The organism is Streptomyces sp. NPDC047982, assembly GCF_043204165.1.
Lineage (GTDB): Bacteria > Actinomycetota > Actinomycetes > Streptomycetales > Streptomycetaceae > Streptomyces.
The window spans coordinates 345,647-389,143 of sequence record NZ_JBIDBS010000003.1 but is presented as its reverse complement, the minus strand read 5'-3'; the positions used below and the strand labels follow the sequence as shown (position 1 = coordinate 389,143).

Annotated in this window: 34 protein-coding genes (1 of these 34 running past the window's edge); 21 read left to right on the top strand and 13 right to left on the bottom strand. The window is 71.3% G+C overall.

What is annotated here, in order from left to right; translation table 11 throughout:
• Positions 1 to 110: 110 nt before the first annotated feature.
• A complete protein-coding gene (locus ACGF2V_RS05300) occupies positions 111 to 1,079 on the bottom strand; it encodes a ferritin family protein (protein ID WP_362705453.1) in 969 nt (322 codons plus the stop codon).
• Positions 1,080 to 1,760: 681 nt separating this feature from the next.
• Between ACGF2V_RS05300 and ACGF2V_RS05295 the strand changes: the two genes are divergently transcribed.
• On the top strand, positions 1,761 to 4,262 hold the full coding sequence (locus tag ACGF2V_RS05295) for a GTPase-associated protein 1-related protein (protein ID WP_362705695.1): 2,502 nt from the start codon (positions 1,761 to 1,763) through the stop codon (positions 4,260 to 4,262).
• A 1,601-nt stretch (positions 4,263 to 5,863) separates the two neighbouring features.
• Here ACGF2V_RS05295 and ACGF2V_RS05290 read toward each other — a convergent pair.
• Positions 5,864 to 6,472, bottom strand: a complete 609-nt coding sequence (locus ACGF2V_RS05290) for a hypothetical protein (RefSeq protein WP_362629008.1) — start codon at positions 6,470 to 6,472, stop codon at positions 5,864 to 5,866.
• A gap of 729 nt (positions 6,473 to 7,201) precedes the next feature.
• Between ACGF2V_RS05290 and ACGF2V_RS05285 the strand changes: the two genes are divergently transcribed.
• Complete coding sequence (locus tag ACGF2V_RS05285; RefSeq protein ID WP_362705456.1) at positions 7,202 to 7,363, top strand: hypothetical protein; 162 nt, start codon at positions 7,202 to 7,204, stop codon at positions 7,361 to 7,363.
• Positions 7,364 to 7,489: 126 nt separating this feature from the next.
• Here ACGF2V_RS05285 and msrB read toward each other — a convergent pair whose 3' ends face one another.
• The 4 genes from msrB to ACGF2V_RS05265 all read right to left on the bottom strand — a co-directional run bounded on the left by msrB (position 7,490) and on the right by ACGF2V_RS05265 (position 10,767).
• Complete coding sequence (msrB, locus tag ACGF2V_RS05280; protein WP_362705458.1) at positions 7,490 to 7,894, bottom strand: peptide-methionine (R)-S-oxide reductase MsrB; 405 nt, start codon at positions 7,892 to 7,894, stop codon at positions 7,490 to 7,492.
• 9 nt (positions 7,895 to 7,903) lie between these two features.
• On the bottom strand, positions 7,904 to 9,304 hold the full coding sequence (gene murC, locus ACGF2V_RS05275) for a UDP-N-acetylmuramate--L-alanine ligase (RefSeq protein WP_362628999.1): 1,401 nt from the start codon (positions 9,302 to 9,304) through the stop codon (positions 7,904 to 7,906).
• A gap of 75 nt (positions 9,305 to 9,379) precedes the next feature.
• The gene (locus ACGF2V_RS05270) at positions 9,380 to 9,832 is read right to left on the bottom strand and encodes an indole-3-glycerol phosphate synthase (protein ID WP_362629014.1); all 453 of its coding nucleotides are present in this window, start codon (positions 9,830 to 9,832) and stop codon (positions 9,380 to 9,382) included.
• Between the two features lie 149 nt (positions 9,833 to 9,981).
• On the bottom strand, positions 9,982 to 10,767 hold the full coding sequence (locus ACGF2V_RS05265) for a pyrimidine reductase family protein (RefSeq protein WP_362705461.1): 786 nt from the start codon (positions 10,765 to 10,767) through the stop codon (positions 9,982 to 9,984).
• A 37-nt stretch (positions 10,768 to 10,804) separates the two neighbouring features.
• Here ACGF2V_RS05265 and zapE point away from each other — a divergent pair, with 37 nt between their 5' ends.
• The 3 genes from zapE to ACGF2V_RS05250 all read left to right on the top strand — a co-directional run bounded on the left by zapE (position 10,805) and on the right by ACGF2V_RS05250 (position 14,257).
• Entirely contained in the window at positions 10,805 to 11,947 is a 1,143-nt protein-coding gene (gene zapE / locus ACGF2V_RS05260) for a cell division protein ZapE (protein WP_362628993.1), read from the top strand.
• A gap of 113 nt (positions 11,948 to 12,060) precedes the next feature.
• Positions 12,061 to 12,486 carry an OsmC family protein gene (locus tag ACGF2V_RS05255; protein ID WP_362628990.1) on the top strand — a complete coding sequence of 142 codons (426 nt, stop codon included), beginning with the start codon at positions 12,061 to 12,063 and terminating at the stop codon, positions 12,484 to 12,486.
• Positions 12,487 to 12,637: 151 nt separating this feature from the next.
• Positions 12,638 to 14,257 carry an alkaline phosphatase PhoX gene (locus tag ACGF2V_RS05250; protein ID WP_362705464.1) on the top strand — a complete coding sequence of 540 codons (1,620 nt, stop codon included), beginning with the start codon at positions 12,638 to 12,640 and terminating at the stop codon, positions 14,255 to 14,257.
• A 192-nt stretch (positions 14,258 to 14,449) separates the two neighbouring features.
• Here ACGF2V_RS05250 and ACGF2V_RS05245 read toward each other — a convergent pair whose 3' ends face one another.
• On the bottom strand, positions 14,450 to 15,127 hold the full coding sequence (locus tag ACGF2V_RS05245) for an AIM24 family protein (protein ID WP_362705466.1): 678 nt from the start codon (positions 15,125 to 15,127) through the stop codon (positions 14,450 to 14,452).
• 73 nt (positions 15,128 to 15,200) lie between these two features.
• Here ACGF2V_RS05245 and ACGF2V_RS05240 point away from each other — a divergent pair, with 73 nt between their 5' ends.
• Together ACGF2V_RS05240 and ACGF2V_RS05235 are read left to right on the top strand one after the other, a co-directional pair.
• Complete coding sequence (locus tag ACGF2V_RS05240) at positions 15,201 to 15,986, top strand: peptidyl-tRNA hydrolase (protein WP_362705469.1); 786 nt, start codon at positions 15,201 to 15,203, stop codon at positions 15,984 to 15,986.
• A gap of 331 nt (positions 15,987 to 16,317) precedes the next feature.
• On the top strand, positions 16,318 to 17,802 hold the full coding sequence (locus ACGF2V_RS05235; RefSeq protein WP_362628979.1) for a DUF692 domain-containing protein: 1,485 nt from the start codon (positions 16,318 to 16,320) through the stop codon (positions 17,800 to 17,802).
• 303 nt (positions 17,803 to 18,105) lie between these two features.
• Here ACGF2V_RS05235 and hemQ read toward each other — a convergent pair whose 3' ends face one another.
• Both hemQ and hemG read right to left on the bottom strand, forming a co-directional pair.
• Positions 18,106 to 18,819, bottom strand: a complete 714-nt coding sequence (gene hemQ, locus ACGF2V_RS05230) for a hydrogen peroxide-dependent heme synthase (RefSeq protein WP_362628976.1) — start codon at positions 18,817 to 18,819, stop codon at positions 18,106 to 18,108.
• Positions 18,820 to 18,823: 4 nt separating this feature from the next.
• Positions 18,824 to 20,311: a protoporphyrinogen oxidase gene (gene hemG, locus ACGF2V_RS05225; RefSeq protein ID WP_362705472.1), complete on the bottom strand. Its 1,488-nt coding sequence runs from the start codon at positions 20,309 to 20,311 to the stop codon at positions 18,824 to 18,826.
• Between the two features lie 126 nt (positions 20,312 to 20,437).
• On the opposite strand from hemG, the gene ACGF2V_RS05220 reads away from it, so the two are divergent.
• Both ACGF2V_RS05220 and ACGF2V_RS05215 read left to right on the top strand, forming a co-directional pair.
• Positions 20,438 to 21,412 carry a DUF4349 domain-containing protein gene (locus ACGF2V_RS05220; RefSeq protein WP_362705475.1) on the top strand — a complete coding sequence of 325 codons (975 nt, stop codon included), beginning with the start codon at positions 20,438 to 20,440 and terminating at the stop codon, positions 21,410 to 21,412.
• A 37-nt stretch (positions 21,413 to 21,449) separates the two neighbouring features.
• Positions 21,450 to 22,838, top strand: coding sequence for an FAD-dependent oxidoreductase (locus ACGF2V_RS05215; protein WP_362705478.1), 1,389 nt, complete (start codon positions 21,450 to 21,452; stop codon positions 22,836 to 22,838).
• A gap of 188 nt (positions 22,839 to 23,026) precedes the next feature.
• Here ACGF2V_RS05215 and hemE read toward each other — a convergent pair whose 3' ends face one another.
• Complete coding sequence (hemE, locus tag ACGF2V_RS05210; protein WP_389045898.1) at positions 23,027 to 24,100, bottom strand: uroporphyrinogen decarboxylase; 1,074 nt, start codon at positions 24,098 to 24,100, stop codon at positions 23,027 to 23,029.
• Positions 24,101 to 24,190: 90 nt separating this feature from the next.
• On the opposite strand from hemE, the gene ACGF2V_RS05205 reads away from it, so the two are divergent.
• The 10 genes from ACGF2V_RS05205 (at position 24,191) to ACGF2V_RS05160 (ending at position 38,184) form a co-directional block, all read left to right on the top strand.
• Complete coding sequence (locus tag ACGF2V_RS05205; RefSeq protein WP_362628964.1) at positions 24,191 to 24,850, top strand: DUF3000 domain-containing protein; 660 nt, start codon at positions 24,191 to 24,193, stop codon at positions 24,848 to 24,850.
• Between the two features lie 259 nt (positions 24,851 to 25,109).
• Entirely contained in the window at positions 25,110 to 25,772 is a 663-nt protein-coding gene (locus tag ACGF2V_RS05200; protein ID WP_073785139.1) for a response regulator transcription factor, read from the top strand.
• 118 nt (positions 25,773 to 25,890) lie between these two features.
• The gene (locus tag ACGF2V_RS05195) at positions 25,891 to 27,165 is read left to right on the top strand and encodes a ribonuclease D (protein WP_362705481.1); all 1,275 of its coding nucleotides are present in this window, start codon (positions 25,891 to 25,893) and stop codon (positions 27,163 to 27,165) included.
• 492 nt (positions 27,166 to 27,657) lie between these two features.
• Positions 27,658 to 28,923, top strand: a complete 1,266-nt coding sequence (locus tag ACGF2V_RS05190; RefSeq protein WP_362630643.1) for an acetyl-CoA C-acyltransferase — start codon at positions 27,658 to 27,660, stop codon at positions 28,921 to 28,923.
• A complete protein-coding gene (locus ACGF2V_RS05185; RefSeq protein ID WP_362630641.1) occupies positions 28,920 to 31,058 on the top strand; it encodes a 3-hydroxyacyl-CoA dehydrogenase NAD-binding domain-containing protein in 2,139 nt (712 codons plus the stop codon). The genes ACGF2V_RS05190 and ACGF2V_RS05185 overlap by 4 nt, the downstream gene beginning before the upstream one ends.
• A gap of 314 nt (positions 31,059 to 31,372) precedes the next feature.
• Positions 31,373 to 33,196 carry a stealth family protein gene (locus tag ACGF2V_RS05180; protein ID WP_362630638.1) on the top strand — a complete coding sequence of 608 codons (1,824 nt, stop codon included), beginning with the start codon at positions 31,373 to 31,375 and terminating at the stop codon, positions 33,194 to 33,196.
• Positions 33,193 to 34,320: a DegT/DnrJ/EryC1/StrS family aminotransferase gene (locus ACGF2V_RS05175; RefSeq protein ID WP_362705483.1), complete on the top strand. Its 1,128-nt coding sequence runs from the start codon at positions 33,193 to 33,195 to the stop codon at positions 34,318 to 34,320. Before ACGF2V_RS05180 ends, ACGF2V_RS05175 begins: the two co-directional genes overlap by 4 nt.
• Positions 34,317 to 34,478 (top strand): hypothetical protein, encoded by a 162-nt coding sequence (locus tag ACGF2V_RS05170; protein WP_362630632.1) that lies wholly within the window; start codon positions 34,317 to 34,319, stop codon positions 34,476 to 34,478. Before ACGF2V_RS05175 ends, ACGF2V_RS05170 begins: the two co-directional genes overlap by 4 nt.
• 89 nt (positions 34,479 to 34,567) lie before the next feature.
• The gene (locus ACGF2V_RS05165) at positions 34,568 to 36,205 is read left to right on the top strand and encodes a stealth family protein (RefSeq protein WP_362630630.1); all 1,638 of its coding nucleotides are present in this window, start codon (positions 34,568 to 34,570) and stop codon (positions 36,203 to 36,205) included.
• Positions 36,202 to 38,184 carry a glycosyltransferase gene (locus ACGF2V_RS05160; RefSeq protein WP_362705485.1) on the top strand — a complete coding sequence of 661 codons (1,983 nt, stop codon included), beginning with the start codon at positions 36,202 to 36,204 and terminating at the stop codon, positions 38,182 to 38,184. The genes ACGF2V_RS05165 and ACGF2V_RS05160 overlap by 4 nt, the downstream gene beginning before the upstream one ends.
• A 45-nt stretch (positions 38,185 to 38,229) precedes the next feature.
• Here ACGF2V_RS05160 and ACGF2V_RS05155 read toward each other — a convergent pair whose 3' ends face one another.
• Positions 38,230 to 39,321, bottom strand: coding sequence for a hypothetical protein (locus ACGF2V_RS05155; RefSeq protein ID WP_362621596.1), 1,092 nt, complete (start codon positions 39,319 to 39,321; stop codon positions 38,230 to 38,232).
• Between the two features lie 380 nt (positions 39,322 to 39,701).
• Between ACGF2V_RS05155 and ACGF2V_RS05150 the strand changes: the two genes are divergently transcribed.
• Entirely contained in the window at positions 39,702 to 40,790 is a 1,089-nt protein-coding gene (locus tag ACGF2V_RS05150; RefSeq protein ID WP_362705487.1) for an LCP family protein, read from the top strand.
• A 103-nt stretch (positions 40,791 to 40,893) separates the two neighbouring features.
• Positions 40,894 to 41,280, top strand: a complete 387-nt coding sequence (locus ACGF2V_RS05145) for an NTP pyrophosphohydrolase (protein ID WP_362621593.1) — start codon at positions 40,894 to 40,896, stop codon at positions 41,278 to 41,280.
• A gap of 237 nt (positions 41,281 to 41,517) precedes the next feature.
• On the opposite strand, the gene ACGF2V_RS05140 is transcribed toward ACGF2V_RS05145, so the two are convergent.
• Positions 41,518 to 43,011 (bottom strand): amino acid permease, encoded by a 1,494-nt coding sequence (locus tag ACGF2V_RS05140; protein WP_362621592.1) that lies wholly within the window; start codon positions 43,009 to 43,011, stop codon positions 41,518 to 41,520.
• 258 nt (positions 43,012 to 43,269) lie between these two features.
• Positions 43,270 to 43,497, bottom strand: the 3' end of a protein-coding gene (gene dxs / locus ACGF2V_RS05135) for a 1-deoxy-D-xylulose-5-phosphate synthase (RefSeq protein ID WP_362705697.1). 1,710 nt of this gene lie beyond the right edge of the window; 228 of the gene's 1,938 nt are visible here — the last part of the coding sequence; its start codon lies off the right edge, out of view — the gene reads right to left on this strand; it ends in the stop codon at positions 43,270 to 43,272.

The following is a 43,497-nucleotide window of genomic DNA, read 5'->3' as shown; positions in this document are numbered from 1 at the left end:
CGCCCCTCCCCCCCCCCCCCCCCCACCCCCCCCCCCCCCCCGCCCCCCAGCCCCCCCCCCCCCCCCCCCCCCCCCCCCCCCCCCCCCCCCCCCCCGCGCGTCCAGGGCGGTCACCGCACCTGGTTCAGTGCCTTCTCGAAGGCGGCGGCGTGCTTGGCCTCATCCGCGGCGGTGTCACGGAAGTACCGGGCAGCCGCGGTGTCACCGGCGGCGGTGGCTCGCTCAGCGAACTCCGGGTAGAGGGTGGTGGCTTCATTGCGCTCCACGTCGAGGGCTTTGTTCAGGTTCTCTTTCGTGGTGCGCACGAGTCCGGCCAGTGCGGCCTCGCCGGCGAAGTGCTCGTGCAACTCCACCGCCGCGGTGCCCTCGAACAGACGCGCCAGCGCGGGGTTGCCGCTCTGTTGCGCGCGGGTGGCGAAGAGCATGTACTTGGCGTGGGCGAGCGCCTCACCGTGCAAGGCCGTGTCGAGGTTGGCCTTCGTGCGGGCGGCCTTCACCTTCGCCAACCCGGCAGGAACGGACACCATGTCCACCTTCGGCGGTGCCGGGATCGCCCCGCGGCCGCTCGTCAGGAACGTCAGCGCCGCGCGGTAGGCGTCGCGGTGACGGCCCTCGTCCCCGGCGATCTCGGTGAACAGTTCGGCGGCGTCCAGGTCTCCGTCCTTGCGGGCCTGATCGGCGAAGCCGCGGTACATGACCTGGTGCTCGTAGGTCTCGCCGTCGATGGCCTGACGCAGGTTGGCCGTGTTCGTGCCCACCAGACCGGTGAGAGCGGCCGCCTCGCGCAGATGCTCGTCCATCTCGGTCCGTGCCGTGGTACGGAAGAGCTGGCCGATGGCCGGAAGGCCCTGGGGGTCGGCCTCAGCGGCGAAGAAGCCATACGAGGCCCCAGTAAACGCCGCGTCCTTCATCGCGGTGGCGAGATCGTCGAGAGTTTGTGCGCCGGCGGCCCGGGCTGCGGCATGCGTGGCCCTGTGCTGATCGGCCGGCGCGGCGAGGGAGACGGACGTGGCAGCCTGCGAGGCCGCCGTCAGCGTGCACAGGCAGACCAGGAGCCTGCGTATCGAGCGACGGAACATGATGTCCTCCTCCGGGAACGCTCTTGGATGCGAAGCGCCCCTGTCGATACAACCCGCACTCGCGCCCCCCGGCTCCTGCACGTGGCCCTTCCGGGTGAACACGCAGAGTGATCAAAGGCGTTTCGGCCATGTGCTCGCGGTTCCAGGCGCATGGCGGTCAGGGCCACTGGACGGACCGCCCACCAGAACTACCGGCCGGAACGCCCGATCGGGCGGCGCTCCAAGCTCTCCCTCAGGTCCGCAACGGGACCGCGCACGGACACGGGCACAAGGCCGGGCACGCCCACGGGACCAGGCACGAGCATGGGCCTCAGTGAGGACCGGGCCGAGCATGCGGTGCATCGCGCGCGACGGCACCACACCGGATGCATCACCCGCCATGCGGACGACCCGGGACACGGGCGACCCGAGCCCTCTTCGGATCCCGATGCGCCAACGCCCGGTCCGGCAGCTCCAGTTCGGCGCGGACCGTCTTACCCGGCGGCGCGGCGCGCTCCCGTGCGCCCATCCAGCGGAGTGCGTAAGGGAGTTGCGTCCTTGATAGCGTCGCTCCCGCGATTGCGGACCGCTCCCCGCCGGGGTCGTCCCCGTGACCCGTACGGCCCGCCCTCGGCAGCGCCGACGGAGCGGGTGTGCTGTCGGGCACGGGGAGGTCGCGGCATGGACGAAGAGGGCCGACGCATGAGCCTCGCGCAGTTGCACTACACCTCCGCCCCTGCCGCCTCCACGGGTGACGCCGGAGGCGGCGGGGGCGGGGGCGGCGCACGGTTCACGGCGGTCAGCGCCGGAATGCCCACGCAGGTGCTGGCGGATGCCGAGCAGCTCCTCGACTACGAACCGCCGGCAGGTGCACCGCACCACCCGACGGCCGACGAACTGCGCTCGTTTCCAGAGGCGTTCGGCTTCAGCGCGCTGTCCGACGGTGGTCATCTGCTGAGCCGCACGGTCGCGGTCGCCGGGCCGGGGGCCGTCGGTTTCCACGCGCACGCGGTGCATCTCCCCGCCGGAACGCGGCTGCCGGGCAACGCGCTGCCGATCGCGGCATGGCGGTCGCCGAACTGGGCCGCCACCCCGCCGGACGGGAGCGCGCCCGGTCGAATATCCGCCCTTCCGGCCTCCGCCGCCTTCGGGCCGGAGGCACTGAACGACTTCGCGGTCTCCCGAAGCCCCTGGCTGGCGGCGGTCTTCGCCGATCTGCGCCGGGTGTGCGAGGAACCGTCGTCGACACGGGTGGTTCTGGTGGAACGGCAGAGCGCCGACGTGGCACGATGGCTCGCCCTCGCCGGGGCCGTGCTCCCCTCAAAGTACGCGCACCGTCTCACGTTCACGACCTACACGCGCCGCCCCGCCCACTCCCCGCACCAGGTCGTCGGCGTACTGCCACAGGATGCTCCGAGCCGGGGCGGGCAGACTCCGGAGACGACCGATGGTCCCGCGCTACGGGTTCACTCGTGCGCCGAGACGCGTCCGGAGGATGTCGTCGACGACGTCTGGGCCGAGACATGTGCCCGGATCTGGCGGAACCGGTCGCCCGAGCTGTTCCGGGAGGCGGCTGAGTTGCCCGGCGCGCCGTTCTCCGCCGGACCGCTCGCCGTGACGGCGCTCTGCGCGGGCGTACCCCTCGGTCCCGAGGGACGTGCGGCGGCGGCCGACTGGGCCGCCGGACGGCCGTACGCGCTCGACGAGGACCGAACCCGCCTGCTGGCCAACGCGCTGACCGCTCCCGGCAACGACCGCACGAATCACGAACTGTCTTGCCTCTCAAAGCTGTTGATGGCTTTGGACGGCCGCGCACCGTCGTCCGTCACGGCGTCCCTCGGCGCTCTGCTGGTGACCGAGTCGGTACGTCGCGGCGTTGTCGCCCCGGAACCGCCCACACGCACCGCCTTCGCCGGACCGGACGGTGAACGCGTCGCCGCCGCGCTCGAAACGGCCCTGGGCGGCGATCTGCGTACGGAACTGGCCGACGGCACCCCGTACACCGACGGCACCCCGTCCATGGAGGGCGCACCCGGCCACAGTGTGGGCCGCATCGTGCAGTTGCTGCGGGTCGCACGTTTGCTGGACGTGGACTGCGCGGACCTGCTTCCCGGGGTCGTGCACCGCATGGCACGGTCGCTGCTGGACGTGGGGGCGGGCGACCACGCGCGGGGGCTGCTCGGCCTCCTGGACGAGCAGTTCGACGTCCGTACCGCGCTGCTCGGTGAGTTGGACCGGCTCGCCCCGCACGACCCCACCGCGGCGGAACGGCTGCTGGCCGATGTCGCCCTGCCGTTCACCGGGGCGCAGGCCCTGCCGCATCTACGGATGTGTGCCGCCGCGCCGGACGCCAGGGCGAGCGCCGGTGACGACCGGGGGCGGGCGCTGCACGCGGTGCTCCGCGCCGGGGCCGTGTCGCCGTTCGCCGAACCGCTGGTGCTGCGGACCGGGGTGGGGCTGGTGTGGGGCGCCGACACGCCCACCGCCTCCGAGGCACGGCAGTTGCTGGCCGCGACCACCTCCGACGCGCACCGCACGGCCGGTACCTGGCAGGTTCTCGTGGCCGCCGCGCTCGATGCCGCCGCGGACGACGAGGAGGCTCCCGAACTCGCCCATGACCTGCTGCGCGGCTTCCCGCAGGACATCGACGCGCGGGCACGCGGATCCCTGCTGCTCCTGGATTTCGCACGGGACCTGCGGTCGGGTACGGCGGAGTCCGGCTGGGCGAAACGGGTCCGCGAGCTGCGTGCCGGGGGCGAACCGGTCGAACCCGGCATCCTCGACCAGGCGTTGAACGCCCTGGCCGAACGGCTGCTCGCCCCGGACCGGCCCGAGGCCGAGCTGTACGCGTTCGTCCACAGCGACGACACCGACCTCATCACCGCCTACGGCCGAGCCGCCCGCGGGGGCCCGGTCCTCGCCCGGCTCCGCACCGATCCGGCGTACGTGGCCGATTGCTTCGCCGTGTGGACCTCCCACCCGCACGCGGGCCCCGCCTGGGCCGAGTCCCGGGCGGTCCTCCTGGAGGAGGTACTGCGGCCGGCGGTCCGGGCCCTGTCGATCGGTGACCTGACGGTGGTGGAAGAAGCCGCCGCACGCCTGGGCAACAGCCGCACCGCAGAGGCGTTCCGCGCCTGGAACCGCCCGACCGGCTTCGGCCGACGCCTCGGCAGCCGCTTGGCGGCCCGGGTACGGAGGTCGTAACGGCGGCCTTCGCAGCGGCGCTCCAGCCGCAACCGGACCGGCCGCCGCGACCGGTCGGCCGCTCGGATGCCCCGACCCAGGGCCAGGCGGGTGCGGATGAGCCGCAAACCGGACCCAGCCGCGGAACCGGCGAACCGGCTGGCGGCAAGGGAACGGTCGAGAAAGAGTAGCCGGCCGTTTCGGCCCGATGATGCCAGCAGCGTGAAGGCCCACCATGAGGGCGAGGCGGCCCTGGATCCGCTTTGAGCTCAGGATTGAAGAAACGTCCAAGGTTCTTCCAAGGTGGCTGAGCGAAGTTGGTGGCAGGGCTCGGGAACCCGGGCCGGACCGCTTGGGAATCCAGCGAATCTTCACCATGAGAAGGAGGAACACAATGCGCCTGCCCTTGAAGGCCGGAACGACCGCAGTCGGAGTTGCGGCCGCTTTATCGCTTGTCTCTCCGGCGTCGGCGTCGGCGGCAGATTCGAGCACAACAGCCGCTTTTCCCGACGTTACGGCGGCCGTGGAATACGACCAAGCAGTGCTCGGGGGGCCCACCTACAGCACGGGGCCTTGCGCAGAATCCAGTGCCGGCTCAGCGTGCTTCCAGATGTACGGGGACCGGATCTACCTGGTTGCGAGTACTCGTGGGGCATACGCCCGCTGGAGCAACTATCTCTGGAACGGCAGCTCTTGGCAGCTGTACCGGCAGGGAGAATGTTCCATCTCCGTCGTAGGAACGTGGGGCCACTGCAACAAGGATTTCTACGAGGACAGCACCTCTCCCAACGCATATGGAAGCCAGGGCAGTGGCGTTCGGGTGGCTATCTGCAACTCCAGCGGTAGTTGCTCGGCAGAGACCTGGACCCGCAACAACGGCTGACCCCGCGCTTTCATGAGGTTCGACTACTGAAACCCTCCGGAGCGGTCGCAGGGCCTCGGCGTAGTCGGCGGGCATCCGTTTCGTGACCACTTGCGGTGAAGGGAGCGCGAGCGGACGGTTCCTGTCTCATGTCCATGGCGCCTCGGTGGCCTGCGTCTCCGCGCACCGTCGGGCGGAGCCAGCCGACGGTGCCGGGGGTGATCCCCTGCGTGGCTGAAGAGACAGGTGCAGACGCGGACGACGCTCGTGCATGGGATGAGCGGCTGGGCTGGGCGTTCGTGCTGATAGCAGATGATCCGGCTGCGAGGAGTGCGGCACGCGCTGGCCGTCGTCCTCGACCTGACCGCGTGCGCGGTGGCGGGCCGACAGCGCACCCCGCGCTATGGCGACCTGGCGCAACCTCGCGGTCGGCGCCCTGCGACCGAACGGCGCGAAGAACATCGCCTCCGGCCGTCGCCGCACATGCGCGTGACGCCCGCCGACCCCTCACGCTCCTCGGCCTCGCCTGAGCACGAAATGGACGTCACTCGACTGCGCCGAAGTCCTGAGGGCTGTCGCAGAATAACTTCAGGCTTTGATCTTGGTCAGGCGGGCTGTCTCGCGAGGTCATCGAGTGGAACGGCGCCTCGGCGTTCCTGAGTTGTATTCCGACGGCTCCCTGGGCCGCTCAGGGGTCGACCGGATCCGGCGCATGCGTTCTCGGCGTTCTCTCAGGCCGAGACCGAGAGGTGACGCCGCCTCAGATGGTCGGGGTGTCGTCAACAATCGGCCTGTGAATCTCAACGACCGGCTTCCACCCCGCGGAGAACTCGATGAAGTCCGCACGGGTGGGGTAGGTGTCGATCGCGCGACGGTCACGCTTGGGGCTGTCGCTCCCCTTGCGCCCCCGGGGAATCTGCTCCTCGAAGATGTCGACCTTCACGTCGGGAACCTCCTTGAGGCCCTGGCGCCAGATCTGCACGACGTCGGCACCGAACGCCTGCCGGGCCGCAGCGTAAAGGGCCGTGAGGGCCCCCTTGTCCCCACCAGGGACGAAAAGTGCCAGGTCCAGCACGACACCGGCGGACTGGAGGACTTCGATGGTCACCGAGCCGTTCTCGTCGGCCAAGTAGATTCCGGCTTCATTCTCGTCGTCGGGAAGGCAGGAGACCTCTTCCTGGAATACGGTTCTCGCCGTGATCGAGCCGCCCTCGAAATCCTCACCGGACTTGGTCAGAAAAGCAGGGACATAGCAGTCGGGAAGCTTGAGTTCTGCCGTGTCGGCGGAAACGAAGAGCTTGTCCTTCACGCCGAGCTTCGTCACCTCTTCCAGCGAGAGGCGGCGAGCAGTGATCTTCTCCGTGTTCACGATTTCCCTTTCAGGTTGCACTGTCCCTCCGAACAAGGACGCTACCACGAAACCCCGAGGTCAACTGCCCAGTAATCGTTGGGTAAATGGTCTCCGATGACCTGCACGGGAGGATACCGAAGCGAGTGCCACTCGGTCGGGAACGGGCATCCGCCAGGCAGTGTCCCTCGTCATGGTGTTGGGAATCAACTGGCGGTTGCATTGCGGTGCGTTGGGTGGCACGGAGGAACCAAAAGAGAGTTTGCGGTGGATATCACCCATATCGCCTTCGAGGGGTGGCGGCGAGGTAAGGCGGTCCATTCGTCGTGCATCTCGAAGAGCGCAGCGGAAACAGACCGGATGGTCCGACAACGCGACAACGGAGACCCCCCACGGCAACATCTGGATGGAGCGCGAACCGGAAGTCGCGTACTACCGCGCCCTCTTCGGTCAGGACTTCGGCGCAGTCGGCTGACGCCCGTTGTTGACGTCTCGTCATGTTGGGTCGGTTTCATGTTGGGTCGGTACACAGTAGGCACGGACGTCCGCGATCATGGAGTTCTCTACGCTCTGTGACCTTGGACTGCCCGTGCCTGCCGACGCATCATCTCTGATCTCCCCTGCCTTTGAACAGCTCAGACCGCATCCGGAAGTGTCCGGGAGCTCAAGTCCCTTCCCTGGCCGCAGATCCCACTGCAGGACAGGACCCGCGCGACCGGTCACGGCCGCCAGGAGATCCGCCGGCTGAAGGTGTGCACGGTCAACAACCTGCTCTTCCCCGGCACCCGCCAGGCCGTCCAGATCGTCCGCCGCCGCGTCCACCGCAAAACCGGGAAGATCAGCCTCAAGACCGTCTACGCGGTCACCAGCCTCACCGCGAGCAGGCCGGCCCGGATCAGCTCGCCCGACTGATCCGAGGCGAGCCGCGCGCCCGGGCCGTTCGATACGCACTGCGGCGCGCCGCGTCGGACACGGCGCGCCGCAACTCGCCTCCGACATCGGCCCCGGACCGCGCCATCAGGCGTCAGGCGTCAGGCGTCAGGCGTCAGGCGTCAGGCGCAACGAGATCGAGTTGATGCAGTAGCGCTGGTCCGTCGGGGTCGGGTAGCCCTCTCCCTCGAAGACGTGGCCGAGGTGCGATCCACAGCGGGCGCAGCGGACCTCGGTGCGGACCATGCCGTGGCTGCGGTCCTCGACCAGTTCGACCGCGTCCGTGTCCTTGGGGTCGTAGAACGAGGGCCAGCCGCAATGCGACTCGAACTTGGTGTCGGAGCGGAACAGCTCCGCGCCGCAGGCGCGGCAGGAGTAGACGCCAGCGGTCTTGGTGTCGGTGTATTCACCGACGAAGGCGGGTTCGGTGCCTGCCTGGCGCAGGACCGCGTACTCGGCCGGGGTCAGCTCCTCCCGCCACTGCTCGTCCGGCTTCTCGATGTCGTACGACACGTCGCTCCCTCAGCTCGACAGGTGGTCCAGGATCCGCGGGCCGAGGTCCGTGACGTCGCCCGCCCCCATCGTGAGAACGAGGTCGCCGGGCCTCGCCATTCCCGCGACGGCGCCCGGGACCGCGGCCTTGTCGTGGACGGCGGTGACGTCGGCGCCCGCCTCCCGGGCCGCGTCGATGATCAGGTCGCTGGTGATGCCGGGGATCGGGTCCTCGCGGGCCGGGTAGATGTCCAGGACCACGGAGGCGTCGGCCAGGGCGAGGGCCTGGCCCATTTCCGTGCCCAGTTCCTGGGTGCGGGAGAACAGGTGGGGCTGGAAGACGACCAGCAGGCGGGCGTCGGACGCGGCGCCGCGCATCGCTTCGAGGTCCGCGGTCATCTCGGTGGGATGGTGCGCGTACGAGTCGATCACCTGCACGCCCGCGGCCTCGCCCTTGAGCTGGAGGCGGCGCTTGACCCCGGTGTACTTGCCGAGCGCGGAGGCGAGGTTGTGGGCCGGGACACCGAGGGCGACACCGGCGGCGAGGGCCGCGACCGCGTTGAGCGCGTAGTGGCGGCCGGGCACGGAGACGGTGAAGGTGAGGTACTTCCCGTTCAGGAGGACCGTGACCTCGCTGGTCAGGCCGCGCGGGGTGATCCTGTGGACGCGTACGTCGGCGGACTCGGCCTCGCCGTAGGTGACGACGTTCAGCCCGGAGCGGTCGGCGGCGCGTACGCGTCCGGTCAGCTCGACGGCGCCGGGCTGGTCGGCGGAGATCACCAGCGTGCCGCCGGGGACGATCTTGTCCGTGAACGCCTCGAAGGACTCGTAGATCTCGTCCATCGAGGCGTAGTTCGCGTGGTGGTCCAGTTCGACGTTGAGGACGATCGCGACCTCGGGGTCGTACTTCTGGAAGCTGCGGTCGCTCTCGTCCGCCTCGGCGACGAAGATCCCGCCCTCGCCGTGCGCGGCGTTGGTGCCGGGACCGGCGAGGTCGCCGCCGATGGCGTACGAGGGGTCGAGGTTCAGCTCGGACAGGGCGACGGCCAGCATGGACGTGGTGGTCGTCTTGCCGTGCGTACCGGCCACCGCGATGGCGCGCAGGCCGCCCATGAGGGAGGCCAGCGCGTCGGCGCGGTGCACGACCGGGACGGACAGTTCGGCGGCGCGCACCAGCTCCGGGTTGTCGGGGCGGATGGCGCTGGAGACGACCACGCACGAGGCGTCGTCCGCCAGGTTCCCGGCGGCGTGCCCGATGTGGACGGTCGCCCCCAGCGCCCGGAGTGCCTCGGCCGTGCCCGACTCCTTGGCGTCACTGCCCGCGACCTTCGCGCCACGCTGGGCGAGAATCTTCGCGATGCCCGACATCCCGGCGCCGCCGATGCCGATGAAGTGCGGCCGTTCCATGGCGGCGGGGATACCGGGTGTCATGTGCGAGTCCTCCGGGTACTGGGTGCGTTCTCGGTCGCGGACCGGTGCCACTCCACTGCGGACCGCGGGCCAAGCCTATTCGCTGTGTGCGAAGAGCTTGAGCACCGGTACGCCGACCTTGTGGCGGGCGCGCGAGGCCCAGTCTCGGTGGAAGAACTCCTCGACGTAGTGGGGCGCGGTCAGCACGATGACCTCGTCCGCCTCCGCCTCCTCGACCACGGTCTTCAGCTTGTCCAGCGGGTGGTCCTCGATCACCTGCCCGACCGCTTCGGAGCCGGCCTGCCGCAGCGCTTCCAGCGACACCTCGAGTGCCAGTTCGGCCGACTGCCGGGCGTCCTTGCCCTCCGGCTCCTCGATCTCCCGGGCGGCTTCCTTCAGCTCGCCCATCGCCAGGTCGTCGATGGCCCGCAACAGGACGTCGGCCTGGTCACCACGCGGCTGTATGAGCACGACGAAGGAGGTCGACTCATCACCGTGCAAGGTGGTGACGAACTCGACGTCCGCGGAAGTGAGGGCCTTCTCGATCATCAAAACGCTGGTGAACACCACAGGTGCCCTTCTGCTTCAGTGACCGTCGCCGGTCTCTGCTGAAACCATCCTTCCCCGTGCTCCCACGGGGTCTGCGAGAGTAATTGTTCCCACCGGTAGTTAAGCGGAACGAAGAGTTCCGCCGTGTGTCAGCCCCGGGGGTCCGTGTGTCGGGCCCGACGGTACCGAGTGAACAGGAAACCGGACTCCTCCAGGACCGACGCCAAGGCGAATCGTTCCGGCACGGCCATCGACGGACCGCCGGCGATCCGCTGGGCGTCCCCGGCGGTCAGCATCGGCGCGAGGGTCAGGCAGAGCTCGTCCAGCACCCCCGCCGCCACGAACTGGCCCAGCAGCCTGGGCCCGCCCTCGGTCAGCAGCCGCCGAAAGCCGCGGTCCGACAGCTCCCGTACCGCCCTGGCGGGGTCCACCCGGGCCCCCTCCCCCGCGATCACCACCTCGGCGCCCGCATCGCGCGCCGCCGCCATCCGGACGGGAGGGGCCCCAGCGCCGGTGAGCACCAGGGTCGGGACGAGCGGCGAGACGAACAGCGGCAACGAGAAGTCCAGGTCCAGACCGCCGCTCACCACCGCGATCGCCGGGGCGGGCCCCTGCCCCGCCGCGGCCCGCCGGGCGGCGAACGCCTCGCGGGCCCTGGCGGGCCGGTACCCCTCCTGCCGCACCGTCTGAGCACCCACCACGACCACGTCGGCCAGGGCGCGCAGGGTGCCGAAGATCCGCATGTCGCTCTCGCAGGAGATCGGCTGCGAACGCCCCTCGTGCTGGGCGGCGCCGTCGAGCGTCGAGACCATGTTGGCGCGCAGCCAGGGACCGTCCGTGTCGGGGTACGCGTAGGCGTCGGCCAGGTCGTCCAGGCTCCACTCCCCCTCGTCGTCGGTGGCTGTCAGGTCGGTCACAGGGAACAGGCGTCGCATGTCCGGCAGTCTTCCACGGCCCGTAGAGTGGGGGGTTGTGTCGTCCTCCACCGCCGTGCCGGGGCAGAGCCCCATAGCCGAAACGGCCCCGCTGTCCCTGTGCGCCCGCGAGCCGCACGTCCCCGCCGACCGGCTGGTCGCCGAGATGGTGCCGCCACCGCGCTTCGACGCCGTACGTTTCGATACGTACGTACCGGATCCGAAGCAGCCGAGCCAGCGCGAGGCGGTCGAGGTGCTGAACGGCTTCGCGGCCGGGCTCGGCGGGGCGCACGCAAGCGGTTCCGGCAAGAAGACCCGGGCGCGCAGCGCCTCCTCGGCGGGGTGGTGGCGGGCGACGGGCGGGCGGTTCGGCCGGAAGGCGGCAGCGGCACCGGCCGCGCCCCTCGGGGTCTACCTCGACGGCGGTTACGGCGTCGGCAAGACCCACCTGCTGGCCTCCCTCTGGCACGCCACGCCCGGCGCACCCGCGCTGAAGGCGTTCGGCACCTTCGTCGAGCTGACGAACCTGGTCGGCGCGCTGGGCTTCCAGCAGACCGTGAAGACGCTGAGCGGGCACCGGCTGCTGTGCATCGACGAGTTCGAACTGGACGACCCGGGCGACACGGTGCTGGTGTCGTCGCTGCTCAGCAGGCTGGTGGAGGAGGGTGTCGCGCTCGCGGCGACCTCCAACACGCTGCCCGGCAAGCTCGGTGAGGGCCGGTTCGCCGCCGCCGACTTCCTCCGGGAGATCCAGGGCCTGTCCGCGCACTTCCGCCCGCTGCGGATCGACGGCGAGGACTACCGGCACCGCGGGCTGCCCGAGGCCCCGCCGCCGTTCACCGAGGAGCAGGTCACCCGGGCCGCGTACGCCACCGAGGGCGCCGCCCTCGATGACTTCCCCTCGCTGCTCGCGCATCTCGCCCGGGTCCACCCGAGCCGCTACGGCGCGCTGACGGACGGTGTGCGGGCCGTCTGTCTCACCGAGGTGCAGGCGGTGCCCGACCAGGCGACCGCGCTGCGGCTGGTCGTCCTCGCCGACCGGCTGTACGACCGCGAGGTGCCGGTGCTCGCCTCCGGCGTGCCGTTCGACAAGCTGTTCAGCGACGAGATGCTGAACGGCGGGTACCGGAAGAAGTACTTCCGGGCGATCTCCCGGCTCACGGCGCTGGCGCGCGACGCGAAGGGTCTCGCGGCGCAGTAGGTTCGGGGCGTGTTCCCCCTGTTCCGGGGGAACCGCACGGGTTCCGGGACGTACCGCACGGTGCCCCGGAAACATCCCGTACCCACCGCGCACACCGTTCGAAGGGATCCATCATGGCTACCACGCGTCAGGCGCACACGGTCTGGGAAGGCGATCTGCTCCGGGGCAAGGGCGTCGTCACGTTCGACTCCTCCGGCATCGGCGACTACGACGTCTCGTGGCCGTCCCGCGCGGAGCAGGCGAACGGGAAGACCAGCCCCGAGGAGCTCATCGCGGCGGCGCACTCCAGCTGCTTCTCGATGGCGCTGTCCAACGGGCTGGCGAAGGCCGGCACCCCGCCGACCCGGCTGGACACCCGTGCCGAGGTCACCTTCCAGCCCGGTACCGGCATCACCGGCATCCACCTCACCGTCCGGGGCGAGGTTCCGGGGCTCGACGAGGCGGGCTTCGTCAAGGCCGCGGAGGACGCCAAGGCGAACTGCCCGGTCAGCCAGGCGCTCACGGGCACGACGATCACCCTCGCCGCTTCCCTCGCCTGATCCGGCGCACGGGGCGCGGGGCCCGGTCCCTCGGCCGCCCCGGGGCACGTGACGCACATGAGACATGGTGACCCGCGTGGTTCCCGCGCGCCGACGCGCGTGGTACACACATGCGGGTCACTTCTCCTGTCCGCCAGCAGGGAGTCACCTCATGTCATCCGCAGCGTCACGCGACACGTCGTCGCCACCTGACACGTCGTCGATATCTGACACGTCGCCGTCACCTGACAGGTCCTCGTCATCACAGGTCGCGTCGACGTCACGGGGCACGTCACTGTCACGGGGCACGGCACCGTCGCAGGAGACGTCACCATCACGGGGCACGGCAGCCGCGGCATCGCGAGAGACGTCGACCGCGGCGTCACGGCACCTGGCCACCCGACGGCAGGTCCTGGCCAACAGCGGCGCGGTCGCCGCCTCGATCGCCTTCACCGGGGCTTTCTCCGAGCTCTTCGCCGGGACCGCCGCGGCCCGCGACCTCGGCCGCCACAAGAGCCACAGCGGCCACGCACGACACTCCGGCCACAGCGGCTACGGCCCGCTGGTCACCGACCCCGATGGTCTGCTCGACCTCCCGAAGGGCTTCCGGTACCGGGTGCTGTCCCGGGAGGGCGACCCGCTCCGCTCCGGCGAGGGCCCGGTCCCCGGCCATCACGACGGCATGGCCGCTTTCGCGGGCCGGCACGGGCACGTCCGTCTCGTACGCAACCACGAGAACCGCGCCAACGCGGCGCTCCGGGTCCCGGCCGTCGAGGGGCTCACCTACGACCCGATGGGCAAGGGGGGCTGCACCGCCCTGGAGCTGGACGGTCGCAACAACGTGCTGGGCGAACGCGTCGCCATCGCCGGTACCGCGGTGAACTGCGCGGGCGGACGCACTCCTTGGAACACCTGGCTGACCTGCGAGGAGACCGAGGACAAGGCCGGCACCAACGGCTACACCAAGGACCACGGCTTCATCTTCGAGGTGGACGGCGCCGATCCGCGCCGCACCGGTGCGGTGCCGCTCACCGCCATGGGCCGCTTCCAGCACGAGGCGATCGCGATCGACCCGACGAACGGGGTCGTGTACGAGACCGAGGACGCGTTCGAGAGGCCGTTCGGGCTCTTCTACCGCTTCCTGCCGCGCAAGCCGCTCGGCGGGACGGGATCGCTGCGGGCCGGCGGTCGACTGGAGGCCATGCGGGTGCCGGGCGTCCCCGACCTGTCCGCAGTCCGGGAAACCGGCGCGAGCTTCGACGGCGTGGAGTGGGTGCCCGTACCGGACCCGCTGGCGGCCGGAACCCCCATCCGTTTCCAGGACTTCGGACCGAGGGGCATCACCCACGCGCAGAAGCTGGAGGGTTGCTACTGGGGCGGCTCCTCGGTCTACTTCGTCTCCAGTTACGCGCGCGGCGCGGAGGGTTCGGCGGCCGACCACCACGGCCAGGTGTGGCGGTACGAGCCGAGGAGACGCCGCCTCACGCTGGTCGTCGTGTTCGGGCCCGGTACGGACGTCCAACTGCCCGGCGAGTCGCCCGACAACATCTGCCTGGCCCCGGACGGCGGGCTGATGGTGTGCGAGGACGGCGACGGCGCGCAGCACGTGTTCGGCCTGACGCGGGGCGGCGACGTGTACGCGATGGCGCGGGGACGGCAGAACATCGGGACGGCACAGAAGCCGGAGTGGGGGGAGTTCGCCGGGGTGACGTTCGCCCCGGACGGCAGGACGATGTACGTCAACTGCTACGCGCCGGGGACGACGTTCGCGGTGACGGGTCCTTGGCGCTGACGCCCTGATGCGGCGATGCGCCTGGTACGCAGGCGCGGGGGCGGTACGCAGGCGCGGGGGCGGTACGCAGGCGCGGGGGCGGTACGCAGGCGCGGGGGCGGGCGGCCACCGTCCGCCCCCGTACGCCGTCCGGGGCGGGGGCGCAGCACCCATGGCCCCCGGAGTCCGTAGCGGCGTCCCACCCCTCCGGTCTCAGTTGGCCGACGCCTTCTCCTGCTTGAGCTCGCTGGGCCGTACGATCACGAAGCCCTCGCCGTCCAGCTTCAGTTGGACGGCCTCGCCGGATCCGCCGCGCACCATCGAGCCGAAGCTCTGCGAGCGGTGCAGCGAGGTGGTGAGGTGGGCGCTCCAGCCGACCACCGCGTCCGTGTCGACGAACACCGGCTGCTGGGCCGTGACGGGTATCACGATGGGGTGGCCCTCGCACATGAGGCCGAGCTTGCCGTACCCGGTGAAGACGCTGTTGAAGAGGCCGCCGCCGACCATCCCCGCGCCCTTCAGGGTCTTGATCTCGTAGGAGAGCGTGGGATCGAAGCAGAGCACGTTGCGACCGTTGGCGGTGAGGGCGTCGCCCTGCTCGATGTCCACGATGAAACAGTTGGCGGCCTCGTGCGCGAACCACGCCTCGCCCTGGCCGCGGACGGCCATCAGCGGCAGTCCTTCGCCGGTGACGGCGCGCTTGAGCATGCCGCCGATGCCCTGGCCCTTGCGCTCGAACTGCAGATCGCCACGGAAGGCGATCATCGAACCCTGACGGGCATGCATCTCACCGTTGAGGGCGTATTTGATGGACTTGGCGTTCTGCAGGGTCATCCCCGGGACCGTGGCCTGCTGCGCCAGGTATTCGCTGGAAAAGAGATCGCTCTTCATGCGGTGCATCCTCACCCGAAGCGATCCTTTCCGACAACAAGAGCGTCCCGGGGCTGCTGGCACACTGATACGAGTGAGCGACGACAACATTCCCGCACCCCCGGCCACGGACTCGTCCGTGCCGGCGTCCGGCTCCGCGACGGCGGACAGCCCGTTCGAGTCCGCACGGACGGGCCGCGACGAGGCACCGCAGTACGTCCTGCCGCTGGTCGTGCGCATCGAGAGGGCCACGCCCCCGACCCGTACCGACGCCCTGCGGACCGCCGCGCGCGCGGTGCTCATGATGCTCTCCGACGAGCGCTCGGTGGGCGAGGGCGAGTGGGCCCGGGCCATCCGGGACTGGGAGGACGTCCGCATCCGCAAGGTGGTGCGGCGGGCCCGCGGCGCGGAGTGGCGCAGGGCCTGCGAACTGCCCGGAGTCACAGTCACGGGCGAGAGCGCCGAGGTACGTGTCTTCCCTCCGGTACCGCTGGACGGCTGGCCCAAGGAACTGGCCAGGCTCCAGGTCTCGGGAACGGACCTGGACGACCCGGAGCCCCCGGCCGGGCCCGACCTCGCGGGGCCGGTGCTGTGGCTGAACCCGGAGCTGGACATGACGGCGGGCAAGGCGATGGCACAGGTCGGGCACGGCGCGCAGCTCGCCTGGTGGGAGCTGTCGGAGACGGAGCGCAAGGCGTGGCGCGAGGCGGGCTTCCCGCTCTCCGTCGCCACCGCGGACGCCGACCGCTGGCGGGAACTCACGGCGAGCGAACTCCCGTTGGTGCATGACGCCGGATTCACCGAGATCGCCCCCGGGAAGACCGTCGCGGTCGAGGGGCACCATCGGGTCGGATCCCTGCCGCCCCTGCGACAGCCGTAGCCGCGCCGACGTCGCGGTGACCGGCCGACCGGCCGCCCGACAAAGGCGGTCATGAAGCGCGTCGAGCATGTCGTGGGCACGGCCCTGTGCCGCTGAACCGTGACCGTCGAGGGCCGCACGCCTCTGTGTTCCGTCCCTGGTGCCCGGCACCGGGAACCGGGCGCCTCGGAGCGTCGGCCGCCTCACCGGGCACCGTGGAGTGTCGGCGGCCCCACCGGGCGCCTCGGAGCGCCGGGAACCTCAGATCAAGCTCTGAACGTCCCCTCCTTCGGATTCGCCACCGCCCGCCGGGGCCATCACCCCTGCACGGAGGAGAAGAAGGAGGGGCGACATGAGGCTGGGGACCGGTATCGGCTGGCGGCCGGAGATCGCGGACGCCGTCGAGGCGCTGCCGGGGATCGACTGGGTGGAGACGGTGGCGGAGAACATCTGCACCGGTCATCTGCCCGATTCGCTGCTGCGGCTGAGGGAACGCGGGGTCACCGTCGTCCCGCACGGCGTCTCGCTGGGCCTCGGCGGGGCCGAGCGCCCCGACGCCGGCCGCCTCGCGGGACTCGCGGCCCGTGCCGAACTGCTCGGCGCGCCGCTGGTCACCGAACACATCGCGTTCGTAAGGGCCGGGGGGCCGCGCACCGCTTCGCCGGGGCTGGAGGCGGGCCACCTGCTGCCGGTGCCCCGTACCCGGGACGCGCTGGACGTGCTGTGCGCGAACGTGCGGATCGCGCAGGACTCGTTGCCGGTGCCGCTGGCGCTGGAGAACATCGCGGCGCTGCTCTCCTGGCCGGACGAGGAACTGACGGAGGGGCAGTTCCTGGCGGAGTTGGTCGAGCGCACCGGGGTCCGGCTGCTGATCGATGTCGCCAACCTGCACACCAACCGCGTCAACCGCGGGGAGGATCCCGTCGCAGCGCTCGACGAGTTGCCGGTGGAGGCCATCGCGTACGTGCATGTGGCGGGCGGTGTCGAGAAGGACGGCGTCTGGCACGACACCCATGCCCACCCGGTCACCCGGCCCGTGCTCGACGTCCTCGCCGAACTCCGCTCCCGGGTCGACCCGCCCGGGGTCCTCCTGGAACGTGACGACGACTTCCCGCCGGCGCAGGAGCTGGCGGCCGAACTGGCCGCGCTCCGCGCCACGCTGGACCGGGCCGCCGTCCCCGGCGCCGACGCGCCCGCGCACGCCGGGGACATCGCATCGGGCCGGGTCGCGGGCCCCGGCGCACGCGCCGGGAAGGGCATGTCCTGCGCTCCGGCTCGCCCGTCGTCTCCCGTTTCCCCGCCCGCTCCCGTGTCCGAGTCGGTCCCTGTGTCCCGGTCCGCTCCCGCTCGCCCGTCGTCTCCCGTTTCCCCGCCCGCTCCCATGTCCGAGTCGGTTCCTCTGTCCCCGTCCGCTCCCGCGGCCCCGGACTCGGTGCGCGACCGGGTCGCGGTGGCCCAGACGGATCTGCTCTCCGCCCTCGTCGCGGGCGCTCCCGCGCCGCCGGGCTTCGACGAGCGCCGACTCCGCGTCCAACGCCATGCCCTGGCCGCCAAACGGGCCCGGGTGGTCGCCAAGGTGGCCCCGGAACTGCCGGAGATCATGGGCGACGGCTACCGGAAGGCGTTCCTCGCGTATGCCGGCAGCCGCCCCATGTCCGGGGGCTACCGGCGGGACGCGCTCGACTTCGTCGAGGAGCTGCTGGACGCCGGCAGGCCCGCCGACGACGCGGCGCGGCGCCGACTTGCGCACTGGTGGGAGGACCGGGCCGGCGCCCGGCCGCCGCGCCGCACCACCCTGCTCCTGCGGGCCGCCCGCGAGGCCCTCCTCGGCCGGTGATCCAGAGCACGGTCGGCGCATGGCGGACGAGAACCCCCGGGTGGATACGGCGCTGGGCCCGGCCTCTTCCGAGGCCGGGCCCAGCGTGCCCCCGTACGTGCCGCACGCCCGCGCCGGGCGGCGCAGGGCGGGACGGACCGACGGGCGGGACGATTCACTCGTCCCTCGGGTCCCGGGGCGCCGCGGGCCGAAGCCGCCGGCGGACCCGGAGCCGAACCCGGTGTCGCTGGAACGACGGGCAGCGCGTGTCGCGCCGGCGCCCGCCGTCTGATCTTCCGGGCTGGGGTGGTCGGAGCCCGTTCGCTACGCGAGCCCGGCCACCAGGTCTGCGACCGGCTTCCTGCGTCCCGTGAAGAACGGAACCTCCTCGCGGACGTGCATCCGCGCCTCGGAGCCCCGCAGGTGACGCATGAGGTCGACGATGCGGTGCAGTTCGTCCGCCTCGAACGCGAGGACCCACTCGTAGTCGCCGAGCGAGAAGGAGGGGACGGTGTTGGCCCGGACGTCCGGGTAGCCGCGGGCCATCTTGCCGTGGTCCGCGAGCATCCGGCGGCGGTCCTCGTCCGGCAGCAGGTACCAGTCGTAGGAGCGCACGAAGGGGTAGACGCTGACGTAGTCGCGCGGCCTCTCGTCGGCCAGGAACGCCGGGATGTGCGCCTTGTTGAACTCGGCGGGGCGGTGCAGCGCCATGTTCGACCAGACCGGCTCCATCGCCCGGCCCAGCCTGGTGCGCCGGAAGAGGTTGTACGCCTCCTGGAGCGCGTCCGAGGTCTCGGCGTGCCACCAGATCATGATGTCGGCGTCGGCCCGCAGACCGGACAGGTCGTAGGTGCCGCGGACGGTGACGTCCTTGGCCGCGAGCTGGTCGAACAGCTCCTGGACCTCGTCGGCGTAGCCGGAGCGGTCGACGGGGAGCACATCACGAAGCTTGAAGACGGACCACAGCGTGTAGCGGATGACCTCGTTGAGGTCCTTGGCCTTCTTACCGGCGTTGGGAATCTTCTCAGGCGCACTCATACGGCTATTGTCCCGCCTCGCTCCCTGTGCCCTGAACCGGGGTCGGCGTGGCGATGATCTCTTCTCCGGACCGGCCCGCGAGACCGGCGGCGATCTCGTCGGCGGCGCGGTGGGCGCTCGCCACGCACGCCGGGATGCCGACCCCGTCGTAGACCGCTCCGCAGACCCGCAGCGCGGACAGTTTGGCGACCTCCTCCCGGATCCGGGCGACCCGGGCCAGGTGGCCCACGGGGTACTGGGGCAGTCCGCCGATCCACCGGGTGACCGCGGTTTCCACGGGCTCGGCGGTCAGCCCGGTCGCCGTCGCGAGATCGCGCAGCGACACGTCGACCAGTTCGCCATCCTCACGGTGCAGGTGGTCCTCCTCGCCGTACCGGCCGACGGAGGTGCGCAGGAAGAACAGGTCGGGGGCGGCGTCGGCGACCCACGCCCACTTGCGGGTGGAGAAGGTGGACGCCTTGATGGTGCGGCCGTCCACCGGCGGTACGAGGAAACCGGAGCGCCCGTCGAGGGCCGCGGCGCCGGCCACGTCGGAACGACGGAACGCCATGGTGACGAGCGCCATCGACGCGTACTCGACCCCGGCGAGCTCGGCGGAGGCGGCCGGGGACTCGGCGGCGAGCAGGGTGGAGGCGGACCAGGCGGGGGTGGCCAGCACGACGCCGTCGGCGGCGATCACACGGGCCTCGGTGCGCACCTCCCAGCCGGTGCCGGTACGGGTCAGCCCGAGGACGGGGGTTGCGGTCAGGATCTCCCCCCCGGCCGCGCGCACCGCTTCGGCGACCGCCACCGGGAGCGTGCCGATGCCGCCCTCGATGCCCTGGAAGACCGGGCCGGTCCTCGGTCGTGCCGCGGCTCGTTCCTGGATGCGCCGGACACCGTCGAGGAGCGAACCGCCCGCCCGCGCCACCTCGAAGAGCTGCGGGACGGCCGCACGCATGGAGATCCGGTACGCGTCGCCCGCGTACACGCCGCCGAGCAGCGGTTCCACGAGCCGGTCGACGACCTCGCGGCCCAGCCGGTCCGCCACGTACGCGCCGACCGCGACGTCGTCGCCGACGGCGGTCGGGGTGAGGTCGCGTTCCTCGGCGACACGGGCGAGACCCTCGGGGGAGATCACGTCGCCGAGCGCCGCCGGATCGCCGGGCACGCCCATCACATGGCCCTTGGGCATGGGCCGCAGGGCGTCGCGCGTCCACACCGATGCGGCGGTGGTGGCGGGCGGCTGAAGCCGGTCGCCGAGCCCGACGGCACGTGCCAGCTCCACCGCCTCCGGGCGCGTGGCGAGCATCGACTCTGCGCCCAGATCTACCTGTGTCCCGGCGATCTCACCGGTCATGAGCTTGCCGCCGAGCCGGTCGGTGGCCTCCAGCAGGGTGACCCGCAGCCCTGCCCCGAGAAGCCGGTGGGCGGCGGCGAGACCGGCGATACCGCCGCCTATGACGACGACATGACCCGTACCTGTGTGTGCGCGATGCGGTGAACGCTCCATGCCCCCACTCTCTCAGACCCCGTTCGAGGCCCGAGCGTGACCGCTTCGAAACCGGGATCGGGAAACCCGTCGAGGGCGCCGCGCGTCGAACCGGCAACGTCAACGACCCGTCCCGGGGGAGCAGTTATGCAGACAGACAGACATCCGCGCCATGCCCGGCGCCGTTCACGCACCGCCCTGGCCGGTGGGCTCCTGGCCGGCCTCCTCGCGCTGAGCGGCTGCGGCGCGGGCGGCGACGCGAGCGACACGCGTTCCGCCGACAGCGGGAAGGCCGCCGCACCGCGCGAGCGGGCCGCCTCGGACGCCTCGGCCGGGCAGGTGGCGCAGGGCGCGGGCGGTTCGCCGGCGGACGGGAAGAAGCCCGACGGCCTGCCCGCCGGTGTCCACGTCATCCGCACCGCCACGCTCTCCGTCGAGGTGGGGAACGTGCCGAAGGCCGCCGCGGCCGCCCGCGCGGCGGCGATGGAGGCCGGCGGCATGGTGGCCGACGAGAAGACCGTACGGGTCGACGCGACGCGCGAGACGTCGCACCTCGTGCTGCGCGTTCCGCAGGATGCGTACGAAACGGTCCTGAAGGACCTCGCGGGCACCGGGAAGCTGCTGCGCCGCACGTCGTCCGCGAAGGACGTCACCGACGAGGTGGTCGACGTGGAGAGCCGGATCGCCTCCCAGCGGGCAAGTGTGGCGCGGGTGCGCAAGCTGATGGACCGGGCCGACAGGCTCTCCGACGTGGTCACGCTGGAGGGCGAGCTGAGCAGCCGTCAGGCCGCCCTGGAGTCGCTGCTGGCCCAGCAGGCGTCGTTGAAGGACCGCACCTCGCTGGCGACGATCACCCTCTATCTCTCCGCGCCGGAGTCGGCACCGGAGACGAACGGCGACGACGGCCCGCCCGGCTTCCTGGACGCGCTCGACGGCGGCTGGGACGCGTTCGTCACGGCGCTGCGGTGGGGTGCCGTGGTGGTGGGTGCCACGGCTCCGTTCCTGGTCACCATCGTCGTGCTCGTGCTGGCGGGGCGGCTGCTGCTTCGCCGGCTGCCCGGGCGCCGGGCGGCGCGGACGCCTGTGCCGCCGCATTCCTCACCGCGGCCCCCGGCGTCGTAGCGTGGGTCCCTTCGGATCGACGTCGAAGGGACCGGGAATGGCGACGGAGCGGCTGGTGGTCATCGGCGGCGACGCGGCGGGCATGTCCGCCGCGTCCCAGGCCCGCAGGCTCAAGGGCCCCGACGAACTGGACATCGTCGCCTTCGAGCGGGGCCACTTCTCCTCGTACTCCGCCTGCGGCATCCCGTACTGGGTCGGCGGCGACGTGACGGAACGCGCCGACCTCATCGCCCGTACCCCGCAGGAGCACCGGGCCCGCGACATCGACCTGCGCATGCGCACCGAGATCACGGAGATCGACGTGGCCGGGCAGCGGGTGCGGGCCCTGGACCTGGAGACCGGCGAGACGTACTGGACGGGCTTCGACAAGCTCGTGATCGCGACGGGGGCCCGTCCGGTGCGTCCGGCGCTGCCCGGCATCGACGCGCCCGGCGTGCACGGGGTGCAGACGCTGGACGACGGGCAGGCGCTGCTGGAGTCGCTGGACCGGGTGCCGGAGGGGCGCCGCCGTGCGGTCGTCGTCGGGGCGGGCTACATCGGCGTCGAGATGGCCGAGGCGATGCTGAGGCACGGCTTCGAGGTGACCGTGCTCAACCGGGGCGAGCAGCCGATGGCGACGCTCGACCCCGACATGGGCCGGCTGGTGCACGAGGCGATGGACGGCCTGGGCATCACCACGGTCGACCGGGCCGAGGTGACCGCCGTCCACACCGGGCCGGACGGCCGGGTCGCCGCGGTCGCCGCGGGCGGCAGGACCTATCCGGCGGACGTGGTGGTGCTCGGCATCGGGGTGGCGCCCGAGACGACCCTGGCCCATGCGGTCGGCCTCCCGGTGGGCCCGCACGGCGGTCTGCTCACCGACCTGTCGATGCGGGTCGTCGGGCACGAGAACATCTGGGCGGGCGGCGACTGCGTCGAGGTGCTCGACCTGGTGGCGGGCCGCACCCGGCACATCGCGCTGGGCACCCACGCCAACAAGCACGGCCAGGTCATCGGGTCCAACGTGGCGGGCGGCTACGGGACGTTCCCCGGGGTGGTGGGCACGGCGGTGAGCAAGGTGTGCGATCTGGAGATCGCCCGCACCGGCCTGCGCGAGAAGGACGCCCGCGCGGTGGGACTGCGCTACGTCACGGCGACGATCGAGTCGACGGGCCGGGCGGGCTACTACCCGGGGGCGCGGCCGATGACGGTGAAGATGCTCGCGGAGTACCGCACCGGGCGGCTGCTCGGCGTGCAGATCGTGGGCCGGGAGGGGGCCGCCAAGCGGGTCGACATCGCGGCCGTGGCGCTCACGGCCGGGATGACGGTGGACCAGATGACCGCCCTGGACCTCGGCTACGCCCCGCCGTTCTCACCGGTCTGGGACCCCATCCTGGTGGCCGCCCGCAAGACCGTGACGGCACTGCGGCGGGCGGGCACCGCCTGAGCCGGGATGCCCGCCCCCGCGCGCGGACGCCTGCCCGGGTTCGGAACCCGGGTTCGTGCCATTTCGGCCCGCGCGCGGACGCCTGGACCCTGATCCCTCATGACGGGGCCCGGCGTGCCGAGCCCGCCCCCGCGCGCGGGGGCCCGGACCGTCCACCACGGCCCCGGGCGCCCGCCCAAACGTTTCCCTCAGCGCGCGGTCCGCTCGTGCACGTACTCCACGAGCCGGGTCAGGGCGTCCGGGTCCATCGTCGGCATCACGCCGTGGCCCAGGTTGAAGACATGCCCCTCCAGGCCGGCCGCGGCGTCCAGCACCTCCTGGGTCTTCTCCTGCACCGTGGCGGTCGGCGCGAACAGCACCGCGGGGTCGAGGTTGCCCTGGAGGGCCTTGCCGGGGCCGACCCGGCGCGCGGCCTCGTCGAGCGGCACGCGCCAGTCGACGCCCACGACGTCCGCGCCCGCCTCGCCCATCAGGCCGAGGAGTTCTCCGGTGCCGACGCCGAAGTGGATGCGCGGGACCTCATAGGGGGCGACGGTCTCGAAGACCTTCGCGGAGGCGGGCAGCACCGAGCGCCGGTAGTCGGCGGGGGACAGCGCGCCCACCCATGAGTCGAAGAGCTGCACGGCCGAGGCGCCGGCCTCGATCTGCACCTTGAGGAAGGCGCCCGTGATGTCGGCCAGCCGGTCGAGGAGGTCCGCCCACAGCTCCGGCTCGCCGTACATCATGGCCTTGGTGTGCTCGTGGTTGCGGGACGGGCCGCCTTCCACGAGGTAGCTGGCGAGCGTGAATGGGGCGCCCGCGAAGCCGATGAGCGGGGTGGCGCCCAGTTCGGCGGTGAGCAGGCCGATCGCCTCGGTGACGTAGGACACGTCCTCGGGCGTCAGGTCGCGCAGCCGGGCCAGGTCGGCGCGGGTGCGGAAGGGCTCGGCGACGACGGGGCCGACGCCCGGCTTGATGTCGAGGTCGATCCCGATGGCCTTGAGCGGGACGACGATGTCGCTGAAGTAGATCGCCGCGTCCACCTTGTGACGGCGCACGGGCTGCATGGTGATCTCCGCGACGAGCTCCGGCATCATGCAGGAATCCAGCATCGGGATGCCCTCGCGCGCCTTGAGGTACTCGGGCAGCGACCGCCCCGCCTGGCGCATGAACCAGACCGGGGTGTGCGGCACCGGCTCGCGGCGGCACGCCTTGAGAAACGCCGACTCATGGGTGGCGGAGGTCTTCGTCTGCTGGCCCATGGGGCGATCGTTGGCACTCACACCCAGAATCTTCGCACGAAGCCGTAAGCGGCCGGTCCCGCCCGGGTGTCCTCCCTGCACGCGGCTCCCGTTCCGCCTACTCTTCCCCGCATGGCTCCGGCTCAGGAACAGTTCTCCGATCGACCCGACGGCGCTGACGACAAGGACGGCGCGGAGGGCGGTTCCCTGCCGCCCGCGTTCCGGTCGGCGCTGGAGGCGTTGCGCTCGGCGCGGCTGCGACCCGAACTGGAAGTCGAGCCGACCCACCCGCCCAAGCGGCTCGCCCCGTACGCGTACGCGCTGGAGGCCGCGGTCGTGCAGGGCGAGGAGGATCTCGCCGACGGCCGTCTCGTACTGCTCCACGACCCGGACGGTCACGAGGGCTGGCACGGCACCTTCCGCCTGGTGACGCTGGTGCGGGCGGAGCTGGAGCCGGAGATGGCGTCCGATCCGCTGCTGCCGGAGGTGTGCTGGTCGTGGCTGACCGGCGCGCTGGAGGCGCGCGGGCTGTCGTACGGGGCGGCGGGCGGCACGGTGACCCTGGCGGGGTCGCACTACTTCGGCGCGCTGGGGGCTCGGCGGCCGGCGACGCAGATCGAGATCCGGGCGTCGTGGACGCCGCACGAGGGCCGGGGCGGGGCGCCGGACACGGCGGCCCATCTGATGGCGTGGGGCGATCTGCTGTGCCAGATCGCCGGCCTGCCTCCGTCGGGTCCGGCCGACGCGGCGGTGGTCACGCTCCCGCAGCGGCGCGGCCCCCAGGCCCCCTGACACCCGATCAGAGCTTCACCCCATCCTTGACACTGCGCCACAGCGCGATGACACCGTGTCACGTTCCGTGCGGAATTACTGGCATTTTTTTCGTACAATCGATCGTGCATCCGATTTGCCCGAATTGTTACTCAGCAAATCGCGATCTTCCTCTAAAGGCGGACGGTTCCGCTGCCGAAGAGGTCAATGACCCTTCAAGCACGGTGCGCCCCGGCTTCATCCCCGAGCCGGCCCGTCCCGCCACTTCCCAGGAGGCCTGGTGTCCGTTCTTCTAGAGCAGCCCGCAAGCCTGGTCGCCTACCGCCCTAACAAGCCGACGGCCATGGTCGTCGTGGCCGACCCGCGCGTCCGTTCCACCGTGACCCGCCATCTGTGGGCCCTCGGAGTACGTGACGTCATCGAGGCGTCGTCCATCGCGGAGGCCCGTCCCCGCGTCGGCAACCCGCGCGACATCTGCGTAGCCGACGTCCATCTGCCCGACGGTTCCGGGCTGACCCTGTTGTCCGAGACCCGGGCCGCCGGCTGGCCGAACGGCCTCGCCCTCTCCGCCGCCGACGACATCGGCGCGGTACGCAACGCCCTCGCGGGCGGCGTGAAGGGCTATGTCGTCACCGGCACCCGGACCAACATCGGCCACCCCACCCGTCCCGGCGCGGCCCCCATCGGCGCCAACGCCGCCCGTATGCACCGCCGTCCCCCCGGCACCCCGAGCCACCCGGGTGGCTACCGCGAGCTGTCCGGCCGCGAGGTCGAGGTCCTCCGGCTGGTCGCCGAGGGCCAGTCCAACAAGGCCATCGGCGTCTCCATGGGGCTGTCCGCCCTGACGGTCAAGAGCCATCTCGCCCGGATCGCCCGCAAGCTCGGCACCGGCGACCGTGCCGGAATGGTCGCCGTCGCCCTGCGGACGGGCATCATCCACTGACCCCTTCGCGCCCCGGCGGCTCCCCCGGCCGCAGGGACCGGCTGGTTTGCATGCATCGGCGCCCGTCGACGGAACGTTCCGTCGACGGGCGCCGTGCATCCACGGATACCCTTGACACGTGACCGACGCCCAAGAGACCGCAGCAGACACATCACTGCGAACCACCGGGGGCGCTCCCCCGGACGACGTCGCCCCGGCGCCGATCCCCTTGCTCGAACCTCGCGAGGGCATCCCCCCGGTGGTGGCCTCCGACGACGCTCTCGCCCGGGTGATCGCGGCGTTCGCCGCAGGCTCCGGCCCGGTGGCCGTCGACGCCGAGCGCGCCTCCGGTTACCGCTACGGCCAGCGCGCCTACCTCGTCCAGATCCGCCGGGAAGGCGCGGGCAGCGCGCTGATCGACCCCGTGGGCTGCCCCGATCTGTCGGGGCTCGGGGAGGCACTGCACGGCAGCGAGTGGATCCTGCACGCCGCCACCCAGGACCTGCCCTGCCTGCGGGAGATAGGGATGACTCCCACGGGGCTGTTCGACACCGAGCTGGCCGGACGGCTGGCCGGCTTCCCCCGGGTCGGCCTCGGCGCCATGGTCGAGAACGTGCTCGGCTACTCCCTGGAGAAGGGGCATTCCGCCGTCGACTGGTCCACCCGACCGCTTCCCGAACCCTGGCTGCGCTACGCGGCGCTCGACGTCGAGCTGCTGATCGACCTGCGCGACTGTCTGGAGGAGGAGCTCGACCGGCAGGGCAAGCTGGAGTGGGCCCGGGAGGAGTTCGACGCGATCGCCTCCGCGCCGCCCACTCCGCCACGCAAGGACCCCTGGCGTCGCACCTCCGGCATGCACAAGCTCCGCCGCCGCCGTCAGCTGGCGGTGGTACGGGAGCTGTGGACCGCCCGCGACCAGGTGGCCCGGCGCCGGGACATCTCGCCCGGCAAGGTGCTGAGCGACGCCGCGATCATCGAGGCCGCGCTCGCACTCCCGGCGAACACGCACGCGCTGACCGCCCTGCCCGGGTTCGGCCACCGCATGGGCCGTCGACAGCTGGAGCAGTGGCAGGCGGCCGTCGACCGGGCCAGGGCCCTGCCGGACTCCGAGCTGCCCCACCCCGGCCAGGCCGTCGCCGGTCCGCCGCCGCCCCGGGCATGGGCGGACAAGGACCCGGTCGCGGCGGCACGGCTGGCCGCCGCCCGCACGGCGGTGTCGGAGCTCGCCGAGCGGCTGCACATGCCGCAGGAGAACGTGATCACGCCGGACACCGTGCGCCGGGTCTGCTGGGAGCCGCCCGGGAACGCGACGCCGGACGCGGTCGAGGCAGCGCTCATCGGGTACGGGGCCCGGCGCTGGCAGATCGAACTGGTGACCCCGCTCCTGGTGCGCGCGTTCTCCTCGACGGCATGAGATTTTGCCCATCGAGGGTCGTATTCACGCCAGGTTGAACGGGCGCACGCCCCGCCCGCACCACCGGGCACCGCACCGCCGAACGCCGGACGGGCCATGTCCCAGCTAGGGCGTGTTTCGACAGTGGCGTCGTCCGCCCGAAGGGCGGGCCCGCGGCGTCCGGTGCGGTGCATCGCAAGGCGGAGGGTCGTCCTCGTACCGAGCGTACGTGGACGATCCCGACAACGTGGCGAGGCGCCGTGCCAGGCGTCGCGGGCCGGACGGGACTTTCGAAACACGCCCTACGCCCCGTCCGGCTTTCGGCGTTCCCGGACCGGCCGGGGTGTGCGCCGCCCACCGCGGTCGTGCACCCCCGTTCCCCCGTCGTGTGACCTTCGCCGCTCCGGACGCAAGGGGTGGGCAGTCTGGTTACCCGCAAGTAGCATGAGGGTACGGCGTGCCCTCGGGCGCGCTCCGCAGCAGTGCCATCCCGCACCCTGGAGGAGAGCCACCGTGCCTCGTACCATCCGGGACGTCGTCTTCGTCGACGGCGTCCGCACCCCGTTCGGCAAAGCGGGCCCGAAGGGCATCTACCACGAGACCCGCGCCGACGATCTCGTCGTGAAGGCCATCCGGGAGCTGCTGCGCCGCAACCCGGCCCTGGACCCCGCGAAGATCGACGAGGTCGCCATCGCCGCGACCACCCAGATCGGCGACCAGGGTCTGACGCTGGGCCGTACCGCAGGGATCCTGGCCGGTCTGCCGCAGTCGGTTCCCGGCTACTCCATCGACCGCATGTGCGCGGGTGCCATGACCGCCGTCACCACGACGGCCGGTTCCATCGCGTTCGGCGCGTACGACGTCGTCGTGGCCGGTGGTGTCGAGCACATGGGCCGTCACCCGATGGGCGAGGGCGTGGACCCGAACCCGCGCTTCGTGTCGGAGAAGCTGGTCGACGAGTCCGCGCTGTTCATGGGCATGACCGCGGAGAACCTGCACGACCGGTACCCGTCGATCACCAAGGCGCGGGCCGACGAGTACGCGGTCCGCTCGCAGGAGAAGGCCGCCAAGGCGTACGCCGACGGCAGGATCCAGCAGGACCTGGTGCCGATCTCCGTGCGCCGCACCAACCCGGAGGCGATGGGGTCTCCCCTGCTCGAGCGAAGCCGAGAGCTTGGGGAAGAGACGGGCTGGGGCCTGGTCACCGCCGACGAACCGATGCGCCCGGGCACCACGCTGGAGAACCTGGCGGGCCTCAAGACCCCGTTCCGCGTCCACGGCCGGGTCACCGCCGGCAACGCGGCCGGTCTGAACGACGGCGCGACCGCCTCGATCATCGCCTCCGAGGACTTCGCCCGCGAGAACGGCCTGCCGGTCAGGATGCGCCTGGTCTCCTACGCCTTCGCGGGCGTCGAGCCCGAGGTGATGGGTTACGGGCCGATCCCGGCCACCGACAAGGCCCTCGCCAAGGCGGGCCTGTCGATCGGGGACATCGGCCTGTTCGAGATCAACGAGGCGTTCGCCGTGCAGGTGCTCGCCTTCCTGGAGCACTACGGCATCGCCGACGACGACGCGCGCGTCAACCAGTACGGCGGCGCCATCGCCTACGGCCACCCGCTGGCCTCCTCCGGCGTCCGTCTGATGACGCAGCTGGCCCGCCAGTTCGAGGCGCAGCCGGAGGTCCGCTACGGCCTCACCACCATGTGCGTCGGCTTCGGCATGGGCGCCACGGTCATCTGGGAAAACCCTCACCACAAGGACGCCGGAGGCAGCAAGTGAGCACCACCGCCGAGCTTTTGAAGGGTGCGGCCGAGCTGTTCCCCGACGAGGTCGTGACGCAGGCGCACGTACGCCACCTCGACCTCCCGGCCGGTGCGGGCCGGTTCGCCCTCATCACGCTGGACAACGGCCTGGACCACACCAAGCCGACCACCTTCGGGCCGCAGTCGCTGGCGAACCTGAACGCCGCCGTCGACCAGGTCGAGAAGGAGGCCGCCGAGGGTGCGATCGTCGGTGTCGGCATCACCGGCAAGCCGTTCATCTTCGCGGTCGGCGCCGACCTCAAGGGCGTCGAGCTCCTCAAGAACCACGCCGACGCGCTGGCCATCGGCAAGGGCGGCCACGACGTCTTCCGCCGCCTCTCCGCTCTCGCGGTCCCCACGTTCGCGTACTACAACGGCGCGGCGATGGGCGGCGGGGTCGAGGTCGGGCTGCACTGCACGTACCGCACCGTCTCCAGGGCGCTGCCCGCGTTCTCGCTGCCCGAGGTCTTCCTCGGGCTGGTTCCGGGCTGGGGCGGCTGCGCGCTGCTGCCGAACCTGATCGGTGCCGACCGCGCGGTGTCGGTGATCATCGAGAACTCGCTGAACCAGAACCGTCAGCTCAAGGGCGAGCAGGTCTTCGAGCTCGGGATCGCCGACGCGCTCTTCGAGGGCGCAGACTTCCTTGAGCGTTCGCTCGTGTGGACCGCGGACGTGCTGAACGGCACGGTCACGGTGGAGCGCCCGGAGATCGACCGCGGGGACGCCTGGGACCAGGCCGTCGCCCGCGGCCGGGCCATCGCCGACTCCAAGGTGCACGGCGCCGCCCCTGCCGCGTACCGCGCGCTGGACATCATCGCGGCGGCGAAGGACGGCGACCTGGACGCCGGCTTCGACGCCGAGGACCAGGCCCTCGCGGACCTGATCATGGGCGGCGAGCTGCGTGCCGGGCTCTACTCCTTCAACCTGGTGCAGAAGCGCGCCAAGCGCCCGGCCGGTGCCCCGGACAAGAACCTGGCCCGTCCGGTCACCAAGGTCGGTGTCGTCGGCGCCGGTCTGATGGCCTCGCAGCTGGCGCTGCTGTTCCTGCGTCGTCTGGAGGTGCCGGTCGTGCTGACCGACATCGACCAGGAGCGGGTGGACAAGGGCGTGGGCTACGTCCACGCCGAGATCGACAAGCTGCTCGGCAAGGGCCGTATCAACCAGGACAAGGCCAACCGCCTGAAGGCCCTGGTCTCCGGTGTGCTGGACAAGGCGGAGGGCTTCTGCGACGCCGACTTCGTCATCGAGGCCGTCTTCGAGGAGATCGGTGTCAAGCAGCAGGTGTTCGCGGAGGTCGAGGCCGTCGCCCCGGCGCACGCGATCCTCGCCACGAACACCTCGTCCCTCTCGGTCACGGAGATGGCGTCGAAGCTGAAGCACCCGGAGCGGGTCGTCGGCTTCCACTTCTTCAACCCGGTCGCGGTCCTCCCGCTCCTGGAGATCGTCCGGGGCGAGAAGACCGACGACGCCTCGCTCGCCACCGCGTTCGCCGTGGCGAAGAAGCTGAAGAAGACCGCGGTGCTGGTGAAGGACGCCCCGGCGTTCGTCGTCAACCGCATCCTCACCCGCTTCATGGGCGAGATCCAGAACGTCATCGACGAGGGCACCCCGGTCGAGACCGCGGAGAGGGCGGTGGAGCCGCTCGGCCTGCCGATGTCCCCGCTGGTGCTGTTGGAGCTGGTCGGCCCGGCGATCGGCCTGCACGTCTCCGAGACCCTGAACCGCGCCTTCCCGGACCGGTTCACGGTCTCCGAGAACCTCGCGGCGGTCGTGAAGGCGGGCAAGCGCGGCTTCTATGTGTACTCCGCCGAGAACCCGGCGAAGCCGGAGCTGGACCCGGAGGTCGCCGCGCTCCTCGAGCAGGGCGACGTCGTCCTGACCGAGCAGCAGGTCCGCGAGCGGGTCCTGGACGCGGTGGCGCAGGAGATCGGTCTGATGCTGGACGAGGGCGTCGTCGCCGAGGCCCAGGACATCGACCTCTGCCTGATCACGGGCGCCGGCTGGCCGTTCCACCTGGGCGGCATCACGCCGTACCTGGACCGTGAGGGCGTCTCGGAGCGGGTGAACGGCAAGCGGTTCCTGGCGCCGGGCGTGGCGAGCGTTCCCGCGTAACCCGCTGGAACACCCTGGTCCGAGCTTCACGAGAAACACACAAACGGAATCACGGCGGGCCGTACACATCTCGTGTACGGCCCGTTTTCGTGCGCCCAAAAGTCCGAATCGTAACCGATTCGGGATTTTTACTTTCAAGATCAACCTTATTTCCTTGTTAATCTTCACCTCTGCGACACACCTGCTTCACTTGGCCGCACCGTACGGTGGCTCGTCCACCCCACACTCCGCACGACCGAGCAGCCGGCGCGTCGCCGTCACAGCACAGATTGCTCGCCATGCGGCCGAGCGGGGGAACACGAGGTGGTCGAGCGATGGGCAATCCCGAGGCCTCCACACTCGTACGCCTCTACCGACGCCTTCTGCCGCACGCGCTGAGACAGCGCCTCGTGAGGATCTTCCCGGCGGACAGCCGACTGCTCCTGCAGCGCTGCCTCGCGGGGCTGGGCGGTGCCTGGCGCGGTCTGCGCACGTGGCTGAGCCTGCGTCTCGACAAGCGGCTGCGCCGGGACCTGCGCAGGACCGGCGTGCGGGCCGTCTGGTCCGGGGGCAGGCTCCGGACCGCCGAGGTCACCGAGGGCCTCACCCCCTCCGTCGCCCGGGCCACCAACCTGCTGCGCGTCTGCGAGGTCCTGGAACGGCACGGCATCCCGCACTTCTGCGTGCGCGGCAGCTCCGTCACCATGACCGCCGTCGCCGTTCCCGCGAGCGAGCGCGCGCGGGCCGAGCGGGCCCTGCGGGTGAGCGCGCTCGCCGCGGGGGCATTGGTCGCGGGCGACACGAAAGGGGGCCGCCCACTCCACGCGGATCAGCGGGGCTCCTGGGCACAGCTCTCCGGAGAAACGATTCTGCGCTTGTGGTGGCCGCTCACCGACCCCACAGGGCGCTGGACGCTGGGACCGAACCACGCATGCACCGTCGAGTTCTGGGCGGAGGAGGACGCGCTGCTGATCGCCCCTGTCCCCAACCTGACCGCGACGGCCGTCGTCGCCGCCGAGAAACCGGTGCGCGTGCCGGTCAGCCACTTCACGGGGCCGGTCAGCGGGGTGCCGGACGATCTGCCGCGGGTGAGCACGCGCTCCGAGTTCACGCTCTCCCTCCCGGACGAGGTCACCTTCCCGGTGGACGCCGTCTACACCTGGGTCGACGGAGCCGACCCGGAATGGATCCGCCGCCGCGCCACGGCCCTGGGCCGCACCGACTACCACGAGCAGGCCATCAGCGCCGCCCGGTTCACCAGCCGCGACGAACTGCGCTACTCCCTTCGCTCACTGCACCAGTTCGCCCCCTGGCTGCGCACCGTCTACCTGGTCACGGACGGGCAGGTGCCCGCCTGGCTGAACACCGCCCACCCCGGCATCGTGGTCGTCCACCACCGCGACATCTTCACCGACGCGTCGGCGCTGCCGACCTTCAACTCGCACGCCATCGAGAGCCAGTTGCACCACATTCCCGGGCTCTCGGACCACTTCCTGTACTTCAACGACGACGTCTTCCTGGGCCGCAGCGTGACCCCGGGCGAGTTCTTCCACGCCAACGGGCTCTCCAAGTACTTCCCCTCCAACGCGCTCGTCCCGATGACCCCGCCCTCCCCGGACGACCCGCCGTCGGAGATCGCCGCGAAGAACAACCGCGTCGTCATCGCGGGGACCTTCGACCGCGTTCTGACCAGGAAGATGAAGCATGTGCCGCACTCGCTGCGCCGCGACGTCCTCCAGGAGATCGAGGAGCGCTACGCGGCCGAGCACCGGCTGACCCAGCACTCGCGGTTCCGCAGCCCCGGGGACCTCTCGATCACCTCCTCGCTGCACCACTACTACGGGCAGCAGACCAGTCGTTCGGTGGTGGGAAAGATCCGCTACACCTATCTGGACCTGGCGGCGCCCACCACCGGACGGCATCTCAACCGCCTGCTCGCCCAACGCGACTACCACACCTTCTGCATCAACGACACGGTCGACGACCCCGACACGGCCGAGGCCCGCACGGCGATGCTGAGGACCTTCCTGGAGAGCTACTTCCCCGTCCCCAGCCCCTACGAGCAATCCGATCCCGGTATCCCCCGGTCCCTCGACCGACGGGACACGAGCCGGTCCGAGCAGCACCGGCATCCCGACCTTCTCGAAATGGAACGATGACTCACGACCAGCACATGATCCGCGCGGCAGCCCCGGTGATCGGAGAGGACGAGATCGAGGCCGCCGTGCGCGTACTGCGCGGCGGCATGGTCGCCCAGGGACCCGAGGTCGCCGCCTTCGAGGAGGAGTTCTCGCAGATCGTCGACGGGCGGCACTGCGTCGCCGTCAACTCCGGTACCAGCGCGCTGCATCTGTCGCTGGTGGCACTCGGCATCGGCCCGGGCGACGAGGTGATCGTCCCCTCCTTCACCTTCGCCGCGACCGCCAACGCCGTCCGTCTGGCCGGCGCCACCCCGGTCTTCGTGGACATCGAGCGCGACAGCTTCTGCCTGTCACCGCAGGCGGCCGAGGCCGCGATCACCCCGCGCACCGCCGCGATCATGCCCGTGCACCTCTACGGGCACCCGGCCGCGATGGGCGCGTTCACCGCGCTGGCCGAGCGCCACGGTCTCGCGATCGTCGAGGACGCGGCACAGGCCCACGCCGCCTCCCTGGACGGCACGCCGGTGGGCGCGTTCGGCGCGGCCGCGTGCTTCAGCTTCTACCCGACCAAGAACATGCACAGCCTGGAGGGCGGCATGGTCACCACGGGCGACGCCGCGGTCGCCCGGACCCTGCGGCTGCTGCGCAACCAGGGCATGGAGCAGCGGTACGCCAACGAGATCGTCGGCTTCAACGTCCGCATGACGGACGTCGCCGCCGCGATCGGCCGTGTGCAGCTGCGCAGCCTGCCCGCCTGGACTCGGCAGCGCCGTGCCAACGCGGCCGCGCTCGACGCCGGTCTGCGAGGGGTCGTCACGCCGCCGGTCGCCGAGGGGGCCGAGCACGTCTACCACCAGTACACGATCCGGATCGGCGCAAAGAGCGGCAAGGACCGCGAAACGGTCTCGCGCGAACTGCTGGAGCGCGGCATCGGCAACGCGGTCTACTACCCCACGCCGGTGCACCGCCTGGCTCCCTTCCGGACGGGCGAGAAGGTGCTCGGTCATACCGCGGGCGATCTGTCCGAGACGGAGCGGGCCGCCGCGGAAGCGCTCTCCATCCCCGTGCACCCCATGCTCACCCCGCAGGAGCTGGACCGTCTGACGGCCACCGTCAACGACGTCGTCGCAGGCCGGGCATGAGCACGTACGAGCCGCCCGGCGCCGGGCTGACCGGCCTCGGCTCGATGGGCCGCAGCCACGCACGGATGCTGCACGGCCCGGAAGGCGTCGAACTCGTCGCCGTCGCGGACGGGACCGCGACCGGTCCGGCACCCCGTCAGCCACTGACCGCCGTCTGACCCGTCGGGTGCGGGCCCCGCCGACCGGCCCCGCACCCGACGGAGTCGTCCCGGCGTCCCGAGGACGCACCTACGTACTGGAGTATTCGTTGATCCACCCGATCAATGCCGAGGTGGACCGACCGCAGCGCCCGTTGCCGCCGGGGCTGCACGAGGTCCCCGTGGGCATGCACCGCCGCCTGACGCACGTACAGCCCGGTCTGACGCCGCTCGCGGTCCGCGCCCAGCACCTGGAGCTCGTCTCCACGGCGCTGACCCGGGCCGGCATCGAGCACTTCGTGGTGCCCGGGACCGAGGACACCTCGTCCGTGGTCGGTGTCCGGGACACCGAGCGGAGCCGGGTCGCACAGGCACTGCGGGGGCTGTTCGGCCGGAGCCCGGGGTACATCCAGCGCAAGGTCCCCGTCCAGCGCACCAGCGAGCTGCTGCACCTCGGCTCCCGCGAGGCGTCCTGGCAGAAGCTGGAGACCGTCGACGTGCTGCGCGTCGTCTGGTTCCGGGCCGACCCGTCGGGCGACCTGGTCTACGGCACCGAGTACGGCTGCGACATCGAGTTCTGGCGGGAGGAGGAGGGCCGGCTGCTGCCGCCGCGGATCAACCGGGGCGCGAGCTTCCTGCCCGCGCGGGGCGAGATGACGCTCGTCCCCGCGCACCGCTTCTCGCGCCTCGCACCGCAGGAGGCGGACACCGCGCCCCGGCAGCGCCGCTGGGGACGCAAGCCGAAGCAGACGGGGCTGCCGACCCGCCGGGAATTCGTCTGCACCGGTCCCGACGAGATCACCTTCCCCATCGACGTCGTCTACACGTGGGTGGACAGCGACGACCCGGCCTGGCAGCGCCGCCGGGCCGCGGCGTCGGGCGACGTCTTCCACGAGGAGTCGGCGAGCGCCGGACGCTACGTCAACCGCGACGAGCTGCTCTACTCGATGCGCTCGCTGCACATGTACGCCCCCTGGGTGCGGCACATCTTCCTCGTGACCGACGACCAGGTCCCGCACTGGCTCGACGAGTCCGCCGAGGGGATCACCGTGGTCTCCCACCGGGAGATCTTCCGTGACACCAGCAAGCTGCCGGTCTTCAACTCCCATGCCATCAGCGCCCAGTTGCACCGGGTTCCGGGACTGTCGGAGCACTTCATCCACTTCAACGACGACGTGTTCGTCGGTCGGCCGATCACGCCTCACGAGTTCTTCCTGCCCAACGGGGCGTCCAAGTACTACCCGGACACCGTCCGCATTCCCATGGGCCCGGTCCAGCCGGACGACCTGCCGCACGAGGTGGCCCGCAAGAACGTCCGCGCCCTGCTGGAGGACCGGTTCGGCCGCACCATCATCGACGCGATGAAGCACACCCCCGTGCCGTTGCGGCGCAGTGTGCTGGAGGAGATGGAGCGGGAGTTCGCCGACGTCTTCCGGGCGACCGCTGCCGCGCGCTTCCGCAGCCGTACCGACATCGACGTCGGTACCTGCATGTATCCGTACTACTCCTACTTCACCGGGCGGGGCGTGCCGGACTCCGTCCCGTACACCTATCTCCATCTCTCCATGGTCCAGCTCTCCCGGAAACTGGACCGGCTGCTCAAGCGACGCGACTCGGCGGTCTTCTGCGTGAACGACTCCTTCACCACCGAGGACGACATCGCCGACCAGGAGGCACTGATCCACCCGTTCTTCGAGGCGTACTTCCCGCTTCCCAGCCCGTACGAGAAGTCCGCGGCGACACGATGAAGATCGAATTCCTGGTCCAGAACGCCTATGCGGCGGACGGCACCACCCGTGCCGTGATCAACCTCGCGGACGCCCTCGCCGACACGCACGACGTCCGGATCGTCTCGGTGTTCCGCTGGCTCAACCGGCCCGCCGTCGCGCCCGCCCGCGGGGTGCGGGTGGTGCCGCTGCTCGATCTGCGCGAGGGCCGTCGCCCGGACAAACAGGACGAGCGCAGGCTCACCCCGTCCCGGGTCGTTCCGCGTACGCAGGAGATGTCCTGGCGCTACAGCCTGCTGACGGACGACAAGGTCGAGGAGCACCTGCGGGCGAGCCAGGCGCAGGTGGTGGTCGCCACCAGTCTCGAACTGGCCGCCTACGTCTCCCGCTGGGGCAGACCGCGGGCGTTGCGGCTGGGGCAGTTGCACCAGCTGAGCACCGTGCTTCCGCAGGCGGAGCAGAGCCGCGCCTGGGCGGGGTTCGGACGGCTCGACGCGGTCGTGGTGCCGAGTGCCGAGGAGGCCGAGGCGATCACCCGGGCGGGACTGCCGGGCGGTATCGCGATCCACTCCCATCCCGACTGCGTGCCCGATCCGCGGGTGCGCCCCGCCGACGGGCGGTCCCGGATCGTGATGGCGGCCGGAAGGCTCGTCCCGGAGAAGCGGTTCGACCTGCTCGTCCAGGCGTTCGCCCAGGTGGTGGCGGTGCGTCCGGACTGGCAGCTGCGGATCTTCGGGACCGGCCCGGAGTACGGCCGGCTGCGGTCCCTCATCGCCGAACTGGAGCTGTACAACCATGTGTTCCTGATGATGGAGGAGCCCCGGTTGGAGGCCCGGTGGGCCGCCGCGGCCATCGCGGCCGGGACGTCGGACCGGGAGTCGTTCGGCCTGGCCCTGGCCGAGGCGATGCGCTGCGGGCTGCCCGTCGTCGCCACCGCCTGCCCGGGCGGACCGCGCGAGATCGTCCGGCACGAGGTGAACGGCCTGCTCGTGCCCGTGGACGACGCCGACGCCTTCGCCGCAGCGCTGCTGCGCCTGATCGACGACGAACCGGAACGCCTGGCACTGGGCCGTCGGGCCCGGGAGGACTCGCGGGCCTACGGCCCCGAGGAATCGGCGGAACGGTTCGAGAGGGTGATCAGAACGGCCCGCCGGGTCCGCCGGGAGAGCCGCCCCGCCGCCGAGGTCGCCGTCTCCTGCGAAGTGACGCGGAACGGGCTGGTCAATCTGTGTCTGGAAGGCGTCCGGGACGGCCGCGACGACCTCGAACTGGTGCTGCGCAGACGAAAGGCGGCGCGCGGCGAACAGCCCGTCAGGCTGCCGCTGCTGCCCGCCGGGGGACCACTCCCCCACCGGTACGAGGCACTGATTCCGCCGGATCCCGAAATTCTCCCCGAAGGTCGCTGGGACGTCCATCTGGACACCGGTGACGGCAGGCCGGCGAAGGTCCGGCCGGGCGCCTTGGACCTGCGCGGCCTCGGACCGGTCGCCACCGGTCCCGCGTACACCGCCGTGCACCTGCCCTACGCGTCCGAGAGCGGTCATCTCGTCCTGCGCACCTGGACCCGGGAGCGTCATGCCGAGGCGACCGAGGTGTGGGGCCACGAGGGGGTCCTGCACGTGCGGGGGCTGCTCTACGGCTCCGACTTCGGCGGTGCGGAGCCTTTGCTGCTGATGCGCAGGCGGGGTGTGGGGGAAGCGGGTTTCTGGCTGCCCGGCGTCTCCTCGGGCGGCGCCGACTTCTGCTTCTCGCTGCCCGCGTCCGATCTGGCCGAGCATCTGGTGTCCCGGCACGAGCTGTGGGACCTGTGGGTGGGCCGTCGTCACGACCCGGTCGTGGCGCGGCTGGGCCGCTTCCTGACGGACGTGGTGGACGTGAAGGGTGTGTTCGCCTACCCCACGACGGTGGTGCCCACCGACGAGGGACAGCCGGTCATGGTGAAGCCGTACTTCACGGCCGGTACCGAACTGTCGGTCCGGGTCTCCGAGAAGGCGGAGTGACGGCGCGTGGTCACGACCGGGCTGTGTCGTCGATGTGCCGCCGGTTCACAGCCGGATCCAGTGCTCCAGCACCATGCCCTGCTGGTCGGTGCGCTGCCGGGTGACGCTCATCCGGCCGTCCCGGTCGATGGCCGCGACGACGAGCCGTCCGTCGCGGTCCAGGGCGAGCGCCGGAGTGCCCTCGCAGGACTGGAGGGTGTCCGCCCACCAGGCCCCGGCGGATTCCAGCTCGGTCGGGTAGGCGGTGAGGGCGAGGGTGCCCGCCCGTTCCCGCTGGGCCAGCACGGTGCAGTCGTAGCCGTCGACGAGGCAGCGGCCGAGAGCGAGCGGGCCGCTTCCCGAGTGGCCGCCCAGTGGGGCGGGCGCGACATCGGGGGCACCCGCCTCCGCCAGACGGTAGGCGACGATCTCGCCGGACTGCTCGTCACGCCAGTAGTGGGTGATCCGGCCCTCGTGGGTCTCGGTGCCGGAAGCCGTCTGCGGCCGGGCGATGAAGACGAGGTTGGGGGCCCGGTCCAGCGCGCCCCCCGGGGTGTCCTGCCGCCACACGTACACGCCCTTGTCGGCGGGCATGAACAGCTCGATGCGACCGGACCGGGTGACGACGGCGGACAGACCCTCACGCACCCGCTTGCACGGCAGGGACGTCCACTTGCCCCAGACGCCGCGCGGGTCGCGCCTCCGGGTGGACACTCCCCCCATCGCGTTGCGGACGAACACGTGCAGCGCGTCGCCGCCGTCGACGACGGCGACCGGGGCGCCGATGGCCGACGCCTTCTCGGCGTCCTTTCCGTGCGGGTTGCCGATCGAGTGCCAGCCGGTCATGGGACGGCCGGCCTGGTACTGGGAGGCGTACACGACCTCGACGGGCGCGTGGGGGTCGTCGGCGGTGCGCCGCAGGCCGAACACGTCGGCGAAGCCCGTCGCGCCCCGCGCCACGCACAGGTACGGCAGCATCCGGGCGTCGGGGAGCAGGAGTTCGGGCGCGGTCCAGTCGTCGCGTCCGGCCGGCGATTCGGTCCAGCGGACGATGCCCCCGCTTCTGGCCGGGGCGTATGCGGTGAGGCGGCCGTCGGGCGCCGGGGTCAGCCAGTCCGCCCTCGGCGGCGCTGCCGCCAGGAGTTCGGGGGCGGTCACGGTCTCCCGGGCCGGTCCGGCAGGAGTCCTCCGGGAGGAAGCCGCGGCACGCCTACGCCCCGTACGCAAACCCATTGATTCCCGACCGTTCTTCACTGAATGCTCTTTCCGGTGCCGAACGGCGTTGGGCGGAGCCCCATGTGCCTCTGATGAGTGACCAGTTTGGACACAACAGCAACAACTGATGTCAGAATAATACTAGACAGGGTCGATTTCATGCCGATTTCTGTCGCACCATGCGACTTTGAGGCAAGAATCAGGCTCCGGGCAGAAGCGCGGTACCCCACGGAGCGACTTCGGCACGCATGGCCCGCCCGCCCCTCATTCCTCCCCTCTCGCACGCGTTCACGCGTGTCCCGACGGAAGAACCAGACGATCCCATGACAGATCAGAACTCCGGCAGCGGATCGCGCACGTCGCGCAGAACACGGTCGGGGCGAGCGCCCCGCAAGCGGCGGCGCGGCCTCAAGATCACCCTGGGCGTGCTGCTCGTCCTGCTGCTCGCCGCGGGCGGCACCGTCTACTGGCTGTACAGCAGGCTCGACGGGAACATCACGGGCGTCGACATCGACGAAGCGCTCGGCGACGACCGCCCCGAGAAGCTGCCGACCAGCGGGCAGAACCTGCTGGTGCTCGGCTCCGACTCGCGGGCCGGTGCCGAGAACAAGGAGCTGGGCGGCGGGGGCGAGGTGGCCGGTGCCCGCTCCGACACCGCGATGGTGGTGCACATACCGGAGGGCCGTACCAGGGCCGTCGCCGTGTCCATACCCCGTGACACCCTGGTGACCAGGCCGGAGTGCACCGGGGCCGACGGCTCCACCGTGAACTCCGCGGACCGGGTGATGTTCAACTCCGTGTATTCCCAGGTCGGTCCGGCCTGTGTGGTCAAGACGGTCGAGAAGATGTCCGGGGTCCGGATCGACCACTACCTGGAGATCAACTTCGCCGGTTTCAAGGACCTGGTCGACGCGATCGGCGGCGTCACCGTGGACGTTCCGCAGGACATCCACGACAAGTCGTCCGGCCTCGATCTCACCAAGGGAGAGCACCGGCTCGACGGCGCCCAGTCGCTCGCCTACGTCCGCACCCGGCACGGCATCGGGGACGGCAGCGACCTCGGCCGGATCGGGCTCCAGCAGCAGTTCCTGCTGGCGCTGCTGAGCGAGGTCACGTCGCAGAACCTGCTGAGCAGCCCGACGGACATGTACCGGATCGCCGACTCGGCGACCAAGTCGCTGACGACCGACGAGGGCCTCGCCTCGCTGACCTCGCTCTCGGAGTTCGCCCGCTCCATGCAGGGGGTCGACCCGGCCTCCATGGAGACGGTCATGCTCCCGGTGGCGTACGACACGGCCGACCCGAACCGGGTGGTGGCGGCGCAGCCGCAGGCCAGGACGTTGTGGAAGGCGATCCGCGAGGACGCCCCGATCCCGGAGTCGGCGAAGAGGTCCCCCGCCACCGGCGGCTGACGGGACGTGCGACGGACCGGCGCGCGGAACGTCCGACACGTGAAGCGCACAGCGCGTACGGGCCGCGCCGCGCGAGGCCGTCGGGGCGTGACACGCTTCCGGCATGGTGAGCGAACGGGCCCTGGTGATCGTCGACGCAGCCAACGTGGTCGGGTCGGTGCCCGACGGCTGGTGGCGGGACCGGCACGGCGCGGCCGTACGGCTGCGCGACGCGCTGGTCCCGCTGGCCGGCCACGGGCTTCCGGGCGTCCCCGGCCCCGTCGAGCTGGTGCTGGTCGTCGAGGGCGCGGCCCGGGGTGTCGAACCGGTCCCCGGGGTGCGGGTGGATCCGGCCCCCGGGAGCGGCGACGACCGGATCGTGGAGCTGGCCGCGGCGGCGGGCGACCGCGCCTGTGTCGTCGTCACCGCGGACCGGGAGCTGCGGCGACGCGTCGAGGCGTACGGGGCGCGGTGCCTGGGGCCGCGCGCGGTGCGGCCCTCACGCCCTTGAGGGGTTGCCCCCGCCCGGCCCTACGGACGGCCGACGGGCAAACGCTGCTTGTGCCGCGGCACGAGGGCGTGTTTCGAAAGTCCCGTCCGGCCCGCGACGCCTGGCACGGCGCCTCGCCACGTTGTCGGGATCGTCCACGTACGCCCAGGACGAGGACGACCCTCCGCCTTGCGATGCACCGCACCGGACGCCGCGGGCCCCGCCCTTCGGGCGGACGACGCCCTTTCGAAACACGCCCTAGTTGAGCCGGCTGTGGCCGCGCCCGTACACGAAGTAGATGATCACGCCGAGGAGCATCCAGATCACGAACCGCAGCCAGGTCTCCGTCGGCAGATTGAGCATCAGCCAGACCGAGGCGATCACCGACAGGACGGGCACGAGCGGGACCCACGGGGTGCGGAAGGCCCGGTGCAGCTCGGGGCGGGTGCGGCGCAGCACCAGGACGCCGAGGGCGACGACGACGAATGCGAAGAGCGTGCCGATGTTCACCAGTGTCGCGAGTTCGTTGATGCTGGTGAACCCGGCGACGACCGCGATGACCACGCCCAGCAGGATCGTCGGGCGGTACGGGGTGCGAAAGCGCGGGTGCGTCCTGGAGAAGAACCGCGGGAGCAGCCCGTCGCGGCTCATCGCGAAGAACACCCGGGTCTGGCCGAGCAGCAGGATGAGACAGACGGTGGTGAGGCCGATCGCGGCGCCGAAGCTGATGAACCCGGCGTAGACGGGATGGCCGACGGCCTTGAACGCGTCGGCCAGCGGGGCCTCGACGGACAGCCGGGTGTAGTGCTCCATGCCCGTGACCACCAGGGACACGGCGACGTAGAGCGCGGTGCAGATGAAGAGCGAGGCGAGGATGCCGCGCGGCATGTCGCGCTGCGGGAGCTTCGTCTCCTCGGCCGCGGTCGCCACCACGTCGAAGCCGATGAAGGCGAAGAAGACGATGGAGGCGGCGGTGAAGATGCCCATGACGCCGAAGTTCGTGGGCGCGTACCCGGACATCAGCTGGATCAGCGGCGCGGTCAGCCCGGAACCGGGGGGCTGCGGCTGTGCCTCGGGGATGAACGGCCGGTAGTTGTCGGCCTGGACGAAGAACAGCCCCGCGATGATCACGACGAGCACCACGGTGACCTTGATGGCGACCACGACGGACGTCACCCGGGCCGAGAGCTTCATGCCCAGCACCAGCACCACGGTCAGGACGAGGACCAGGACGAAGGCCAGGATGTCGAAGCCGAATCCTTTCGCCACATCCGTTCCCGAGAGCACGTCCGGCATGGTCCAGCCGAAGTTGTCCAACAGCGAACGGACGTAGCCGGACCAGCCGACCGCCACCACCGCCGTGCCGAGCGCGAACTCCAGCACCAGGTCCCAGCCGATGATCCAGGCGACGAGTTCGCCGAGCGAGGCGTACGCGAAGGTGTACGCGGAACCGGCGACCGGGACCGTGGAGGCGAACTCGGCGTAGCAGAGCGCGGCCAGGGCACACACGACGCCGGCCACCACGAACGCGAGGGCGGTGGCCGGACCCGCGGTCTCCTTGGCCACCTTGCCGGTGAGCACGAAGATGCCGGTGCCGATGATGACGCCCACCCCGAAGACGGTGAGGTCCAGCGCGGAGAGGGACTTCCTGAGCGCGTGCTCCGGCTCCTCGGTGTCGCGGATGGACTGCTCGACCGTCTTGGTCCGGAACAGTCCGTCACTGCTGGGGGGTGTGTCCTGCTGGGCGGTCACCGGCGTACCTCCACGCGCTCGTCGTGTACGCCATGATTTGGGAGCGTCGGCGACGGAGGCCCGCGCACCCGGGGATCTCACGCGAACGGGCCGGTCGAACCACTCGTACAGGGTGGTTCGACCGGCCCGTCCGGCCGTGCCCCGGACCGCTCGCACGGCCGGGATCGGCCGGGATGGGCCGGGAACACGGACCGCGTCGCGGGTACGCCGGACCGTGCGTGAGAGCGGTGGTCCGGCGGGGACGCTCCGGTGAGGACGTCAGTCGCGGACCGGTTCGATCATGGAGCCGCCGTCCACGGAGTCGTCGTCCACGCCCGTCCCGAAGCGCCCGTCGAGCTTGGCGACCAGACCGGTGACCTGGCGGGCGATGTCCGGCGCGGTCAGCCCGATCTCGGCCATGACCTCCTTGCGGGAGGCGTGGTCCAGGAAGCGCGGCGGGATGCCGAAGTCGCGCAGCGGTACGTCCACCCCGGCGTCGCGCAGCGC

Bases quoted from the DNA above. Each gene is read 5' to 3' on its own strand.
- ACGF2V_RS05300 (WP_362705453.1), bottom strand. From the start codon at position 1,079: ATGTTCCGTCGCTCGATACGCAGGCTCCTGGTCTGCCTGTGCACGCTG.
- ACGF2V_RS05295 (WP_362705695.1), top strand. From the start codon at position 1,761: ATGAGCCTCGCGCAGTTGCACTACACCTCCGCCCCTGCCGCCTCCACG.
- murC (WP_362628999.1), bottom strand. From the start codon at position 9,304: ATGACACCCGGTATCCCCGCCGCCATGGAACGGCCGCACTTCATCGGC.
- ACGF2V_RS05270 (WP_362629014.1), bottom strand. From the start codon at position 9,832: ATGATCGAGAAGGCCCTCACTTCCGCGGACGTCGAGTTCGTCACCACC.
- ACGF2V_RS05265 (WP_362705461.1), bottom strand. From the start codon at position 10,767: ATGCGACGCCTGTTCCCTGTGACCGACCTGACAGCCACCGACGACGAG.
- ACGF2V_RS05255 (WP_362628990.1), top strand. From the start codon at position 12,061: ATGGCTACCACGCGTCAGGCGCACACGGTCTGGGAAGGCGATCTGCTC.
- ACGF2V_RS05250 (WP_362705464.1), top strand. From the start codon at position 12,638: ATGTCATCCGCAGCGTCACGCGACACGTCGTCGCCACCTGACACGTCG.
- ACGF2V_RS05245 (WP_362705466.1), bottom strand. From the start codon at position 15,127: ATGAAGAGCGATCTCTTTTCCAGCGAATACCTGGCGCAGCAGGCCACG.
- ACGF2V_RS05235 (WP_362628979.1), top strand. From the start codon at position 16,318: ATGAGGCTGGGGACCGGTATCGGCTGGCGGCCGGAGATCGCGGACGCC.
- hemQ (WP_362628976.1), bottom strand. From the start codon at position 18,819: ATGAGTGCGCCTGAGAAGATTCCCAACGCCGGTAAGAAGGCCAAGGAC.
- hemG (WP_362705472.1), bottom strand. From the start codon at position 20,311: ATGGAGCGTTCACCGCATCGCGCACACACAGGTACGGGTCATGTCGTC.
- ACGF2V_RS05220 (WP_362705475.1), top strand. From the start codon at position 20,438: ATGCAGACAGACAGACATCCGCGCCATGCCCGGCGCCGTTCACGCACC.
- ACGF2V_RS05215 (WP_362705478.1), top strand. From the start codon at position 21,450: ATGGCGACGGAGCGGCTGGTGGTCATCGGCGGCGACGCGGCGGGCATG.
- ACGF2V_RS05205 (WP_362628964.1), top strand. From the start codon at position 24,191: ATGGCTCCGGCTCAGGAACAGTTCTCCGATCGACCCGACGGCGCTGAC.
- ACGF2V_RS05180 (WP_362630638.1), top strand. From the start codon at position 31,373: ATGGGCAATCCCGAGGCCTCCACACTCGTACGCCTCTACCGACGCCTT.
- ACGF2V_RS05175 (WP_362705483.1), top strand. From the start codon at position 33,193: ATGACTCACGACCAGCACATGATCCGCGCGGCAGCCCCGGTGATCGGA.
- ACGF2V_RS05170 (WP_362630632.1), top strand. From the start codon at position 34,317: ATGAGCACGTACGAGCCGCCCGGCGCCGGGCTGACCGGCCTCGGCTCG.
- ACGF2V_RS05160 (WP_362705485.1), top strand. From the start codon at position 36,202: ATGAAGATCGAATTCCTGGTCCAGAACGCCTATGCGGCGGACGGCACC.
- ACGF2V_RS05150 (WP_362705487.1), top strand. From the start codon at position 39,702: ATGACAGATCAGAACTCCGGCAGCGGATCGCGCACGTCGCGCAGAACA.
- ACGF2V_RS05145 (WP_362621593.1), top strand. From the start codon at position 40,894: ATGGTGAGCGAACGGGCCCTGGTGATCGTCGACGCAGCCAACGTGGTC.